This window comes from Yoonia sp. SS1-5 (assembly GCF_038443705.2).
Taxonomy (GTDB): Bacteria; Pseudomonadota; Alphaproteobacteria; order Rhodobacterales; family Rhodobacteraceae; genus Yoonia; species Yoonia rhodophyticola.
In genome coordinates, this window is sequence record NZ_CP151767.2 from 4,051,272 (window position 1) to 4,107,580 (window position 56,309).

Sequence of the window (56,309 nt, forward strand, 5' to 3'; positions counted from 1 at the left end):
AACCACCGATATCTTGCAGCAGCATGCAACCACATGTGGCTTGCGGCAGGTTCTTTTTGGCGAAGAGGGCCGCGACTGGACGCTCAGGGATGTCCGGCTCTCGGATGATATTACGATTATCAGCGCGACAGGGTCCGGCGAGGATTATCTGTTCAAGCTGAACGTCTCGGGCCGGCATTTTGCGATGAACGCGGTTGGGGTGCTTGCCATGGTCGATGCATTAGGGGCTGATCCGGTCACCGCATCGCTTGATATTGCCAATTGGCGGCCACCGCCGGGGCGTGGCACCCGCGAGATCATTGTGACCGACGGCGCCAAGCAGGGCGAGACGCTTGATCTGATGGATGACGCGTTCAACGCCAACCCCACCTCGCTAGCAGCAGCGTTGGAGGTTGTGGCGGCGGCGGTCCCGGTTGACGGGGTCGGGCGCATCGTCAAGGGACGGCGGGTTGCGATCCTGGGTGATATGCTCGAACTGGGGCCGGATGAGGTGCAGATGCATCGCGACATGGCCGCAAACACCCACCTTCATGCGCTGCAACTGATCCATTGCGCCGGACCGCTGATGCATCATCTGTGGCAGGCCTTGCCCGACGACAAACGCGGGGTCTGGGCCGAGAATGCAGGCGACCTGGCGGCAAAGGTATCGCAACTGGTTGATGCGGGCGATGTGGTGCTGGTCAAGGGATCCAAGGGCAGCAAGGTCAGTCTTGTCGTTGACGCCATCCGCAAATTGGGGCATCGCCGCCCCCGACAGGATTAAAGGTAGGCACATATGTTATACTGGTTGACCGCATTGTCGGATGGTGGCGATTTCTTCAATCTGTTTCGCTATATCACATTCCGCGCGGGAGGGGCCTTTCTGACCGCACTTGTCTTTGGGTTCATTTTCGGACCGCCTTTGATCAACGTGTTGCGGCGCAAGCAGGGCAAGGGCCAGCCAATCCGCAACGACGGCCCCGAGGGGCATTTCGTCAAGGCCGGCACGCCCACAATGGGCGGGCTGCTGATTGTGGGGGCGCTGACCTTTTCAACCCTGCTCTGGGCGCGGCTGGACAATCCGTTTGTGTGGATGGTTCTGTTTGTCACGCTGTCCTTTGCGGCTATCGGGTTTGCCGACGATTATGCCAAAGTGTCCAAGCAGAACACCGCAGGCGTGTCCGGTAAAATCCGGATCCTGCTGGGTATCCTGATTGCGGCGATTGCCGGCTATTGGGCAGCCTCTTTCCATCCGGAGGATCTGACCGGGCAGCTTGCGCTGCCGATCTTCAAGGATACGCTGATCAATTTGGGCATTCTGTTTGTCCCCTTTGCGGTGATTGTCATCGTGGGGGCCGCAAATGCGGTAAACCTGACCGACGGGCTGGACGGGCTGGCCATCATGCCCGTGATGATCGCCGCAGGCACATTCGGGATCATCGCCTATGCGGTGGGCCGGGTCGATTTCACCCAATATCTGGATGTGCACTATGTCCCTGATACGGGCGAGATCCTGATATTCGCGGCCGGGCTGATCGGCGGGGGTTTGGGCTTTTTGTGGTACAACGCCCCCCCTGCGGCGGTCTTCATGGGTGACACTGGATCATTGGCGCTGGGCGGCGCGTTGGGCGCCATCGCCGTGGCCACCAAGCACGAGATCGTTCTGGCCATTGTCGGCGGGCTGTTCGTGGTCGAGGCGCTGTCCGTGATCATCCAGGTCGCCTATTTCAAACGCACCGGCAAGCGGGTCTTCCTGATGGCCCCTATCCATCACCATTATGAGAAAAAGGGCTGGGCCGAGCCGCAGATCGTGATCCGGTTCTGGATCATTTCGCTGATCCTGGCGATGATCGGGTTGGCAACTTTGAAGGTCCGGTAGGTCCGTCAGTATGCCAATGTGATTGCCCCGATGTTGCACGCAACAACAGGGCACCGCCGGGGCCTCGGGGTCGGTGTGAAGCGCCCTCCCCATGGGGGAGGGTTTATCGCTCAAACGATCCGGGGGATCGTTTGAGCGATAAACGGGCGAAGCCCCGGCCCGGGCGCTGCCCGGTGATACCGGGCGGGACGCGGGCAAACTTACACATTTCAAAGCGACGACGCTTTTTTGTCCGCTTGCATCACACGACTAATCAAATCTCAATATTGCGTAGAGTGGTTGAAACCCACCACCCAAACCACAATCAACCTCCTGCCGGGTGCTGCCCTCAGGTTGTTGCCAAGCCGCATCAATCAACTATCGTCGGGCTGAGGTATCAAGAACAGGTTCGCGATGTGGGAAGTAATCAGTGTTTTCTTGGAAGGGATTTCCGCAGAGGCAGGCGCATTAGGTGGCATCGCAGCCGTTCTGACTGTGGCATGGGCCATCATCAAAAAGCCTTTCACAAGAAACAAACCAACCCAACTTGCGCCTGAGACAATCGAACAGATCAAACCAGTCGCAGCCAAGGATGGCACGGCCTTAACCATTTCAGAATTCATACGTCTACGCCGAGAACTCAAGGCTGATCTTGAACAAGAACTGGCTGAGGCTGCGGAAACTGAGAAAGAACAACTTCGTGCCCAGATTGCGGATCTCGAAGCTCAAATCGAAAATCCGGACGAAGCATTGGAGGCAGCGAACAAGCGCATCGCAGACCTAGAGGCGTTGCTTGACCGTTCCGGCAACATCGTAGGGGGTGACCGCATCTCCGAAGCCAAAACAGCTTTAGAGCATGGCGACACCAGTCTTGCGGATGAAATTTTTCAAGAAATCGAGGCATGTAATGAATTGGCTGTGCAGGAAACCGCGCGTGCTGCTTTTGGGCGAGGGGAAATCGCAGAAGGCGAAGTCCGTTGGGCCGATGCTGCGCGGCACTACGCCAAAGCCGCAAAACTTGATGAAAGCTTCGATGCTCTGCGCAAGGCAAGCGACTTTGCAGAGCGATCTGGAAACTACGAACAAGCAAGTCAGTTCAGCAATGATCTTGTGCGCGTTGCGAAAACAGCAGGTGATCAACCCCAGCTATCAGATGCTTTGAATGAACACGCGACCAATCTTAGCAGTTTAGGCCGCTACGCGGAGGCCGAGGATCTCTACCGGAACGCGCTTGAGATTGGCCGCGCCACGATTGGAGAAGGGCATCCGAGCTATGCCACCCATCTCAGCAACCTCGCTGGCGTGGTTGAGGAGCAGGGACGGTACGTCGAGGCCGAGGGTTTTTACCGGAACGCGCTTGAGATTGATCGCGCTACGATTGGGGAAGGGCATCCGGACTATGGCACCGGTCTCAACAACCTCGCTGGCGTGGTGAGTGCGCAGGGACGGTACGCCGAGGCCGAGGGTCTCTATCGCGACTCCCTTGAGATCGGCCGCGCCACGATTGGGGAAGGGCATCCGGACTATGCCACCCGTCTCAGCAACCTCGCTGGCGTGATCCGGGGGCAGGAACGGTACGAAGAGGCCGAGGGTCTCTTTCGCGACGCGCTTGAGATTGGCTTGGCTACGATTGGGGAAGGGCATCCGGACTATGCCACCAGTCTCAACAACCTCGCTGGTGTGGTCAGTGCGCAGGGAAGGTACGAGGAGGCCGAAGGTCTCTATCGCGACGTGCTGGATATTGACCGCGCCACGATTGGGGAGGGGCATCCGAGCTATGCAATTGGTGTCACCAACCTCGCCGGCGTGGTCAGGGCGCAAGGACGGCACGCGGAAGCAGAGGAACTATATCGCGCGGCACTTGAGATTGGGCGCGCCACAATTGGGGAGGGACATCCGGACTATGCCACCCGTCTCAACAACCTCGCTGGCGTGGTGAGGGCGCAGGGGCGGTACGCAGAGGCCGCGGGTTTCTATCGCGAGGCATTGAGGGTTTTTCGTTCCACACTTCCTGAAGGTCATCCAAACATCGCTCTGGTCAAGGAAAACCTCGCGAACCTCACCGAGCCTTGACACCTCATGTGTAAAACACACGACTTGATCTGACATTTCTGCTCTTCTGGAGCGCAATCAAGGAGTGTCGATCAATGACAAGTATTCAAGAGAAGATCATCAAGCCGAAGCTGGGGCTGTTGGAACTGGCCAAACAGCTCGGAAGCGTGTCGCAGGCCTGCAAAGTGATGGGTTATTCGCGGGACAGCTTTTACCGGTTCAGAGAACTTTACGATCAGGGTGGCGAAGAAGCCCTGATGGATCTCAGCCGCCGCAAGCCGGTGATGAAAAACCGCGTGCCAGAACATGTCGAGAAGGCGGTCATCGAACTGGCCATCGACAACCCGGCTCTGGGTCAGAAACGGGCGTCGTGGGAGCTGCAGCAGAAAGGCATCATGGTGTCATCGTCGGGCGTCCGGTCGATCTGGCTGCGTAATGATCTGGAAACCATGAAAAAGCGCCTCAAGGCCCTGGAGGCCCGTGCCGCCCAAGAGGGTATCTTGCTCACCGAGGATCAGTTGGCCGCGCTGGAAAAAGCCAAGGCCAAGAAAGAAGCCCATGGCGAGATCGAGAGCCACCACCCTGGCTATCTGGGCAGCCAGGACACCTATTATGTGGGCACAATGAAGGGCGTCGGACGCATTTATCAACAGACCTTTGTCGATACCTATGCCCGCGTGGCGATCTGCAAGCTCTACACTGAAAAGACGGCAATCACCGCGGCCGACTTGCTGAACGACCGCGTGATCCCGTTCTTTGCAGAGCATGAGATCAGCCTGCTGCGCGTCCTGACAGACCGGGGCACGGAATACTGTGGCAAGGTCGAGAACCACGCCTACCAGCTTTATCTGGCCGTCGAGGACGTGGACCACACCCGAACCAAGGCCAATTCTCCGCAAACAAACGGCATCTGCGAGCGGTTCCATCGCACCATCAAGGATGAGTTCTACGACATCGCATTCCGCAAGAAACTGTATCGGTCAGTCGAAGAGTTGCAGGCCGATCTGGATGCGTGGCTGGCAAAGTACAACGAACAGCGGCCACATTCGGGACGTCACTGCTATGGCAAAACACCTATGCAGACCTTCCGCGAAACGCTACACATCGCTGTCGAGAAGACGATCAAAACGCACGACCAATCGGACAGTGCGCAACCCGTTCTCAGCGTCGCAAGCTGAGATGTCCGTCAGATCAAGTCTGAAGTTTTACACCTCATGCGCATTTGCGCGTCCTGTCCGTTTCCTTGCCCGACCCAGACAAAATCGAATGCACGCCTTCTGTTTGTCAATTCGCCATCATATCGTTGTAGGCGAGCCTGTCATTGATCCGCCCGAGGTCGCGCTCTTTCGCCGCTAAGAATGTCTTTCCCGCTCTTGAACGTTGTTGGGGCAACCGGCACTCTGCCACCCAAGTCAGCGGGGGCAGGGACATGATTCCGGTACAAGGGTTTGAAGGTCAGACAGTGGCCGTTTTGGGCATGGGCCGCTCGGGTCTCGCTGCGGCCGCCGCCTTGCAGGAAGGCGGGGCGCAGGTTGTGGTTTGGGATGACGGCCCCGCTGGCCGTGATGCGGCAGCCGCCGCCGGATACGATCTGCGTGACATGACAACGACGCAATCCTTTGATGGTGTTACAGCCCTCATCGTCAGTCCCGGTATCCCGCATCTCTACCCCGCACCCAATCCCGCGATTGCCGCGGCCTGGGACGCTGGCGTGCCGGTCGACAATGATATTGGACTGTTCTTTCGGTCCTTCGCGACTGCGGATTGGGATCGTTTTGACGTGACCCCGCGGGTCGTCGCCGTGACCGGATCCAACGGTAAATCCACAACCGCTGCCTTGATCCATCACATACTGATCGAAAACGGCCGCCCGTCGCAACTTGCCGGCAATATCGGGCGCGGGGTGCTGGATATTGATCCCGCCCATGATGGCGAGGTGATCGTGCTGGAGCTGTCGTCCTATCAGACCGATCTGGCCCGTGCGCTGACACCAGATCTTGCCGTGTTGACCAATCTGTCACCCGATCATCTTGACCGGCATGCGGGGCTTGGAGGGTATTTTGCGGCCAAGCGCCGCCTCTTTGCGGAAGGCGGTCCGGATCGCGCCCTGATTGGCGTTGATGAGGCCGAGGGGCAGTATCTGGCCAATCAGTTGATCGAGGGTGCGGATGATGACCGGGTGATCCGGCTGTCATCGGGGCGCAAGCTGGATGGGCCCGGCTGGTCCGTGTTTGCCCGGAAGGGGTTTTTGTCCGAATACCGCAAGGGGCGGCAGGTGGGGTCAATTGATCTGCGTCCGATCTTGGGGCTGCCGGGTGCGCATAATCACCAGAATGCCTGTGCGGCCTATGGGGCATGTCGGGCGCTCGGGTTGGGACCGAAAGGTATCGAGGCGGCGATGAAAAGCTATCCCGGCCTGCCGCACCGGTCCCAATTGGTGGTCGAGCGGGACGGTGTCCGCTTTATCAACGACAGCAAGGCCACGAATGTAGATAGTACCGCGAAGGCCTTGCAGGCGTTTTCAAAGATCCGGTGGATTTGTGGGGGTCTGCAGAAAGACGGTGGGCTGGACGGCTTGCTGCCGCATCTGGATCATGTGGTGAAGGCATACGTGATCGGGCGGGAGGCTGAGGCCTTTGCGCGTCAGTTGGCGGGTGCGGATGCAGAGATTTGCACAACGATGGATGTGGCGGTGGCGCGGGCGCAAGCAGATGCAAAGCCGGGTGAGGTGGTTCTGCTGGCACCGGCAGCGGCGTCATTTGATCAATATGATAGTTTCGAGAAACGCGGCGATGATTTCATCAATTGCGTCATGAACGCAACGTCGTAGGATGGATATAAATCCATCTTACGCCCTTTGGATTGCCTGGCCGGCGGCCCATCCGGATGACCAGGCCCATTGAAAATTATAACCACCAAGCCAGCCTGTGACATCAACGCATTCCCCGATGAAATAAAGGCCCGCTTGCGTTTTAGCGGCCATGGTGCTGGAGGATAGCCCGGCTGTATCAACACCACCCAAAGTCACCTCTGCGGTGCGGTAGCCTTCCGACCCCGATGGCCGCAGCCTCCAGTTCGCCAACAGTGTGCATAGCTCATCAAGCGCCGCATCGCTCTGATCACCCAGATTGCCGGTGATCTGCATCTCCTCGGCCAGCAGTCCGACCAACCGGTTTGGCAGGTGTTGCGCCAAATGTGTTGTCACAGCCTTGCGCCCCGCGACCTGACGTTGGGTGCGCAACCACTCTTGTAGCGTCCCGTCAGGGCAGAGGTTGATGCAGATGCTGTCGCCCTCCTGCCAGTATGATGAGGCCTGCAATATGGCGGGTCCGGACAAACCCCGATGTGTAAACAGCAACGCTTCCTCGAAAGCAGGTCCCCCTGCTGCGACCGTGCCGTGGGTTGTTGTTCCCGCGATTGCCTTGAACCGGTCGTCCGAAAATGTCAGCGGCACAAGGCCCGGGCGAATATCAGTGACGTCAAGTCCGAATTGGGCAGCAACCCGGTAGCCGAGACCGGTCGCCCCCATTTTTGGGATGGATTTGCCACCCGACGCAACAACCAGATTGCGGGCGGTGACATTCGTCGTTTTGCCGTCTTTGGTGACGCGGACGCAAAAGCTGCTGCCATCATGGGTAATCTCGCCCACCTCTGCGCGCAACCATAGCTGTGCGCCGGCCTTTTCCATTTCGGCGCGCAGCATCGCGATGATGTCCTTGGCCGAGTTATCGCAAAACAGTTGCCCCAATGTCTTTTCATGCCACGCGATCCCATACGCATTCACAAGATCAAGGAAATCCCATTGCGTATAGCGTTTCAGGGCGGATTTGCAGAAATGAGGGTTCTGGCTGATGAAATTCTCGGGCCCCGCATACAGGTTGGTGAAATTGCAGCGCCCACCACCCGAGATCCGTATCTTTTCCCCAGGTGCCTTGGCATGATCGACCAAGAGCACACCCGACCCGGCATGGGCCGCGCACATCATGCCCGCAGCGCCGGCCCCTATGATCAGCGTTTTGACGTCCATTGCGCCCAACTGCCGGGAAATGCGGTCCGGTGCAAGACATTGACCTGCCCGCACTCACCGAATTGTGGTCCAGGTGTTCAACCCGGCATCCAATGAATCGTGGCAACGATGAATATGCGGGTCTCTGAAGGTGGCGTGTCCACCGGTTCCCCTTGCACCCCGTGTCACATTTTCGTGGAATCGCGCAGATAAGCACTGTATGCTTTCCTCAGACCCGGAAAACCGGGCGGTAGAGGCAGTATGGCGGTGATCCATGACGGAAATGGTCTATGGAGCGGTCCCGGTATCATCCGGTGACCCGGTTCTTCCCCGATGGTGGCGGACAATTGATAAATGGACGATGTCCTGCATTCTGATCCTGTTTGCGATCGGATTGCTTCTGGGGCTCGCCTCGTCGCCACCTTTGGCGGCAAAAAACGGGTTGGAGCCGTTTCACTATGTCACCCGGCAGGCGGTGTTCGGCGGGATGGCCATGGTGGTCATGTTTGTTGTCTCGATGATGTCACCGACGCTTGTGCGCCGTCTGGCCGTGCTTGGGTTTCTGGCGGCCTTTGTTGCCCTCGCCTTTCTGCCGGTGTTCGGCACTGATTTTGGCAAAGGGGCAACGCGCTGGTATTCGCTTGGATTTGCCGCCGTCCAGCCGTCGGAGTTTCTCAAACCCGGCTTTGTGGTGATGGCCGCCTGGCTCTTGGCGGCCAGCCAGCAGATTGGCGGACCACCGGGCAAGACCTATTCCTTTGTGCTGACGATGATGATCGTCCTGATGCTGGCGATGCAGCCGGATTTCGGGCAGGCCTGTCTGATCCTGTTTGCATGGGGTGTGATGTATTTTGTAGCCGGGGCGCCGATGCTGTTGCTGATCATTCTGGCGGGGTTGGTGGTTTTTGCAGGCACGATTGCCTATTCAAATTCGGAACACTTTGCGCGGCGGATTGATGGCTTTCTATCGCCCGATGTCGACCCGAACACACAGCTTGGCTATGCAACAAACGCGATCCGCGAGGGTGGCTTTTTCGGCGTTGGCGTGGGTGAGGGGCAGGTGAAATGGTCGCTGCCGGACGCGCATACCGATTTCATTATCGCTGTCGCTGCCGAGGAATACGGGCTGATCTGTGTGCTGGTCATCATCGCGCTTTACAGCGTCATCGTGGTCCGATCCCTGTTGCGCCTGATGAAGGAACGCGACCCGTTCATTCGGCTCGCCGGCACCGGGCTGGCCTGCGCCTTTGGTGTGCAGGCGATGATCAATATGGGGGTGGCGGTTCGCTTGCTGCCGGCCAAGGGCATGACCTTGCCCTTTGTCAGCTATGGCGGCTCTTCGTTGATTGCCGGCGGGATTGCGGTCGGCATGCTGCTCGCCTTTACCCGCAGCCGTCCGCAGGGCGAGATGGAAGATATCCTGTTGCGCAGGGCCAATAGATGAGCGCCCCATTATTGATTATCGCTGCGGGCGGAACGGGCGGGCATATGTTCCCGGCTCAGGCCTTGGCCGAGGCCATGTTGGACAAGGGCTGGCGGGTGCGTCTGTCGACCGACGCACGGGGTGCGCGCTACACCGGCGGTTTTCCTGATGCGGTCGAGGTCAGCGTTGTGGGCAGCGCGACCTTTGCGCGGGGCGGCATATTGCAAAAACTGGCGGTGCCCTTTCGGATCCTGGGGGGCATTGGTGCGGCCAAATGGCGGATGTTCCGGGACCGGCCCGCCGTGGTGGTGGGCTTTGGGGGATATCCGGCAATCCCTGCAATGACCGCCGCCTGGGTTCTGCGTATCCCGCGGATGATCCATGAACAAAACGGCGTGCTGGGCCGGGTTAATCAGCTTTTCGCCAGGCGCGTGAATGCGGTTGCCTGCGGAACCTGGCCCACTGCATTACCGTCTGGTGTCGCGGGGGTGCATACGGGCAACCCTGTGCGGGCCGCCATTCTGGAGCGGCACGAGGCGCCCTATATCCCCCCTGGTGACTACCCGATGTCCATTCTTGTGATGGGTGGGTCGCAGGGGGCGCGGATCCTGTCGGATGTTGTCCCGCCCGCCATTGCGAGCCTGCCAGAGCATCTGCGCCGCAATATCCGGGTCAGCCAGCAGGCGCGCCAGGAAGATCTGGAACGGGTGACGCATTACTATGAAAGCGAATTGATCACGGCGGATGTGCAAACCTTCTTTACGGATGTTCCCAACCGGATGGCCGACGCGCAATTGGTGATTGCCCGATCCGGCGCATCCACCGTTGCGGATGTCAGCATCGTGGGCCGGCCCGCGATCTGGGTGCCGCTGGCCAGCGCCATCCGGGATGAACAGACCGCCAATGCACGTCAACTGGTCGAGGCCGGGGCCGCGATCATGATGCCTGAAAGCATGTTCGAGGTTGATACGCTGCGCGAGCAGATCGAACTGGTGCTTGGCAATGAAGAGGGCGCAATGCGCATGACCCATGCGGCGCTCGGCTGTGCTGTGCCGGACGCAACAGAGCGGCTTGTGCAATTGGTGGAAAATCTGGCAGAGGGACGCGAGACATGATGGACGGGGATCTGAGAATGAATGCGGCAACAAAACTACCGCTTGATGTGGGTGCCATCCATTTTGTGGGCATTGGCGGCATCGGGATGTCCGGCATCGCCGAGGTCCTGTTGAACCATGGCTATCAGGTGCAGGGCTCTGATCTGAAATCATCCAAGATCACCGACCGGCTGAAATCGCTGGGTGCGGTCATCTTCGAAGGCCAGCGGGCCGAAAACCTTGAAGGGGCCGAGGTCATCGTGATCTCATCCGCGATCAAGCCCGGCAATCCGGAACTGGACGCCGCCCGGGCCCTCGGACTGCCGGTGGTGCGCCGGGCCGAGATGCTGGCCGAACTGATGCGGCTGAAATCCAACGTGGCCGTCGCCGGGACGCACGGCAAGACCACCACCACGACGATGGTCGCGGCCTTGCTGGACGAAGGCGGGATCGACCCCACAGTGATCAATGGCGGGATCATTCATGCCTACGGATCCAACGCCCGGATGGGGCAGGGTGAATGGATGGTGGTCGAGGCTGACGAAAGCGACGGCACATTCAACCGCCTGCCGGCAACGATTGCCATCGTCACCAATATTGACCCTGAACATATGGAACATTGGGGAACCGAGGAAGCACTGCATCAGGGCTTTTACGATTTTGTCTCGAACATCCCGTTTTACGGGCTTGCGGTCTGCTGCACCGATGACCCGGATGTCCAATCGCTGGTCGGCAAGATCACCGACCGGCGGGTAACGACATTTGGCTTTAACGCCCAGGCCGATGTGCGGGCCGTGAACCTGCGCTATAGTGGCGGCGTTGCCTTTTTCGACATCGCCCTGCAGGCCGAGGATGCGATGATCGAGGATTGCGAATTGCCGATGCCGGGGGATCACAACGTCTCTAACGCGCTCTCGGCCGTGGCCGTGGCCCGGCATCTTGGGATGAAAAAGGATGAAATCCGCGCGGCCCTCAAAGGGTTCGGCGGGGTCAATCGGCGCTTTACCCGCGTGGGCGAGGTGGATGGCGTGACGATCATCGACGATTACGGCCACCACCCGGTTGAGATTGCGGCCGTCCTGAAAGCGGCCCGGCAGGCCACCAATGGCCGCGTGATTGCAGTCCATCAGCCGCACCGGTTTACCCGGCTCCACCACCATTTTGATGAGTTCTGCGCCTGCTTTAACGACGCCGATGTCGTGGGCATTTCCGAGGTGTTTGCCGCTGGTGAAGAGCCCATCGAAGGCGCCAGTCACGCCGATCTGGTCGCAGGCCTGATCCGGCACGGGCACCGGCACGCGCGGATCGTGGAAAACCAGGATGACCTGACACGTATTGTGCGTGAGCAGGCGAAACCGGGGGACATGGTTGTCTGCCTTGGGGCCGGGACGATCAGTGCCTGGGCGAATGACCTGCCGGAGCGGCTGAAAGCCTAGCCGCGTGGAGGTTAGCGACATAAACGACCGCGACGGCGTGGCTCAATACCTGGCGAACTTGCCTCCAGATGTTGCTCAGCGAACCTCCTCGAAAGTCGCTTTTTTGTCGGCGGCACGAACCCTGCCAATAGCGTTGGGTTACTTCTTGGGCGATGAGTGCCATGATGAAGCTAAGTTGTCGTTAGTCGCAGTGCTTGGCTCTTTGGTTAACGCTGGGGTCAGTTGGAAGCTAAACTGCGAACACTCAGCCGCTGGGGATGATGCCTCAGATGAGGCGTATATGTTAGCGTCGAGCAGCATCCCTCACAGCGCTGCCGCTTACTCTGCATATTCTGCGGCCTTTGCCGCAGCAAATCTTGCGGATGCAGCTCTCGAAGCATCGGCTGATGCGTTAGCTAGCTATTCGATTGATGTTTGGGAGAGCGTCAGGAATGATTTGGTTGGCAATAGCAAACTTTGGCCAAAAGGAATTCCAACTGCATTAAAGGCACTTTGGGCGGAGTCTCAGTTTGCGATGAGCCATCAAACGGCAAATTGGTCCATCTGGGCTCATTGGTACAACCGGGTTCTTCTGGATCGTGATTGGCGCCCAGATGCGATGCTTGCGGTGCTTGACGGCATTACACGGCAGGACTGGGGCCAAGGGCCGTCTCATATTAACCCAATGTTTGATGAGGTCTTGACCTTGTATTTGGGTGAAGATGACCCATCCCTTACAGTAGTAACGCCGTTATCCGAAGCCTATCCTGTTGATTTCACCTTTGACACGTTACAGCGCGTCATGCGGATGATCGGTATTGATGACAACATGAAGCACCTGCGCGATCCGTCGATCGTGCAGGCGTTTCTGGATGATGCGGGGCAATTGCGCGATGACTTCCGGGATTTCTGCGACTACGCGCAAGAGCTTTCGCCCGGCGGAAACTATGCCGGTGTCCTGCGCCGTGCGGCTAGCAAGGTGACACAGGAATTCGACCGGGTTGAGGATTTGACCCATCTGCGGGCCGAACGGCTGGTCCAGCTGGGTGGCGAATTAGAACTGTTTGCCGTCAGTGAGCAGGGGCGTGCCGATCTTGGCGGCCCGCTGGCCGGCATTCTGGATCAGCGAATTGGCGCCTTGAAACAGCTCTGCCGCAAGCATTTCGGACCAAGCTACCAAACCCTCGCGCCATTGGCAGAACTACGCCTTGATCAGATTGATCAGGAAGGGGTCTTGCATGTGCTTGATGAGGCAATCGGTTTTATCGAGACGCTCCCAAATGATGACTTCCAGCCGCTTGATCATGAGGGTTTGCTTGTGCTGCAGGATATGCGGGCAGAGTTGCATGTCATCCGTGGCGCCATTGCCGACGCGTCGGGTGACGCGTTCCGATCATTGTTAGAGGACAGGTTTGCACAAAGTGCAGGCTCGCTTGGGCTCAGCCTGCTGCGCTTTGGCCAGAAATCCAAGGCGGCGCTTAACAAGGCAGGACGCGGTGCAGATGCCGCGATCAAGACCAACAAGCGACTGGAAGGGTTGGCCGATATTATCGACGGGATCGTCGATATGTTCCCGGGTGGTGGGCCCTAGGTTGCGTTTGTCCGCTTGTACGAAGGTGCCGTTGCCGCGCCCGCATTCGGTGGTATTCTCGCCATGATTAAAGGCCACATCTGCGAATATGAGCTATTCCATCATCATCGGCTGTCTTTGGGTTCTTGCAGCGACGGTTGTAGCACTTCTTCCAATGCGCCGACAATACGTGCCGGGTGTGTCACTTTTGGTGTTGGCCCCGCCTCTGATTGTCTGGGTCGGGTATGATCACGGCTGGATATATGCAGTGCTGGGCCTGCTTGCGTTCCTGTCGATGTTTCGCAAGCCGCTTGCATATTTCTACCGCAGGGCGCGGGGCGAAACGCCGGATATCCCAAGATGATGACATCCATACTTGCGATTTGCCTGTGGGTCTTGTTGGCCTTTGTGATGCAGTTGATCCCCTCAAACGACCATCATTGGCGGCGGGCCTATGTGTTGATCGGGCTGGGGATTCCCTTGCTGATCTGGGTGACCTGGCAGAGCGGGCCGTGGATCGGGGCGTTGGGGCTGCTGATCGGCGGGATGGTGCTGCGCTGGCCACTGATCTTTCTATACCGATGGGTCCGCCGAAAGTTGGGAGGCTGATTTGGGTATCCTGATCCTGATGTTGTTTTGCGCCTTTGCGGGGTTTGCATTGTTGGTCTGGTTGACGCGGCGGGGGTCAGCGGGGCTGGCGCTGACGGTAGTCTCAATCCTGGGCGGGGTGCTGGCGATTTTGATCTATGCGGCGGGGCGGCCTTTCGGCATTGATCCGGTCGGGGCGATGACAGCGGCCATGTTATGTGTGCTGCCGGCGCTGATGGGCGGCATCGCCGGTGGGCTGCTGGGGCGAATATTGCGCAAGCGGGATGATCAGCGCCGGGACGCATAGCCGAAAATACTTGAACAGTGTTCAAATATACTCTAAATAATGAACATCGTTCAATTTTGGAGACGAATCATGAATACCGAAGTTCTGACAATCATCTTTATTCTCAGTCTTGTGACCTTTGCGTTTGGCTTTCTTGGCCACTACCTCGCGCGGATCCGCAGCGGTCGCGGTTTCGCGGCAATTGGCGCCGTGTGGGTAGCGTTCAGTGTGGCGATGCTGGTGGGGATGGACAAGGCGCCGGGCTGGGATGGCTTGGCATATCTGTTTGCGCTATTAGGCGTCAGTGCGCCAAGTGCCGTTGGTCTGATCGGTGGCGGCGCAATTGGATATTTCCGAGGAGACAAGACCGCAAATGCTTGATTTACCACAGGTGCGCGGCACCCTGACCGCGCACCGCCCCCTGGCCGAGCTGACATGGATGCGTGTGGGTGGCCCGGCCGAGATCCTTTTTCAACCCGCCGATCAGGAGGATCTGTGCAGCTTTCTGGCGGCACTGGATCCGGCCATTCCGGTTTTTCCCATGGGTGTGGGCAGCAACCTGATTGTCCGTGATGGTGGGATCAGCGGTGTTGTGATCCGGCTGGGGCGTGGGTTCAATGGTATCGACATTGAGGCAGGTACTGTGGTGGCGGGCGCTGCCGCATTGGATGCGCATGTGGCCCGCAAGGCCGCGGATGCGGGGCTGGATTTGACATTTCTGCGCACCATTCCGGGCACGATTGGCGGGGCGGTGCGGATGAATGCCGGGTGCTACGGCACTTATATTGCAGATGTTCTGGTCTCGGCCACGCTTGTCCTGCGCGATGGGACCATCACCGAGCTTGCTGCTGACGCCCTTCATCTGGCCTATCGTCAGAGCGTGCTGCCCGATGGGGCGGTGATCACGCAGGCAAAGTTCCGTGCGCCCGAGGCGGACCCGACCGCATTGGCCAACCGGATGCAGGACCAATTGGCAAAGCGGGATGAGACCCAGCCCACAAAGGACCGCACGGCTGGATCGACCTTTCGCAATCCGGCGGGTTTTTCCTCGACCGGGCAGGCAGATGACACCCATGATTTGAAGGCGTGGAAGGTGATTGACGCGGCCGGTATGCGCGGTGCGACCCTTGGCGGGGCGGTCATGAATACCAAACACTCGAACTTTCTGACCAATGCGGGCGATGCAACCGCCGCCGATCTTGAGGATTTGGGCGAAGAGGTGCGGAAAAAGGTTTACGATTCCCAAGGGATTACGCTAGACTGGGAAATTATGCGGGTCGGTGCCCGAACGGGCGAAGACACGACAAAATAATTGGCTGAAAACAGCCGGACCCAAGGCAAGGGTCAACATAATGACGGGCCACAAAGGCTCGCGAATAAGGCGGTAGGGTATGTCGAGCAGGGCAAACCCGAAAGTTGTGGTTCTGATGGGCGGCCCATCGGCAGAGCGTGACGTGTCTCTGTCAACGGGGCGTGAATGTGCAGCAGCTTTGCGGGACAGTGGATGCAACGTGATCGAGGTCGATGCAGGCCCCGATATTGTTGCGCGTCTGCAGGATATCGCCCCTGATGTGGTGTTTAATGCGCTTCACGGTCGCTGGGGCGAGGATGGCGCGATCCAGGGTGTGCTGGAATGGCTGCGCATCCCCTATACCCATTCAGGCATTCTGGCGTCGGCGCTGACGCTGGACAAGCAACGTACCAAAGATGTGTATCGCAGCGTCGGATTGCCGGTTGTCGACAGCATTCTTGCGTCGTCAGATGATGTGCGGGCCGCGCATGTGATGCCGCCACCCTATGTGGTCAAACCATATAACGAAGGGTCATCTGTCGGGATCTACATTGTTGATGCCGACGCAAACGGACCGCCGCAACTGGCAGATGATATGCCCGACCAAGTCATGGTCGAGGCTTTTGCGCCGGGGCGTGAACTGACAACCACCGTGATGGGTGACCGCGCGCTGACCGTGACGGACATCATCACGGATGGCTGGTATGACTATCATGCGAAATATGCGCCGGGCGGATCGCGGCATGTCTTGCCCGCTGATATTCCTGCCGAAATTTCCGAGGCCTGTCTGGATTACGCTCTAAGGGCGCATCGCGCCTTGGGCTGCCGGGGGTTGAGCCGGACAGATTTTCGCTGGGATGAAACCCGGGGCCTCGCAGGGCTGATCCTGCTTGAGACGAATACCCAACCCGGGATGACGCCAACCTCGCTGACGCCGGAACAGGCGGCCCATGTGGGGATGAGTTTCCCTGACTTCTGTCGCGCATTGGTGGAGGACGCCTCATGCGATCGCTGATCCGTCGCCGCGTCGCGGCCGAGGCGCCGCGCGATCCCGCCCCGTCGCGGTTAAGCTATCGGTTGGAACGGCTGATGCTGACGCCGGGCTTTCGCGGCTTTGTCCGTATCGGGGTCCCTCTGATCCTCATCGCAGTGATTGCCACATCCTATTTCTCCAAAGCGGAAAATCGTAACGCATTGGCCGCTCGCATTGATGCGGCCAAGCAGGAATTTCAGGCTCGCCCGCAGTTCATGGTGCGGGCTATGTCCGTGTCGGGGGCTGACCCCGTGCTGACGTCCGACGTGATCAGGCTGTTGCCGCTGGCATTTCCGGTGTCGTCCTTTGATCTGGATCTTGAAGGGATGCGCCAAACGGTCGAGGCACTTGCACCGGTGAAATCGGCCAGTGTGCGGGTCGGGCAGGATGGCGCGCTTGAGATCAGGGTCACACCGCGACAGCCATCAGCCCTTTGGCGGGACGGGCAGACGCTGCGCCTGATTGACGCGGACGGCGTTGAAGCGGGTGTCGTCGGCGCACGCGCTGATCGGCTGGACCTGCCATTGATCGCAGGCGACGGTGCCGAACAGAATATTGCCGAGGCACTGTCGCTCTATGCAGGCGCCGGTCCGATGCGTGACCGGATCCGTGGTCTGGTCCGCATGGGCGAACGCCGCTGGGATATCGTGCTGGACAGGGATCAACGTATCTTGCTGCCCGCCGAAGACCCAGTTGCCGCGTTTAACCGGATTGTCGCACTGAACGAAGCGCAAGACATGCTTAAGCGCGATGTCGTTGTGGTGGATATGCGCAATGCGCAGCGGCCAACACTCCGCATGAGCGAAGAGGCCGCATTGGCCCTGCGCCGCGGTGCAGAAATAGAAATCAATAACGGGGCGGGCGATTAAATGGGTGATCTCTACGATAGTCAGCGGGCGATGCGGCAGATGCGCAAGGCCGCGATGCAGCGCGGGGTTGTCGCAATCCTTGATGTGGGGACCTCGAAAATCGCCTGTCTGGTATTGCGCTTTGATGGCCCTGAACGGTTTCGCAGTGTGGATGGCGTCGGCTCGATGGCCGGACAATCCCAGTTTCGGGTGATCGGGGCTGCAACCACACGGTCGCGCGGTGTTCGGTTTGGTGAAGTCGAGGCAATGCAGGAAACCGAACGTGCGATCCGCACGGCGGTGCAGGCGGCACAGAAAATGGCCAATGTCCGCGTTGATCACGTGATTGCCTGCATGTCCGGGGCGCGGCCTCGCTCTTACGGACTTGATGGGTCGCTTGATGTCTCGGGCGCAATGGTGTCCGAACAGGATATCAGCCAGGTGATGGCGAATTGTGATGTGCCGGATTACGGCGCCGACCGCGAGGTGCTGCATGCCCAGCCGGTGAATTTCGCGCTTGATCACCGCACAGGGCTGGCCGACCCACGCGGGCAGATCGGCAATCAGCTGACCACCGACATGCATATGCTGACGGTTGATGCGACCGCGATCCAGAACCTGTTTTACTGCATCAAGCGCTGTGATCTGGAATTGGCCGGGCTGGCCTCGTCCGCCTATGTGGCCGGGATGTCGTCGCTGGTGGAAGACGAACAGGAATTGGGCGCCGCCTGTATTGATCTGGGTGGCGGATCAACCGGCGTGTCGATTTTCATGAAAAAGCACATGATCTATGCCGATGCGGTGCGCATGGGGGGTGAGCATGTCACATCCGATATCTCGATGGGGCTGCAAATTCCCGGTGCCACCGCCGAGCGGATCAAGACCTTCTATGGCGGTGTCGTTGCCACTGGCATGGACGACCGCGAGATGATCGAAATTGGCGGTGATACGGGCGATTGGGAACATGACCGGCGCACCGTTAGCCGGGCGGAACTGATCGGCATCATGCGTCCACGGGTCGAAGAAATCCTCGAAGAGGTGCGCGTCCGGCTTGATGCGGCAGGTTTCGAGCATCTGCCAAGCCAGCAGATCGTCCTGACCGGCGGCGGAAGCCAGATACCCGGCCTTGACGGATTGGCGAGCAAGATCCTGGGCCAGCAGGTGCGACTTGGCCGCCCTTTGCGCGTTCAGGGCCTGCCCCAAGCCGCGATTGGGCCTGCATTTTCCAGCGCTGTTGGCCTGTCGCTCTTTGCGGCGAATCCACAGGATGAGTGGTGGGATTTCGAGATTCCAGCCGATACTTACCCCGCGCGTTCGCTGAAACGGGCGGTGAAATGGTTCAAGGATAACTGGTGATACGCAACATCTTGCCGATCGGCCGAGATCAAGCGGAAAAGTAAAGATTTTTGTCCATATTTGGTGGCTTTTTTGTGTTTTTGTCGTGACCTTTCGGCACCACTCCGCTAATGTGAGTCCCAATAAACAGCAGGCGCTCGTGGGCACGGGCCACAAAAACAGGCGGATCGAGTATGACACTGAATCTATCCCTACCGGGGCATGAAGAACTGAAGCCACGTATCACCGTATTTGGTGTGGGCGGCGCTGGCGGTAACGCGGTCAACAACATGATCGAGAAAGAACTCGACGGGACCGAATTTGTTGTGGCCAATACTGACGCGCAGGCGCTGCAGCAGGCGCGCGCGGAAAACAAGATTCAGATGGGTCTGAAAGTGACCGAAGGGCTGGGTGCCGGGGCGCGCGCAACCGTTGGGGCCGCTGCCGCGGAAGAAAGTATCGAACAGATTGTCGATCATCTGGCGGGTGCGCATATGTGCTTTATCACGGCCGGTATGGGCGGTGGCACCGGGACGGGCGCCGCGCCGATTATCGCGCAAGCGGCCCGCGAAATGGGTGTTCTGACCGTTGGTGTGGTGACAAAACCATTCCAGTTCGAAGGCGCAAAGCGGATGAAACAGGCCGAAGAGGGCGTTGAAGCCCTGCAAAAGGTCGTCGACACGCTGATCATCATTCCAAACCAGAACCTGTTCCGGCTGGCCAACGAGAATACCACCTTTACCGAGGCCTTCGCGCTTGCTGATGATGTGCTTTATCAAGGCGTCAAAGGCGTGACTGATCTGATGGTCCGTCCGGGCCTGATCAACCTCGACTTTGCCGATGTCCGCGCCGTGATGGACGAGATGGGCAAGGCCATGATGGGCACCGGCGAGGCGGATGGCGAAAACCGCGCCATTCAGGCGGCCGAGAAAGCCATCGCCAACCCACTTCTGGACGAAATTTCGCTGGAAGGCGCAAAGGGCGTTTTGATCAATATTACAGGCGGTTACGACCTGACCTTGTTCGAACTGGACGAGGCGGCGAACAAGATCCGCGAAAAGGTCGATTCCGAGGCGAACATCATTGTTGGCTCGACCTTGGATACGGGTATGGAAGGCCGGATGCGCGTATCGGTTGTTGCCACAGGCATCGACGCTGTTGTCAGCAATGCCGACACGCCACTGCCGCGCCGGTCAATGGCCGCGCCGCTGGCAGCGCCTGTCGCAGCCGCACCCGAAGCGCCTGCACCAGTCGCCGAACCAGAGCCGGCCCCCGCGCCAGCCGCAGCCGTGGCAGAGGCCCCGGTTGTTCAGGAACAGCCAAGCTTTGCAGAGCTTGACGTGCCACAAGCTGCGCCAGCGCCGACACCACAGCCTGCAGCATTTCAGCCGCAACCAGAACCGCAGCCACAGGTGGCCGAAGTCCCCCAGCAAGCCGCCGCAGATGATCTGCCCCCGCCGGCCTACACACCACGACCAGAGCCGACATTGACAGAAGCTGACACCTTCGTGGCCCCGCAGCAGCCCCGCGCACCGGGGACACCAACCCCCGAAGCAATGGCGCGCCTGCAGGCCGCTGTCGCCCGCGCACCAGGCCGTGCGGCTGCTGCCCAGCCGCAACAGGCGGCCCCTGCATCGGATGCAGACAAGCCCCGGTTCGGGATCAATTCCCTGATCAACCGCATGACAGGGGCACAAGCCGAAGCTGCCCCGCAGCAACAGGCCCGTCAGCAGCCCCAGGTGACCGCGATTCATCAAGAACCCGAAGCTGCGGAAGATCAGGAGCGGATCGAAATTCCGGCTTTCCTGCGCCGTCAGGCCAACTAGGATGTGAAATATTACGCAAGTGTTTCACGTTTGTGAGGCAAGATAGGCCACCCACAGGGTGGCCTTTTTCGTTTGGAATCAATGGCTTTCTGCAGGTGCCATATTGCAGACGCAAAATAGCCTCGGCATGTTTCAGACCGTTGTAAAGAGTGAGTTGAGAACGTGCCTGACAGCCTTTAGGTCTCGGCCACCACTCATGAATACCGGGGCAAGGATCGCATTCCGTGCAAACAACACTGAAAAAGACAACCACGTTTGTTGGCGTTGGCCTCCACTCAGGCGCGCCTGTGCGTATGGTGCTGCGTCCTGCGGCGGCGGGTACGGGTATTGTGTTCCGGCGGGTGGATCTGACGGGTTTGCCCGTGCTGAAAGCGTCGTGGGATCAGGTGATTGTCTCGCCCCTGAATACCCGTCTGACAAATGATGACGGCGTGACCGTTTCGACCATTGAACATATCATGGCGGCCCTTGCGGGATGTGGCGTGCATAACGTGTCGATTGATATCGACGGCCCCGAAGTGCCGATCCTTGATGGCAGCGCAGCCGTTTTTGTGCGGGGTCTGATCAAGGCCGGGCTGACGCGCCTGTCCGCACCGCTGCGGGCGATAGAGATCGTCAAAGAGATTGCTGTTGTTGACGGGGCAAGCTTTGCGCGCCTGTCGCCAGCGACCAGCCTGCAAATCGACTTTGAGATCGACTTTGCGGATGCCGCAATCGGCCATCAGCACAAGACGCTGAACATGGCCAATGGCAGCTTTGTGCGCGAGCTTTGTGACAGCCGGACATTCTGCCGGGCGGCTGATGTGGCGGCGATGCATGCCAATGGATTGGCCTTGGGCGGATCCATCGACAATGCGGTTGTGGTGGATGGTGACAAGGTGCTGACACCGGGCGGGCTGCGGCATGCCGATGAGGCCGTGCGCCACAAGATGCTGGATGCGCTTGGTGATCTCTACACCGCGGGCGCGCCGATTCTGGGGCGTTATACCGGTGTCCGCGCAGGCCACGCGATGACGAACAAGCTGTTGCGCGCCTTGTTTGCCGATCCGACGGCATGGCGCTGGGTCACGTGTGACGCGAAAATCGCGGCCCGTTTGCCGGGTGTTGGCGTATCGCCTGCCGATCTTGACGCCGTTGCCTAACGGGTTGACCGCGCAGAGTTGATCGCGCAAGCGCGCAAAAGGCGTTTTGCCCCCGATTTTTCTATGCTAGATGTGTGCGTAACCAAGGGCCAATGCGCCCACAATTCGAGCGACCACAGGTTAGGAATACGAGAAATGTCGGGCAGCAGGGACAGCATCGGGCGTCGCATGGGCGCAGTTGTGGCACTTGCGTTCCTTTTGGGCTGTGGCAGTGCGAATGAAACCCCGCTCGAGGATTTGACCGCCCAGCAGATTTTTGAACGCGGCGAGCGGCAGCTGGAACAGGGCAGTGCCGATGACGCGGCCTTTACCTTCGGCGAGATTGAGCGCTTGTACCCGTATTCAGAGTTCGCCCAGCGGGCGCTGATCATGCAGGCCTTTTCCTATCACCGCGACGAAGACTATCCAAACAGCCGGGCATCGGCCCAACGCTTTCTGGATTTCTATCCCGCCGAGGCAGACGCCCCTTATGCCGCATATCTTCTGGCATTGTCCTACTACGATCAGATCGACGAGATCGGTCGCGATCAGGGTCTGACCTTTCAGGCGCTGCAAGCGCTGCGGACGGTCATCGAAGTCTATCCCGAAAGCGAATATGCCCGGACGTCGGTGCTGAAATTTGACCTGGCCTTTGATCATCTTGCGGCCAAGGAAATGGAAATCGGGCGCTACTACCTTAAGCGCGGGCATTACGCGGCTGCGGCAAACCGCTTCCGTACCGTGGTTGAGGATTTTCAGACCACGACCCAGACGCCCGAAGCCCTGCATCGGCTAGTCGAGACATATCTCGCCCTTGGCCTGCTGGAAGAAGCGCAAAGCGCGGGGGCCATCCTTGGGTTCAATTATCGGTCCAGCCAATGGTACGAATCCAGTTTTGCGTTGTTGAACGGGCGCGGCCTTCCGGCGGCGGCGCGCGGTGATAACTGGCTGGCATCGATTTATCGACAGGTGGTGCGCGGTGAGTGGCTCTAAGCACGGGCCCCTCGCAACTGGCCTGCAGGCCTGCTGATGCTGCGCGGTCTTGATATTCGCGACATGCTGATCATCGACCGGCTGGAATTGACGTTCCAGCCCGGCCTGAATGTGCTGACCGGCGAAACAGGTGCCGGAAAATCCATTCTGCTGGATGCGTTGGGCTTTGTGCTGGGATGGCGCGGACGTGCCGAACTGGTGCGCCAGGGTGCGCAGCAAGGCGAGGTGACCGCGTGGTTTGACCTGCCGGCCGGGCACTCGGCCCGGGCCATTCTGGAAGACGCGGGTATCGAGGCCGAAGAGGAGTTGATCCTGCGGCGCGTCAATACCAGCGACGGCCGCAAGACCGCTTGGGTGAATGACAGGCGGGTCAGCGGCGAGGTGTTGCGTCGTCTGTCAGATACACTGATCGAACTGCATGGGCAGCATGATGACCGCGGCTTGCTGAACCCGCGCGGGCATCGCCAGATGCTGGACGCTTACGCAGGCCATGATGATGTCTTGCAAAAGGTGGGCGGCGCCTGGCGTGCATTATCGGCCGCACAGCAAGCCTTGCAGGAGGCGGAGGCAAAGGTTGCCGAGGTGCGGACCGAAGAAGCGTTTTTGCGCCATGCGGTCGACGAGTTGGATGCGTTGGCGCCGGAACCGGGCGAAGAAGCCACGCTGGATACCCAGCGCCGTTTGATGCAGGGCGCGGAGAAAATCCGCGCCGATATCGACCGGGCCGCCGAAGCGCTGGGACTGCAGGGTGCCGAAGGGCTGATCACGGATGCGTTTCGCTGGCTGCAGGGCGTCGCAGATCGCGCGGAAAGCCAGCTTGATGCGCCGCTTGACGCGTTAGAGCGGGTGATGCTTGCGATGGACGAAGCGCAAGACGGTGTTGCCCGTTGTCGCGACGCATTGACGTTCAACCCATCCGAGCTGGAAACGGTCGAAGAGCGTCTGTTCGCGATCCGCGGTCTGGCGCGCAAGCATGACGTCTTGCCCGACGATCTGAGTGCGTTTGCGGATGAGCTGCGCGATAGGCTTGCGGTGCTTGATAACAGCACCGGTGCCTTGGATGGGTTGCGCGATGCGGTCCAGCAAAGGCAGGGCGAATATGACAGCGCGGCGCAGGTGCTGAGCCAACGCCGTCAGGCGGCGGCCAAGGCATTGGATAAGGCGATGGCATCCGAATTGGCGCCGCTCAAAATGGAACGCGCTGTGTTCGCGACGATCTGCACATCGGCGCCCCCTGGTCCCGGCGGCATGGATGAGGTGGCGTTTACCGTGGCCACAAACCCCGGCGCGCCGGCTGGCCCCCTGAACAAGATCGCGTCAGGCGGCGAGCTAAGCCGCTTTCTTTTGGCGCTGAAAGTTTGCCTGACCCAGGCGGGCGGTGGGATTACCATGATCTTTGACGAGATCGACCGCGGTGTGGGCGGCGCAACGGCTGCGGCAGTGGGGCGCCGGTTGGCGGATATCGCCGAGAACGGGCAGGTCCTTGTGGTAACCCATTCACCGCAGGTCGCGGCCCGCGGCGGGCATCATTGGCGGGTCGAAAAGCGTCAAAGCAAGACAGCGACCACCTCGACCGTCATAGCCTTGGACGAGGGCGACCGGATTGACGAGATCGCGCGCATGTTGTCGGGGGATACGATCACGGATGCCGCCCGGGCGGCCGCGTCAGCATTGATGAAGGCCTGATCAAAAAATAAGAGGCGATGCCGTTGTGACGCGACTATTGCCGCTTCAAACTGCACCGCCTCTGAACTTACGGGTTACCCAACCCACTCGTACCATTGTACGCTTTGGCCACTCACCTCCGCCACGCACGTCTTCAATATTTTCAGAAGGGGACGCAAACGTTCCTTTCTGTCTAACGCTGGGCAAGTTTCCGCCGAAATGTGGAACCGAACCCAAGTACTCGTTACCAACACAGGACCAAAGCGGCCCGGTACGTATGGAATATCAGTATCTACGTAGGAGTATCAACCTGTCCCAAAGTATGTCAGTTACGCTGACATAACTATTTCAGGTTGAACGGCGCCGATCTGTGATTTTGGGTACGATTCCAGAATTTCGAAATAATTTACATGCGGAAAATATAGTAAAACAAGATTTTTTGAAGCAATAACAGCCTATTCCAAGGCGATTTGTAACGTAGGGTCAATTTAACCTTTGGTCGGCTTCGCGCCATCGCGCTCGCTGCCGGATTCGCCCTATGAGTGTTTCCTGACAGATTCAGTGGGCGAAAATTTCCAAAACTATCAAAAAGTCAATCGCGCAATGTTGCAAATATGCATCGGCAATTTACCGCTTATGTCTGTTTTGGAGGCACTCTGACAAAAGTTTGCGGATCAAATCGCGCCAAGCGCGCCTCGTGGACTAGGCAAAAGAATCGCGTTTCTGGCCTTCCTTCCCGGAAATCACAACAGAATGCTGGTCTTTGCTGTCGGTGAACAACATATAGTGGTCATGGCGAAATAACACTGTATTGAGTGTGGTGTTGCGGGCAGGGTCGAAGACGAGTGTTATGGCGGCAATGTTTGACTCTATCTCAAAGTTGATTGGCAGCGTGTTTTCGGACTGGCGGATGACCTGTGTCGACGCTTTACGGGTTATTAAGACACGTGGCCCCAGCCAGATACAGTTTTGGTTCATCGCCCTTGCCATCGGCATCACCGGAGGCGTGGCAGCCGTGTTGTTCCGGCTTGGGATCGAGACCGCGCAATCATATCTTTACGGCACGGATGGTCGCGACAGTTTTGCCAGCATGGTGGCCGAACTGGCGTGGTATCAGATTCTGATTATCCCAATCATGGGTGGTTTGTGTGTCGGGGTGATCCTGACCCGGTTTACGCCGGATGGCCGCGTACGGTCTGTCGCGGATGTCATCGAAGGGGCAGCCCTGAACGAAGGTCGGGTGGAACGCAGGGCCGGTCTGGCGTCAGCGGCGGCATCGCTAATCACCTTGTCCAGCGGCGGATCAAGCGGGCGCGAGGGGCCCGTCGTCCACTTGGCAGCTGTGATTTCGACCACGGTCAGCCGGTGGATACGGGCCAACGGGATCACAGGCCGAGATCTGTTGGGATGTGGGGTGGCCGCAGCCGTATCAGCCAGCTTTAACGCCCCAATTGCCGGGGCGCTTTTCGCGCTTGAGGTTATCTTGCGCCATTTTGCCATGCATGCCTTTGCCCCGATTGTGATCGCATCCGCCGCAGGAACGGTCGTCAACCGGCTGGCCTTTGGTGACGTGACCGAATTCATGCTGGAAGGAAAGAATGCGCTGGCCTTCTACGTGGAATTGCCGGCGTTCCTGCTGCTTGGCCTGATTTGCGGGTTGGTCGCGGTCATCTTGATGAAGACCATCTTCTGGGCCGAGAATTTTGCCAGTTACATGCAAGAGAGGACGGGCCTGCCGGCCTTCCTGCGCCCAGCGGTTGCGGGTGGCTTGCTGGGCCTTTTGGCGATCTGGTTTCCACATATCATCGGCGTGGGGTACGAGACGACCTCGGCAGCCTTGACGGGCAGCCTTTTGCTGCATGAGGCGATTGTGTTTGTTGTGTTAAAGGTGATTGCCGTGGCGATCACCATGGGCGGTCGGATGGGGGGCGGCGTCTTTTCGCCCTCGCTGATGGTGGGGGCGCTGACCGGTCTCGCCTTTGGTATTATCGCCACGGCTGTGTTTCCGACGGTTTCCGGCGAGGGGACGCTTTATGCGCTGGCCGGCATGGGTGCGGTTGCGGCGGCCGTGCTGGGGGCGCCCATATCAACAACATTGATTGTGTTCGAACTGACAGGCGACTGGCAAACCGGTCTTGCGGTCATGGTGTCTGTTTCGCTGTCCACAGCGCTGTCATCGCGTCTGGTGGACCGGTCATTTTTCCTGACACAGTTGGAACGGCGCAACGTGCATCTGGCGGCCGGACCGCAATCCTACCTGCTTGCGACCTTCCGGGTCTCGACAGTGATGCGCGACAAGGACGCACCAAATGCCGCCGCTGCTGATGCCTGTTGGGACCTGATCGCCGAGGGCACCTATATTGATGGCAATGCTACGTTGGAACAGGCCATGCCGCTGTTTGAGCAGTCAGGGTACAGCTTTGTTCCGGTTGTGACCCTGGCGGGCGAAAACGCACCGCCCGAATTGTGGGGGGCGCTGTTTCAGGTCGATGCGTTGAAGGCAATGAACAAGGCGCTGGCCGATACGGCGGCCGAGGAACATTCCTGACAGGGTGGGGCTAGATTTTCTCGACCGCGACCTTTGAGGGATAGAAGGCCAGATAATCCTTGATCTCAGCGACAGCCGCGATCGGGTCTTCGTAGGACCATACCGCATCCGCAATCGGGCCGCTTTTGGCGACGATGGAATAGTAGCTGGCCTTGCCTTTGAACGGGCAGGTGGATGTTGTCTCGCTCGGTTCCAGAAAGGCCATCGCGATGTCAGCACGTGGGAAATAGATCACGGGCGGATAATCCCCTTCGGTCAGTTCCAGCGCATTGGTGCTTTCCCCAAGGACAGCGCCGCCGGCGCGGACTGACCATGTCCCGGTTGCGGGGCGAATTTTGATCTCATTGGCCATTGTGATGTCCTTTCAATATTCCATCCGGGCGCAACCCTAGTCGCAGAAGATGGCAGTTTTTCGTCAAAGTGGGGCGCAGGCCTGCCGCAACCAACTTTCCGTTGGCTGATCCAGCCGCCCGGCCAGAAGCGCGACCGTATCGGCATGATAGCGATCAATCCAGTCCCGTTCTGCATTGCCGAGAAGATTGACGTCGATCAGCCGCCTGTCGAACGGCACATATGTCAGTGTTTCGAACGACAGCATCTTGCGCCCGTCATCGCCCGGGATCGGCGTGGCCTTGCGCGCGACGATGAGGTTTTCGATGCGGATCCCAAAGGCGCCCTCGCGGTAATATCCCGGCTCGTTGGACAGGATCATGCCTTCCTCAATCGCCACCTGTGACCGGCGCGACAGGTTTTGCGGCCCTTCATGCACGCTAAGATAACTGCCAACCCCATGCCCGGTGCCGTGATCATAGTCCATGCCGACCATCCACAGCGGAGCACGCGCCAAGGCATCCAAATGCTGCCCGCCAACCCCGGTAGGAAATTGGATGCGGCTAATCGCGATCATGCCTTGCAGGACGTGGGTGTAACACTGCCTGTGCTCATCGCCCGGCGTTCCGATGGCGATGGTGCGTGTAATGTCTGTGGTCCCGTCCACATATTGCCCGCCGCTATCGACAAGCAGCAGATTATCCTGATCCAGCTTGCGATTGGTGTCGTCGGTGACCCGGTAATGCACGATGGCCCCATTTGGCCCTGCGCCACTGATTGTTTCAAAGCTGATATCGCGCAGCATGTTGGTGTCGCGCCGGAACCCTTCAAGGGCTTTGACAACGTCGATCTCGGTCAGTTTGCCGCTTGGGGCTTCGGCATCCAGCCATGCCAGAAACCGGACCATGGCGACCGCGTCGCGTTCATGGGCGGCCTTGGCGCCGGCGATCTCTGCTGTGTTTTTCCTCGCTTTCGGAAGGACGCAAGGGTCACGCTTTTCGATGATGTCGAGGCCGGCCGCATGCAATGTCCGCAGGATCAGGTGCGGGCAGCTTTGCGGATCAATCCGAACCGGTCCCGGCAGTGCTGCAACCCCGTCGATGAATGTATCCACGTCATGAACGGTCACATCAGGTCCCAGATGTGCTGCGATGTCGCGGGTCTTGGATGGTGCGGCGAATAGATCGACATGGCCGTTTTCAAACAGGATGGCGAAGGCCTGTGGCACAGGGTTTCGTTCAATATCGGTGCCGCGGATATTCAGCAGCCACGCGATGCTGTCTGGCAATGTCAGAATAGCTGCAGCAGCGCCCAGATCTGCGGCAAGGCGGGCGCGCTTGTCGGCATGACTTTCGCCTGCATGTTCCAGCGGGTGGGCCGCAAAGGGTTCGGCTGGGGGGGCAGGTTGATCATCCCAGATCTGATCCACCAGATTGCTCAGCGGTTTGAGGGTCGCCTGATCCAGCGCTTTTTGCAGGCGCCGGATTTCCTGCGCCGTATGAAGCCACGGATCATAGCCGATGATCCCGCCATCAGGCAGGTGCGCGTTCAGCCAGCCCGCAAGCTGCGTTTCCGGCCAATGAACAGGTGTGAAATCCTCTGCGACCTGTGCGCGAACCTGCACCCGGTAGCGCCCATCAATGAAGATACCGGCCCTGTCATGCAGCACAGCGCAAAACCCGGCCGAGCCGGAAAAGCCGGTCAACCATTCCAGCCGGGCATCGCGAGGCGCAACATATTCGCCCTGATGCGCATCTGCCCGGGGAACCAGAAAGCCATCCACATCACGCCTTTTCATCAGATCGCGCAGGGCTTTCAGCCGGGGTGGCCCTTGATCGGGTGAGGATGAGGCTTCAAATGTCTGAAACATATGTCTAATTCCGAAAATCAGGCGCGACGTTAGCTGGCCTTGCGCAGGCCCAGAACGCGCGCACGCTTGCGCGGATCCGTGTCAAAGAGGCTGGCCAATTGCTCCGTCATCGCCCCGGCTAGCTGTTCCACATCCGTAATGGTGACCGCACGTTCGTAATACCGTGTCACGTCATGGCCGATGCCGATGGCCACCAGTTCAACGGCCTTGCGCTTTTCAACCATACCAATGACGTCGCGCAGGTGTTTTTCCAGATAATTCGCGGGGTTAACGGACAATGTTGAATCATCGACCGGTGCGCCGTCCGAGATGACCATCAACACCTTACGCTGCTCACCGCGTGCCAACATACGCCGATGCGCCCATTCAAGCGCCTCGCCGTCGATGTTTTCCTTCAACAGGCCCTCTTTCATCATCAGACCCAGATTAGGGCGGGTCCGGCGCCATGGCGCGTCGGCTGATTTGTACACAATGTGGCGCAGATCGTTGAGTCGGCCTGGCGTTGCGGCACGCCCGTCCTGCAGCCATTTTTCCCGGCTTTGGCCGCCTTTCCACGCCTTGGTGGTAAAGCCAAGGATTTCCACCTTCACATCACATCGTTCGAGGGTGCGGGCCATGACATCGGCACAGATTGCCGCGATAGAGATCGGGCGGCCCCGCATTGATCCCGAATTGTCCAGAAGCAGGGTCACAACCGTGTCCCGGAACTCGGTATCCTTTTCGACCTTGAAGGAAAGCGGAGTCGTGGGTGAGGCGACGATGCGGGCCAGACGACCAGCATCCAGAATGCCCTCTTCGCGGTCAAACTCCCACGACCTGTTCTGCTGGGCCTGCAGGCGGCGCTGCAATTTGTTGGCAAGGCGCGATACCGCCCCTTTCAGCGGTTCGAGTTGCTGATCCAGATAGGCGCGCAGGCGTTCCAGTTCGACCGGTTCGGCCAAATCCTCGGCCCCGATTTCCTCGTCAAATTCGGTGGTGGCGACCTTGTAGTCGGGATCGGCGTCCGAAATGGGTTGCGGGGCAGGCGGCTCCAACGGGGCCTCGCCCTCGGGCATTTCGGTTTCTTCGCCCATTTCGGCGTCAGCCTGATCATCCATGCTGACCTCGGCCTGGGACGCATCCTGCTGTTCTTCCTGGCTTTGCTCGGGTGAGGCTTCGGCGTCTTCGCCCTCGCTATCATCATCACCGGTGCTGTCGGGCTCGTCCTCTTGATCGTCGGTGCCGTCTTCGGCCTCGTCTTCCTGATCATCATCGAGGCTGTCAGGGTCGTCACCCAATTGGTCGCCATAGCCCATGTCGCTGATCAGTTGGCGCGCAAATTTCGCAAAGGCCTGTTGGTCATTCAAAGTGTCCGACAGGCTTTCAAGCGTGCCGCCGCAATGGTCCTCGATAAAGCCGCGCCACAGCTCCATCACGTTATCGGCCCCTTTGGGCATGTCGCGGCCCGTTGCCAGATGGCGGATCAGATAGCCTGCGGCCACGGATAGCGGCGCGTCGGCTGCCTGCGTGATCTGGTCATAGCCCTTGCGCATCGCCTCGTTACCGATCTTGGCGTCAATGTTGCCGGCGGTGCCGGGCATATATTGCGCGCCGACGGCCTCAATCCGGGCGGCTTCCATCGCCTCGTAAAGGTCTTGCGCCATTTGCCCCTGCGGCATGTAGCGGGCAGCGACTTTTGGGTCGTGAAACTTGTGGCGCAGGGCAAATGCGTCGGCGGTCCCGCGGGCCAGCAACACCTCGTCCTTGGTCATCCGGCGACTGACCTGCGGCAGACGGATGGTGTCGGCGGTCTGACCCGCCGGATCAACCGAATAGGTGACGGCCAGTTCCGGGTCGTCAGCCATGACCTTGGTGGCTTCGGCCAAGGCTTTCTTGAACGGATCAGCAGGGTTATCGGTAGGTTTGCTCATGGTGGCGCGTCCGGGCGTGGTTTCGCGGCCAAACTAAAGGGCAGGTGAGGCAATGACCAGACCGATCAGGGCATCTGCGTCAATCAAGCGGCCAGTCCGCGCGGATCGTATCGCAGATTTCAGGCAAGCTATCTGCATAGCTTAGATTTTCGAGCGGATAGGCCCCGGGTGCCAGACGTCCGGATTGCTCAAACACCCTGTCATCATCCCGTTCCGCACCTGTCGCCGGATCAATCTGCGGCGGCGTACCTGTCACAACATAGCGCCCGTTCAGAAGATTGACATCGCAAGAGAATGTACTGTTGTCGATCCGGTCATATGTCGAAAACGTTTCGCCCGCGACCAGCAGCGTTTTATCACGTGCAGCGATTGTTATCGCATGCTCCCAAGGTTCGCGGCCGGATCCGGTTTGCATCGCGGTGATCCGCAGGGACCCGTTTTCCAAAGCTTCAAGGATTGGCAGGTCGCCAAATAGGCCACCGGTCCATACGGCCCCCGGGACAACCATCAATGCGGATTTCTGGTCGTTTAGGACATGCGGAAAGATATACAGATCGACGGTGCCGATATCGCGCTGGCTGGCAATCAACATGACCCGTTCGCACCCCAGATCGGGCGTCAGATCAATGCAAAGCATATCAATGACATGCCCCAGGATAGACGTCGGGTGGGGCGTCTGCGCAAGCGTGGCGGACGGGACGAAGACCGTCACCAAATAAGCAAGATATGCCGCGCCTGCGCCTTGTATTCTCATGATCATTTCATCCCGCGCTGTCTGGTATCGGTAGCCAACACAGTAGGCGCGTGGACGCCGTGATCAACTCAAAAGGAAAGCGGTGCAGTCGCGGGTCAGCCGGTCTGCGGTTTGGGTGGCCCACGCCGCATCCGCGGGGTCGTCATTGAACGTCGCACGGGTCAGCAGCGCCGATTGCGCCAGCTTCGCCGAGATGCGCCAATGCAAAACCTCGCGCCCCATGTCTTCGGGCATGACCGCTTCGATCAACTGCAGAACGGTTGCCCGCTGTGCCTTGGTGCGTTCTGATGCAACCCCGTCAAACATCCATTGATATTCCATCACCGCCGATAACCGCCCCGCACAGGCCGCAAAAGTCTGCAATTGCTGGTGTTCCGTCGCGCGGGCAGGGCCTGCCAACACCGCGGTGGTGAGCGTCAAAATCAAACCAAGAGTTCGCATACCGCACATCATACGAACATGCTGGTAAAGAAATGGCTCAAAAATAAGGCGTTCTGAAAACTTTCTTTATAACCTGTTGCGGCTATGCGTTGTTTGACCGCCGCACTGGTCGCCGATGATCATGCAAATCAAGCGGAACGGTCGCACATTCTTGGGCAACTCACAGGATAGCGGTATCGCGACAGATCCCGCTGACGGGAGGGTCGAAAGATCGTGACATGATCGCGTGTCAGCTAGCCTAGGCTGAGGCTCGCCGCACTTTCCGGCAATTCCTCGTCAAAGCAGCGCTGGTAGAACTCCGCAACTGTCTGACGCTCCAGCTCGTCACATTTGTTCAGGAAGGACAAGCGGAACGCATAACCGACATCATTGAAGATCCGCGCGTTTTCGGCCCAGGACAGCACCGTCCGGGGTGACATTACCGTGCTAAGGTCGCCATTCATGAATGCCGTCCGGGTCAGATCGGCCACTGTGACCATCTGGCTGATGATCTTGCGACCGGTTTCGGTGTTGAAATGCGGTGACTTGGACAGGATGATCGCGGCCTCGGCATCGTGGCTGAGATAGTTCAGCGTTGCCACAAGCGACCACCGGTCCATCTGGGCCTGGTTGATCTGCTGGGTGCCGTGGTAGAGACCCGTCGTGTCGCCCAGACCCACAGTGTTGGCTGTGGCAAACAAGCGGAAGTATGGGTTGGGCGTGATAATCTCGTTCTGATCCATCAGGGTTAGTTTGCCGTCTGTTTCCAGCACCCGCTGGATCACGAACATCACGTCGGCCCGGCCCGCATCGTATTCGTCAAAGACGATGGCAACCGGGTTGCGCAATGCCCATGGCAGAATGCCTTCGTGAAATTCGGTCACCTGCACCCCGTCGCGCAGCTTGATCGCGTCCTTGCCGATCAGGTCAATCCGGCTGATGTGGCTATCAAGGTTGACCCGTACAGCAGGCCAGTTCAGGCGGGCGGCGACCTGTTCGATATGGGTCGATTTCCCCGTCCCGTGATACCCTTGGATCATCACGCGCCGATTGTATCCAAAACCTGCCAGGATGGCCAAGGTCGTGTCCGGATCAAACTTGTAGGTGCTGTCGATTTCCGGCACGCGGTCCGACCGCTCTGCAAAGCCTTTGATTTTCATCTCGCTGTCGATGCCGAAAACCTCGCGGACAGAGATTTCTTCGGTGGGCTTTGCTTGCATATCGGTTGTGCCGTCGGCCATCTTTCAAACGCCTCTATTGATCACCTATCTATGCGGCACGGCATGCCCGATTATGGCAGGTGCCGCAAGTGGTCCGACAGGCGTTTTTGTCGCACAGGTCGTCAGGGGGATGGGGGCGGCCGCTCGGGGATCTTACCAACGCTATATGGCATTCACGTCAAAGTGCATGGTCTGAAACAGGGTGATCGCGTATCGTCGCAGGAGTTTTCGGAGACCAGTTATGCATCGTCGTCAGTTTATCATTGCCAGCCTGTGCGCATCAGCGACACCATTGGCCCTGCAGGCCGGGACGGATTTCGAAGTGACCCGGACGGATGCAGGATGGCGCGCAATGCTGACCGATCTGGAATACCGTGTCATGCGGCAGGAAGGGACAGAGCGGTCCGGCACCAGCCCACTGGACAAGAATTATGCCGCGGGCATCTATCATTGCCGCGGATGCGACCTGCCGCTTTATCCATCCTCGACAAAATATGACAGCCGCACGGGCTGGCCCAGCTTTTATGCCAGTTTCAAGGACGCCATCGGCACCAAGCTTGATCGCAAACTTCTGGCCGTGCGCACCGAAGTCCATTGTCGGCGCTGTGGCAGTCACCTGGGGCATATCTTTGCGGATGGGCCCCCACCGACAGGTCAGCGGCATTGCCTGAATGGTGTCAGCCTGGTGTTTCGGGCAGCCTGATCACGCCGTCCGCACAGTGCGGCCTTATTTTGGACAGATTCGCGATTTTGGCCCCGTTGTCGCTCAACCCTTAAGTGTGATCGTCTGCGATCTGATAACAGTTCTGACCGGGTCGTGTAACTGTCGCGATGCCGCTGATAAACATAGCCTGACCCGCGTTCACTTTGGGTTCAAAAATATCAAGCATTTCTAGGGGGTTGGGTCCAGTAGGCGGTTTTTTGCCAAAAAACCATTGTTCGAACCGGCGGAATATGGCAAAAAATGGACTTACAAATGAAAGCTGCTGTGCCAATCGGCACATATCTTCGCACCAAATTCTGCAAGATTGCAGTTGTCATTATGTTAGGAGGTAAGCGCAATGTTAGCGCGTCTTTTCAAAGGTCTGCATTTAAGCCGGGGTCATAAATACCTGGCACTTGCTTTTGCGGCTGTCATCGCTGTTGCATCAGGAATTACCCTGGTTCTGATGACCGCTATCGAAGGCGAAAATGCCATTCCGGCAGTGTCCACAGGAAATGATCTTTGGATCATTGTGGCTGGCGGTGTGGCGTCCGGTGTCGCGTTGTTTCTGACGCGGAACTGGATGGGTGGGGCTGGTGCGCTTGGCATCGCTCGGGCTGGACTTGCTGGTGTTCTGATCGCGCTGGTCGCGGCATTGATCGCTGGCACGCTTGTGTCGCCTGTCTACGGCACATTGGTGGGGCCATTTGTGCTCGTCGCCGAGTTTGTTGCAAAGCCCTGGCTTGGTGTCGGATGGTTTGCCATTATCTATATCGCGCATTCGTTGATGATGATGTGGCGGGCCGAACAACAATCCGGACCAGTAACTTACGACCCGCGTGCGGTGTCGCAGTTAAGTCAGCTGTCCCAGGCAAACCTGTATCGCAGGTAGCCATGCGGTAGGGCGTATCAAAGAAACTGAAAAGGGCCCGCAAAGCCGGGCCCTTTTTTGCTTTTGCGGAGCTGTTTGGGCCCTGATCCTAGTCCTTTTCGCGGAAATTCCGGCTGACCTTGATCTGATCCCAGGCCCAGACGACTTCGGATAATTGTTCTTCCTGGCTACGATCCCCGCCATTCATATCCGGGTGAAGCACTTTGATCAGCGCCTTGTAGGCTTTGCGGATCTCCGGCTTGGACCAGTTGTCCTTTGCCTCGAGTATCTCGATCGCGCGGCGTTCTGTTGGTGGCAAACGACGCCCGGATGCGGCACCGCGCCCAGGGTTGCGGGTGGCGTTGGCGCCAAGCACCTGATGCGGGTCATCCACGCCCAGCCGGGCCCAGGCCCGCTCTTCCACGGTGCGCTTGAACGGCTTTGTCGGACGCTCCCACACGCGGTCCTGTTCCATCTGCGCGGCAAGCTCGGCCTCGGATGTGGTATCGAAGAAATTCCACTTTAGATTGTATTCGCGGACATGCTCCTGGCAGAACCAAAAGAAGTCATCGAGGATATCAGGGGATTTTGGCGCCCGGTATTTCCCGGATTCCTGACAACCCTCGTGGTCACAGACCCGCGTCGATGTCTCGGATGCACCTGACATACCCCTGCGCCCGCGCGGGTTCTTTTTCTTTGAACTCGACACTGACATGTCAAAACCAAAGGGGTCATCTTTTTTCATTCTGCGTCATCCCTTTCCGACTCGAGCAACACACTTTAAACCGCTCGCCGAGAGATTGAAGAGGGCAGAGCAAAATAAATGGCGCTAGAGACCGAAATTCGCGCAGCATTGGAGACGCTTTCTCCTACTGCACTGAAAATAATCAATGAAAGTTCACAGCACCAGGGTCACGCCGGCGATGATGGCTCGGGCGAGAGCCATTGGCGGGTTGTCATCACTGCGGCGCAATTTGCCGATATGTCACGCATTGCCCGGCACAGAGCCATACATGCAGCACTTGGCCCCGACCTTATCGGGCGCATTCACGCATTGGCGATAGATATCGAGACTTAGCCCAGTGCGCGCCGCTATTCGGCGGCGACGTCGGACGTGGGGCGTTTGTCAGGCGATTTCTCTGTGGGGACCCGCAATTCCAAGGTTGGCGTATTGCCGACCACGGGTTCTTCGCTGATGGCTGTCAGCCGCGGTTCGCGCCGCTCGAAAATTGTCTCGTCGGGCATCAGTTCGGCAACGGGCGTTTCGACGGCTGCGGCCGCGGTCTTGGCGCGCCGAAACACAAGCATGTTCTGAAATACCGTGGTTTTGCTCATGAAGCCTTCGCGCTGCTCGGCGGGCAGGGTGTCGGTGCGCTGGTATTCCCAACCATCGGCTGCCAGTTCGTTCATGACGGTCGCAAGCGCATGGGCAAACCGGTCTTCGGGCGTCTTGACGCCCTTCGCTTTCAGCCCACGCGTTGGCGCGGGAACAACCTTATACTCATATGACATCACCAGACCCCTGAATTCCACTTGGGTGGATATATCAAGAAGCGCCCGCAATTCCAACGATTCGGGTTATCAAAGGGTTAACAGCCGCAATGAACGTGTCTTTGCGGCCCGGCTGTCGCGATTTCAAATGCTGGCTGCTAAAGCCCCAACTTGGCCGCGACCAACTGATTGACCGCCGCCGGGTTCGCCTTGCCACCGGTGGCTTTCATGACCTGCCCGACAAACCAGCCTGCCAGTTTTGGGTTTTGCTTGGCCTTTTCAACCTGCGCCGGGTTGGCGGCGATGATCTCGTCCACGGCGGCTTCGATTGCGCCGGTATCGGTGACCTGCTTCATCCCCTCCGTCTCGACGATTTCGGTCGGATCACGGTCGGATGTATAGGCGATATCAAAGACTTCCTTGGCGATCTTGCCGGAAATGTCGCCCGATTTGATCAGGTCGATGATCTGTCCCAACCGGTCGGCGGATATGGGGCTGTCATTGATATCCGTGTCGTCCTTTTTCAGCCGCCCAAACAGCTCGTTGATGACCCAGTTGGCCGCCAGTTTGCCGTCACGCCCATCGGCAACCTTTTCAAAGAAGGCCGCGTTCTCGGCCTCGGCGGTCAGCACAGAGGCGTCATAGTCCGATAGGCCAAAATCACCGATAAAGCGGGCCTTCTTGGCGTCCGGCAATTCGGGCAGCTGGGCTGCCAGATCATCGACCCAGCCCTGCTCGATTTCGAGCGGCAGAAGATCCGGATCCGGGAAATACCGGTAGTCATGCGCCTCTTCCTTGGACCGCATCGACCGGGTTTCGTTCTTGTCGGGATCATAAAGCCGGGTTTCCTGAACGACTTCCTGCCCATCCTCGACCAATGCGATCTGGCGGCGGGCCTCGACCTCGATCGCCATCTGGATGAACCGCATGGAGTTCATGTTCTTGATCTCGCAGCGCGTGCCGAGATGGCTGAAATCCTGCGTTTCCTGGTATTTTTCATAAGCGCCGGGCGTGCAGATCGAAACGTTCACATCCGCCCGCATATTGCCGTTTTGCATGTTGCCATCGCAGGTGCCCAGATAGCGCAGGATCTGCCGCAGTTTACTGACATAGGCGGCGGCCTCTTCCGGCCCGCGGATATCGGGGCGGCTGACGATTTCCATCAATGCGACACCGGTCCGGTTAAGATCGACAAAGGACATGCTGGGGTCCATGTCGTGAATGGATTTGCCCGCATCCTGTTCGAGGTGAATGCGCTCGATACGTACCGTGCGCGCAAGCCCGTTGCCCATTTCCACCAGAACTTCGCCTTCGCCCACAATCGGGTGATAGAGCTGGCTGATCTGATAGCCCTGCGGCAGGTCTGGGTAAAAGTAGTTCTTGCGGTCAAAGGCGGATGTCAGGTTGATTTCGGCGTTCAGGCCCAACCCCGTCCGGACCGCCTGCGCCACGCATTCTTCGTTGATCACAGGCAGCATGCCGGGCATGCCCGCATCCACAAAGGCCACATTGCTGTTGGGTTCCGCCCCGAACAGGGTCGATGCCCCTGAAAACAGCTTTGCATTTGTTGCGACCTGCGCGTGGACTTCCAGCCCGATCACCAATTCCCAATCCTGCTTGGCCCCGGCAATCACCTTGGGGGCAGGGGCGTCATAGGTCAGGTCAAGCATGGGCGCATCCTTTGGCTGGCGTTCGGGGGTTGTCTAAGTCCTCTGCCCGTCGGCATCAAGACATGAACCCACCCAGAACAGGCTTGCATGATCTGCCAGTTGCGGTGCAGATTGCCGGCCATGACATTGATCAGAACCATCATGGGGGTGATGGCCGGTCTGATGCTGGCGCTGCCTGCCACGGCACAGACATCCGATATCCGCCCACTATCGCGCGCCGATGCCATTTCGGCGAAACTGGCAAGCGTCCGCCCTGCGGCGCGCCCTTTGCATATGATCCGCTATCCGGTCGAGATTGAAACCCGCGCGCCTGATGTGCGCCCCGTGGCGCGCGCGCCGTTTCTGCCCCGGGCCCGGTGGGATTTCAAACGCGGCGGCCGGGTCTGGACCCGTGCGGCCATGTCGGCAGTTGCGGCCCATGCAGAGGTTCTGACATCGGTGGTGCCCCGCGATATTGATCGCTGGTGCCCCGCCTATGCCGCCCACGGGCCAGAGCAACGGCGCGCCTTCTGGGTGGGGATGATGTCAGCCCTGGCCAAACATGAAAGCACCTATCGTCCGACCGCTGTCGGTGGTGGCGATCTGTGGTACGGGTTGTTGCAGATCTATCCTGACACGGCCCGCCGGTATGGGTGCCGCGCCCGGACCGGTGATGCCCTCAAGAACCCCGCGGAGAACTTAAGCTGTGCGGCCCGCATCATGGCCGTGACCGTGCCGCGCGACAATGCGGTGGCAATCTATGACCGTCGCTGGCGCGGGGTGGCCGCCGATTGGGGGCCGATGACCAAACGTGCAAAGATTGCGGAAATGTCGGCCTGGACCAGTGCGCAAAGCTATTGCCAGCCGCTGGAGACGATCCGCCCCATTGCCCGCCCGGCTACGCCTGTGGTGGTTTCGACAATGACCGCGACGCCGCCACAAGATTGACATATGGCGCATCCGCACCACCCAGGGCGAGGGTGGCCTTGCGCAACATCCGGGTCGCCTCATCAGCATTCCGGGGCAAGGCCGCAGCCGAAATCGGCTCGCCCATCGTGATCTTGAACGGTTGCCGATCCTTGTTCAGCGTTTCATGAAACAAGGTGATATCGCGTAACGTGGGGTGGATAAGATCAAACAGGTAAAACAGGGCCGAATTGCGCGCCTGAATATTGACCGGGATCGCCGGTATGTCGAATTTGCGCGCCAGCATGGCCGCCGACTGCATCCAGGGTCGCTCGCATAATTGCAGACCACGTCGCTTGGCAAGCCGCCCTGATGGAAAGATCACGCCCAGCCTGCCAGCCGCAGTCGCCCGCCGCAGATAGGCCATCGTTTCGCGCGTCTTGGCATGGCTGCGTTTGTCCTCGCGCGACTCGACTGGCGCGATCATCGTCTCCATCTGCGGAAACACCCGCAGAATATCCCGATTTGCAAAGAAATACGTGTCCGGACGTCGGGCCGCGATCAGACTGTGCAGGATGATGCCATCCGCAATACCGGTCGGATGATTGGCCACGATCAATGCAGGGCCGTGGGCGGGTATATGGCCCATCCCGCTGGAGTGCACCATCCGCGCAAGTCGATTACCCATGCGCGCCATAATCGCGTCCGTCGGGGCGTCTTCCAGCGACTTTGCGATTTCCAGCGTCTTGTCATAGCCCAAAAGCCGGTGCAGGCAGCGGCGCGCAAACCGACTGCCGGGGAGGGTGCCGTAGAGCCACGGTGCGCGCTCGGCGATCAACGGGTCAATGCGATGTTCCATGGTTCTTGGATGCGCATTGCTGCGTAACGATTCCACGACAGATGCGTGACAATCGGACAAGCGGCGGCAGCTTGCGATCGCTCCCCCGATCCATGCGCAGATTTTAGCCCAGAATACGCGTGACCATTTCGGTTGTGTCGCGCGACAGGCCGGGCGTATCGGCGATCCGCTGCAGGGCTGTGCGCATCTTTGTCTGACGATTGGCGTCATACCGCTTCCATGCATCAAAGGCGGCGCTGATCCGGGCTGCTGTCTGCGGGTTCAGCGCATCCAGCTTGATCAGCCAGTCGGCAAGCAACGCATAAGACGCGCCGGTCGGGTCGTGAAACCCAGCCGCATTGGCCTTGAGCGATCCAAAGACCGCCCGGAACCGGTTGGGGTTTTTCAGATCAAAGGCCGGATGGGCGGTCAGTTTGCGCGCAGTTCCCGCCGCCTGTTCAGGGGCAGCGCAGCCAACCTGCAAACCGAACCACTTATCCATGACAAGCCGGTCCGCGTGCCATGCGGTTTCAAACGCCGCCAGCTCATCCGCCCCTTTGCCGATTTTCAAAAGGGCGGTCAGTGCGGCCTGCGATTGCGTCATGTTATCGGCTTGCGCAAATTGCAGTTGGGCCTGCTTGCCGCCATCGAGTTTGGACATCAGCGATAGCATCCGGTTGCCAAGACTGCGCCGCCCGGCGTCAGCCGCATCCGGTCGATAGGGCCCCGTCACCGTCATGTCGGCATAGATGCGCGGGCTGATATCCTGCACATGTTGGGCCAGATACAGCGTCAACGCCTCATGTGCCTGATGAATGGCGGTGGGGTCCGGGGTCACACCCGCGTCAAACAAGGCTGTCGCCGTGTCATCCTCGGACGGGAATGAAAGCACAACCGCCCGGAAAGCCGGATCCAGACTGTCATCGCGCAGAACCGCAGCCAGACCGTCCAGAAAGCTCTGATCAGGTGTGGCCTGATCGCGGGTCATGCGCACCAGCACATCCTGCGCAAGGCTGCGGCCCGCATCCCAGCGGTTAAACGGATCGGTGTCATGCGACAAAAGGAATGCGCGGGTGGCGTCGCTTTGCGTATGCTTCAGGATGACGGGCGCGGAAAAGTCGCGCAGGATCGACAGCACCGGCCTGTCCTGCAGGTCGTCAAAGGTAAAGCTTTGGCTGGCCTCTGTCATTTCCAGCAGGGTGGTTGGCACGATTTCGGTGCCGCGCTGGTCCAGCAGCCCAACCGCAATCGGCAGGACCAGCGGTTCTTTTTCCGGCTGCCCCGGCGTTGGCGGCGTTTGCTGGCTGAGATGCAATATATACGTGCCATCCTCAAAGCTTTCCGACACGCTCAGATGCGGGGTGCCTGCCTGCGCGTACCATTTGCCGAATTGGGTAAGATCACGGCCGGTCGCATCCTCGAAGACCTGCAGCCAATCCTCGATCGTGGCGGCGTCGCCATCATGTCGCGAAAAGTAGAGATCAAGCGCCTTGTCATAATTCTCCGGGCCGACAAGCCGCCGAAGCATGCCGATAATCTCGGCTCCCTTTTCGTAGACCGTGACGGTGTAGAAGTTGTTGATCTCGACAAAGCTTGCTGGCCGGACCGGGTGGGCGAGGGGGCCTGCATCTTCGCGGAACTGATGCGCGCGCAGCACGATGGCGTCGTCAATCCGTTTGACAGCCGCCCCGCGCATATCGCCGGTGAACTGCTGGTCGCGGAACACCGTCAGTCCCTCTTTCAGGCACAGCTGAAACCAGTCGCGACAGGTGATCCGGTTGCCCGTCCAGTTGTGGAAATATTCATGTGCAATGATTGCTTCGATCCGTTCGAAATTGGCATCTGTCGCTGTTTCGGGTGAAGCCAGCACCGCGGCAGAGTTGAAGATGTTCAGCCCCTTGTTTTCCATCGCTCCCATGTTGAAATCATCCACCGCAACGATATTGAAAACCGCAAGGTCGTATGCGCGCCCATAGACATCCTCGTCCCATTTCATCGACTGCTTGAGCGCCTGCATCCCGAACGCACATTTGCCTTCGTCCCCGGGGCGCACCCAGATATTCAAGGCGACCTCTTTGCCTGCCATGGTGGTGAAATGATCGGGGTGATTGACCAATTCGCCCGCGACCAGGGCAAAAAGGTAAGCGGGCTTGGGCCATGGATCATGCCATTCTGCCCACCCATCGCCTGCCTCCACAGGGTTCCCGTTTGACAGAAGAACCGGCAGGTCGCTTTCAATCCGCACGGTGAAAGTGGCCATCACGTCAGGCCGGTCCGGGTAATAGGTGATCTTGCGAAATCCCTGCGCCTCGCATTGGGTGCAATACATGCCCCCCGACATATAAAGCCCTTCAAGTGCTGTATTGGCGGACGGGTTGATCTCGACCTCGGCCTCGAAGATGAAAGGCGCGTTTGGGACCGTATGGTGCAGGCCGGTCGCGTCGATTTGCGGGTCGATGGCCGTACCATCAATCTTGGCCGCGATCAGCGTGATGTCTTCCCCATGCAGAAAAAACGCCTCGGACGCGGCATCCGGATTGGGCCGCATATGCAGTTTTGAAAAAACGCGGGTCTTTGTTTCATTCAGAACAAAGCGCAGATCAACGTGATCAACCAGATAGGCCGGCGGCGTATAGTCCTTGAGGTAGATTGTCTGCGGCGCCGCGTCTTTCATGGTGACATCCTTTGGCTGGTTGATGAAAGCGTAGTCCTGCGCGGGACCGCCCGCAATGGGCCAGGCCGGCCGATTGGCCCGGCAGCGTCCGTCATGATCATCCGTGGTCAGGGTGGATCGCGGCGCCGGCCGCGCTATCCTTGCGCCATGGGCAAGATGCGCAAGAAATCCGACCTTCCACAGAAAATCTGTGCCACATGTGGCAAGCCATTTTCGTGGCGCAAGAAATGGAAAAAGGATTGGGATCAGGTCAAATATTGTTCCGTCCGTTGCCGGTCGCAGGCCCGTCCCGATGACGGTGCAAAATTGGTCACATGATTTGACCACGGTTGTTGCCTATCGGAAACTTTTGTTCTACTCGAAGGTCGCGCAGTCGACCCTGCGCCCGCTGGAAAAAGAGGACCATCATGACCGACCGTATCGACAAACATGGGCTGAAAGTCGCCACAGAGCTTGCTGAATTTGTCGATCAACGCGCATTACCGGGGACGGGCATTGATCCCGATGCATTTTGGTCGGGTTTTGCCAATCTGATTGCCGAAATGACCCCGCGCAACAGGGCTCTGCTGGAAACCCGCGACGACATTCAGGGCCAGATTGATGCCTGGCATGTGGCCCAAAAGGGCAAGCAACGTGACCGGGTCGCCTATGAGGCGTTTTTGAAAGAGATCGGCTATCTGCTGGATGAAGTTCCGGATTTTGAGATTGAGACAGCCAATGTCGACCCGGAGATTGCGACAGTGCCTGGCCCGCAACTGGTGGTGCCCATCACCAATGCCCGATTTGCGCTGAATGCCGCCAATGCGCGCTGGGGCAGTCTATATGACGCATTTTATGGCACGGATGCGATGGGTGTGCAGCCGCCTAAGGGCGCCTATGACCGCGGACATGGTGCCCGTGTTGTTGCCCGATCACGTGTCTTCCTTGACGAGGCCTTCCCTATCGAAGGCAAAAGTCATGCAGATGTGGCCCGCTACTATGTGCATGATGGTGTGCTGCTGGTTGATGACTGCCCGCTGCGCGCGCCTGAAAAATTTGTGGGCTACCGTGGTAGCCCAAAGGCCCCTGACGCGGTTTTGCTGCGCAACAATGGCCTGCATGTCGAACTGGTATTTGATCGTGCGCATCCCATCGGCAGCCGCGATCAGGCCGGTCTGGCGGATGTCAGGCTGGAAAGTGCCGTGTCTGCCATTATGGATTGTGAAGACAGCGTCGCCTGCGTGGATGCCGAAGACAAGGTGTTGGCCTATGGCAATTGGCTGGGCCTGATGCAGGGCGATCTGACCGCCGAACTTGAGAAGGGCGGCAAGACCATCACCCGCCGGCTGGCTGACGATCTGACCTATACCGCGCCTGATGGCAATCCGCTGACCTGCAAGGGGCGCGCATTGCTGTGGATCCGCAATGTGGGTCATCTGATGACCAACCCGGCCGTTCTCGACCCCGCGGGCGAAGAGGTGTTTGAAGGCCTGATGGACGCGATGCTGACCGTCTTGATTGCGATGCATGATCTGCAGCGCGACGGCGGCAATAGCGCCCATGGCTCTGTCTACGTGGTCAAGCCAAAGATGCATGGCCCGGACGAAGTGGCCTTTACCAACGATATCTTCTGCCGTGTCGAAGATGCGCTGGGCTTGCCCCGTGACACCGTCAAGATCGGCATCATGGATGAGGAACGGCGCACCACTGTCAACCTCAAGGCCTGTATCCGCGCCGCCAAATCCCGTGTCGCCTTTATCAACACCGGCTTTCTGGATCGCACAGGCGACGAAATCCACACGTCGATGGAGGCAGGCCCGTTCAGCCGCAAGGACTATATCAAGCGCAAGCAGTGGATCAGTTCCTACGAGGATCAGAACGTTGATATCGGGCTGGAATGTGGATTTTCCGGCAGGGCCCAGATCGGCAAGGGCATGTGGGCGATGCCTGATATGATGGCCGCCATGATCGAACAGAAAATCGGCCATCCCCAATCTGGTGCGAATTGTGCCTGGGTGCCAAGCCCGACCGCCGCGACCTTGCATGCCTTGCACTACCACAAGGTTGACGTGATGGCCGTGCAGGCAGAGTTGCGCAAGGGCGGGCGCCGGGCCTATGTCTCATCCATTCTGGATATTCCGCTGGCGCAATATGAGCGTTGGACCGATGCCCAGAAAATCCGCGAGGTTGAAAACAATGCCCAGGGCATTCTGGGCTATGTCGTGCGCTGGATTGATATGGGCGTGGGCTGTTCCAAGGTGCCTGATATCAACAATGTCGGCCTGATGGAGGACCGCGCCACCTGCCGCATTTCCAGTCAGGCCCTCGCCAATTGGCTGCATCATGAGGTCGTCAGTCAGGCGGATGTGATGGAGGCCATGCAACGCATGGCGGCGGTCGTGGACCAGCAGAATGCAAGCGATCCCGCATATCGCCCGATGGCCCCTGACTACGATGGCATCGCCTTTCAGGCCGCTTGCGATCTGGTGTTCAAAGGCCGTATTCAGCCGTCAGGTTATACAGAACCTGTTCTGCACCAGCGTCGGCTGGAACTTAAGGCGCAGCGCAACTATTAGGGGGATGGATTAAAATCCATCCTACGGCCACAGTACGGGCCGCCATCCAACCCAAAAGGAGAATAACATGGCAGAGATTTCAGCCGGCAAGGCCCGCAGCATCATCCGCAAGGCCTTTGCCAAGGGCGATGAAATGGGGTTCAAGCCCCTGTCTGTCGTGGTGCTGGATGCCGGCGGTCACGTGAAGGCGTTTGAGCGTGCCGATGGTGCAGCACCCGGCCGGTTTGCGATTGCCAATGGCAAGGCGTATGGCGCGATCATGCTGGGCATGGCCGGAACCGCCCAGATGGCCCGCGCCGAACAGCAGGCCTATTTCATGGCCGCCGCAAATGGCGTTTTTGGCGGAAACGTTGTGCCTGTTCCCGGCGGCGTATTGGTGCGTGACAAGCGCGACAACGTCATCGGTGCCGTGGGCGTCACCGGGGACACGTCTGACAATGATCTGATCGCAGCGATGGCGGGGATCGAGGCCGTTGGCCTGACGGGCGAGGGATAGGCCCCGCGCACCCGGCCGTTCCTCGTCGCCTGAAATTCAGATGCCCTTAATCCGCCCGTGATAGTTTTGCCGCTGCCGGGCGCTGTGCGGGACTGACAACGCGTCTGTGCGCCTGTGGCGCTTTCCTGACGCCGCGGTTCCGGGTAGAACAGGTCGAACGTCGAAGAGGTATGGCATGGCACGGCCAGTTGTTGGCATTATTGGAAACAGCTATTTGCTGAACGATCAGTATCCCGCGCAGGCAGCTGGGACGATGAATGTGCATGCCGTTGCCGCCGTGTCGGATGCGATACCGTTCATTGTTCCAGCGGATCCGTCTCCTGCCACTATCGACGAGTTGATGGCGACCTGCGATGGGTTCCTGTTTACCGGTGGTCGCCCCAATGTGCATCCCAGTGAGTATGGCGAAGATCCAACCGACGCCCATGGCGAGTTTGACACGGATCGTGACGCATTGGTGCTGCCCTTGATCCGGGCCTGTGTCGGCCGTGGCCAACCCATTCTTGGGCTATGTCGCGGCTTTCAGGAAGTGAATGTTGCGATGGGTGGCTCGCTCTATCCTGAAATTCGCGATCTGCCGGGCCGTGACAATCATCGCATGCCCCCCGACGGCACGCTGGAAGAAAAATTCGCGTTGCGCCACGAGGTGACATTTACCGCAGGCGGCCCCTTTCACCGGCTAATGGGGGCAGAGCGTGTGATGACCAATTCCCTGCACGGGCAGGGCATCAAGACAGCTGGTCCGCGGGTTGTCGTCGATGGATTGGCCCCTGATGGCACGGCAGAGGCAATCTATATCGCAGATGCGCCCGGCTTTACCCTGTCGGTTCAGTGGCACCCGGAATGGAACGCACATATTGATCCTGTCTCCCGGCCGCTATTCGAAGCGTTTGGCGCCGCCTGTCGTGACTGGGCGGCCGGCGCGCTGCGCAAGGTCAGCTAGGGTCCTGACCCTCGCACCTCAACTTAGGATGTTTTGGCGGAACAACCGCGCATGTCGCTGCGGGGACGGTTCTGCAGTCGTATTATGATCTGGCAATCGAGCCGTTCGCGGCGGTTTCTGGTGAACCGGCCTGCCGCGCGGATGTATGGTAGCCGTCAGACAATGAAAGTAGCGCAGGTTTCGGCGGTGCCGCACTGAAACGGCGTGTGAGTTGGCAAGGGCCGCTGCCCTGCGGCGGCGATCCTCAGGACCCGCGCTTTGCCAAATCAATAAACGCCCGCAGACGACGCGGCATGTGACGTTTGCTGAGGTAGTTGATCGTGTGGCGCGGTTGGTCGGGGATCTGCCCGTCGAGAACCGATACCAACTCACCACTGGCAAGAAAGGGCTCTGCGGCTTGTGTGTAGACATAGGCGGCACCCACGCCGGCCCGCGCAAACTGCATCATCGCGTTGACGTCGTTCACCACCATGCGCCGTATTGGGTTCACGGAATACGGCCCCTCTTTCCCCCAGAACTTCCAGGGAATGATCTGATCCGCGGTGCCAAAGGCAAAATATATCCCGTCATGCGCAACAAGCGCGTCCGGAGTTTTGGGAATACCTTTCCGCGCCCAATATGCAGCCGAGCCAACAACACGCAGCTGCTGCGGGGGGCCAACGGCGATTGCGTGGGTATCAGCCTCTAGCAGATGTTCAAACCGAATTGCGGCATCAACGCCGGATGATACCAAATCCACCTTTCGGTCATCATAGATCACCTCGACATGCACATCGGGGTAGCGCGCCGCGTATTCGCAGAGCAGCTGATCAAGGAAAAACGGCCCGCTGCTGCGCGGCGCGCTTAGCTTGAGCGTCCCGCTGACGGTCTCTTGTCTTTCGTTAAGCTCGCGCAGGGCGAATTCGAGATCCTGAATTGCGGGCAGGCTTCTGTCATAAAGTTTCTGACCAGCCGTTGTCAGGGCGATCTTTCGTGTTGTGCGATCAAAAAGGCGCACGCCAAGCCGATCCTCGAAACGCTGTATGGCCTCGCTGACAGAACCCGCACCCAGTTTGAGGTTGTTGGCAGCGGCCCGAAAGCCATTGGCCCGCGCGACCTCGACAAAAATGGTCATATCACTGAGTTGATTGCGCTGCATTGTATGATTTTCCGATCAATGTGTTCGCGATTTTGCGGGTAATCGTAACGAAGTAAGGTCGCTATAGAAAGCGGCGGTCGCGCTGTCGTGAGGAAAAGTTCCCGGCTGCGGCACCGAAAAGTGACGAATTGACCAGCTGCCCCTCGCAACCAGAAAGATGCCAATATGAGCGAACAAGACAAAAAAGATGTTCAGGCCGTTATTGATACCTGGCTGCGCAGTCTGGATGCGGGTGACCTGCAAGGGATGCTGGATACATGTGATCCGACCTGCATCACCGCCAACGAAAAAACCCCGACAACCGTGGGTGTTGCGCCTATCCGCACGAAATATGAAGCCCGCATTGCGGCGGCGGATTTCAAATCCGGTTTCACGACCGAGCATATCGCAATTTATGGCGATTTCGCCGTCGTGGTCGGGTTTTTCACAGTCGAGATGACGTTCAAGGCCGATGGCAAGAAGGGTGGCGGGTCTGGCCGTTTGCTTCTGGGTTATCGCCGCCATGAGGATGGCGCGTGGAAGATGGTCGTCGATATGGACAACAATGCCTGACCCCGGAGGATCAATAGAAATGACAATGAAAATTGCAGCGAAACCGCGCGATATTGCGACTTGCGTCGCTGGCTACCTGAAAGATGGCGATCTGGAGGGGGTCGTGTCGATGTTTCATCCCGCATGTCAGATATTCTTTCCTGCCGATGCGCCGCCTTCGATAGGGCATGATGGCGCGCGCGCGGTTTTCAAGGATTTCGTCCCCATGCGCCCCACGTTGGACTCGACCGTGACCAGTGAGATCATCAATGGTGATACTGCGCTGCTGCAAGCGGATTGGCGCTTCAAGGAAGCGGATGGAAATGTGATCGCGGAAGGACAATCAACCGAGGTCGCGAAGAAACTGGCAAATGGCGGTTGGGGTTATTTTATTGACTGTCCCGACGGCCCGCCGTCGAAATAATATCTGATCATCGTTTCGGCGTCATAAGGATGGGTTGATGTGGTCCATAGCGTCGCGCCACCGCGTCAGCCCGTAAATTGCTGACTGCGCCGCAGCAGGAAATGCGCACTCTACCGATGTCGCCAAGATAAGTTTGCCGTCAGAACGGTTTGCAGTCTGAGGCCAGGTATGCAACCTCAACACTGCAAGTGACGGAGGCAGCGATGAAACGATCCCGCATCAACGAGATTATGGCCGAAGCGGACGAGATGATCCGATCCTACGGGTTCGTTCTGCCGCCATGGGCGTTTTGGACGCCTGCGGAGTTTCAGGAAAAGGCATCCGTTGCCAGCGCCGTGATTGATGCCCGCTGCGGCTGGGATATCACCGATTATGGTGCCGGTCGCTATGACGAGATGGGATTGTTTTTGTTTACCCTGCGCAATGGTCGGCTGGCCGATCTGCAGCGCGGCGGGGGCATGTGCTATGCTGAAAAGCTGCTGATCTCAAAGCAGGACCAACTGTCACCGATGCATACCCATGTCATCAAGGCCGAGGATATCATCAATCGCGGTGGCGCCACGATGGTGATCGAGCTCTACGGTTCGGACCCGGACGGAAATTTTGATGAGACCGCCGGTGGCGTGGTGATGTGCGATGGGCTCCGCCGTAGCTTCGGCCCCGGCGAAAAGCTGAAATTTGCCCCGGGTGAAAGTGTCACGCTGATGCCAGGCGATTGGCATGCGTTCTGGGGCGAGGGTGGCGATGTCCTGATCGGTGAAGTTTCCACCGTGAATGATGACGAGACGGACAATATCTTTCGCGAGCCGATTGGACGCTTCGCCAATGTTGAAGAGGATGTTGCGCCGACCCATCTGCTGGTCAGCGACTATAATGCGTGGCTGCGCCCGACGGGCTGAGTTCGCCTATTCTTAATGAGAAACCCGGACTTCAGAGCTTTAAGATTTGCTGTTTAATTCATTTAAATCAGTAATCTGTAAGGCTTTCTTGATGTTTTTTCGTCAGGTCAGCTGAACAAATCCGGATCAACGTACCACCGCGATGCCGCCCATGCGGCCCAACAGCTTTGGAATATGTTCCTTGAACCGAAAGAACCCGTGGGTGGCGTATGGCCATGCGGCGACATCGTAGGGGCGGATAATCCGCCTGATATTCTGGTCCGCCAGTGCGTCGGCCGTTGGTCCAACCGGTGGGTAAGATGTCAGGACTTGGCGCAGTCCGTGATCTTGCGCCCAGTCTGCCAGGTTTGCTGGTGCGATTTGATCCACGTGCCCCAGTGTGGCCGAAAAGCGTGTCGTACAAGCGTCCAACGCCTTGGCCACGAAGTCGGTAACGTTGGGCGCGACCTGCAAGGGGCTGCGGTGATTTGTCGTTCTGACGACCGCCGTCGCCTGCGGGGTGACCTGGTCGAGCAGCCAGCCGGGTGACAAATCTTCCTCGGTCAGGATCAATCCTGTCCGCTGGGTCGGATCAATCGGGTCGCTGACGGGAACTGCCCCTTTTTCGGGATGGGGTGGGCCGTCCAGCGGCGGGGCGAGTGTGGCAAGGCCCGTGGGCCGAAACCGCCCATTGGTGTATTTGTTTATGTTGTCGGGGCGCGCCAGATAGGTTTTGCCGCGCGTCTGCAGCCCGCCAACCCAGCGCCAGGACAGCGTGTTGGACGCCGGATCACCATCCAGCAGATGCCGCATGAAAAAATCGGCCCCAAGGGTCCAGGGCAGGCGCAAGGTGAAGATCCACATAGACGCAAACCACATGCGGGCGTGGTTGTGCAGGTATCCGGTCTCGACCAGCTCGTTGGCCCAATGGTCAAAGCAATCAATGCCGGTGGCGCCGTTGCAGGCGGCCTCCCATTCCTGACGTAGGCCGTTTTCTGTTTGAATGCGGTTCAGCGCCGCGTTCAAGTCGGATTTATATGCTGTCCAGACACCCGGCCGCATCTCTAGCCAGCCTTTCCAATAGGTGCGCCAGAAGACTTCCTGTATGAATTTTTCGGCCGCTTGTGGGCTGTGCCGGGCGGTGACGGCTGCAAGGACCTCTTCTTCGGTCAGGATGCGATGTCGGATATAGGGCGACAGACAGGACACATGCGCCCGCCCATCGTAATTTCGCCCCGTCGCGTAGGCGCGCCCGGCTTGTGGCACAAAATCCTGCAACGTTTTCAGCGCGGCGGTGTAAGTTGGATCAAACATAGCGGGGAGCTATCGCGCAACGCCCCGCTTTCAACCCCCGTGGCGTGTGATCAGGCGCTGACCGGTGTCAGATGCCCTGCAGCCTTGCAGTAGCAGCCCAGGATCAGCCCCCAATCGCGCAGATAGCTTGTGCTGACCGCGTCTGCCAACGGGCCCAGACTGTCCAGATCGCCATGGGTCAGGTCCACTTGGGTCCCGTCGCCATCGGCGTTGAAGCTGACTTGGACAATCGTTGCATCCGCCTCTGCCCCGCCCGGAAACCAGCTGAATGCCAGATAGCGGCCCGGATCGTAAGCGATCAGCCGGCCCCAGACATGGATCGTGCCGTCGTCGCCTTCTTCGATGATCGGCGCGCCCTTTTCTTTGGGAAAGCGCAGGTTGGGCGGCGTCCCGTCCTTGCCGGTGACCGTATGCTTTTCCTTGGGCCACCATGTGTCGATATCGCGCGTGAACAGCGCAAAGGCCTCTGTCGGTGTCAGCGGAACCCTGACGGATTTCCAGATCGGATCGTTCATGTGTTCTTTCCTTTGGCTTTTTCTTCGGCCGCCCGGGCGAACGCAGCCAGCGCGTCATCCCACAACGTATCGAGATATTTGCGTAGCTCCTCCACGCCACTCGGTGCAATCGCGTAGAGACGACGATTGCCTGCCGGTGTTACGGTTAGCAAGCCGGCGTCGGACAGGACGCGCAGATGCTGGCTGACCGCGGGACGGCTGACCTGCATATCGGCGGCGATGGCGCTGACAGGCAACGGGCCATGGCGTAATTTGTCGATGATGTCGCGTCGTGTTGGGTCGGCAAGGGCGGTGATTGCATGTGCGTAAGTCATGACTTACTGTAAGTTGGCGCTTACGATTCGTCAATCGTTGGTCCAACCCTTGAAGCCCCTGACGGCGGCCACTAAGACTCTGTCAGGATTTATGAAGTAGGACGACATCGTCCAACAGTGAGGCACCCTATATGCAAGACCCCGTCGAGACCTATATGAACCTTGTCCCCATGGTCGTTGAACAGACCGCGCGGGGGGAGCGTGCTTACGACATTTTTTCGCGACTGCTGAAAGAGCGGATCATCTTTCTTAACGGCCCCGTACATGATGGCATGAGCCAACTGGTTGTGGCCCAGTTGCTGCATCTTGAGGCCGAGAACCCCAAGAAGGAAATCAGCATGTATATCAACAGCCCCGGCGGTGTTGTGACATCTGGTTTGTCGATCTACGACACGATGCAATATATCAAACCCAAGGTCAGCACGCTGGTTATTGGTCAGGCCGCGTCGATGGGCTCGTTGCTGTTGACGGCCGGACAGGCGGGCATGCGTTTCTCGCTTCCCAACAGCCGTGTGATGGTTCACCAGCCGTCAGGCGGGTATCAGGGGCAGGCGACTGACATCATGATCCACGCCGCCGAGACCCAGAAACTCAAGAACCGCTTGAACGAGATTTACGTCAAGCATACCGGCCAGACCCTCAAGAAAGTCGAGGCCGCATTGGAGCGTGACAACTTCATGTCCCCCGAAGAGGCCAAAGACTGGGGTTTGATCGACGAGATCGTTGAAAATCGCGAGAAATCGGATGAGTGAACGCTCTGTTAACGTCACCGTGCGCATAGTCATTTAGACATTGTGGACCTTGTCGGGCTGTCCTAGTGTTGGGACCGGGGCAGCCCTGTTGATTTGAGAGGCCGAGCGGCCGAGAGGTTTGAGATGGCGAATACATCCGGTAGCGATAGCAAAAACACCTTGTATTGCAGCTTTTGTGGCAAGAGTCAGCACGAAGTGCGTAAGCTGATTGCCGGCCCGACGGTCTTTATCTGCGATGAGTGTGTTGAACTCTGCATGGATATCATCCGTGAAGAGACAAAGACTGCCGGCCTGAAAGCCGGGGACGGCGTGCCAACCCCAACCGAAATCTGTCAGGTGCTGGATGACTATGTCATTGGTCAGCTCCATGCCAAACGCGTCCTTTCGGTCGCGGTTCACAACCATTACAAGCGCCTGAACCATGCCGACAAATCTGACATCGAGTTGGCGAAATCAAACATCATGCTGATCGGCCCGACCGGTTGCGGCAAGACGCTGTTGGCGCAGACGCTGGCCCGGATTCTCGACGTGCCGTTCACCATGGCTGATGCCACTACATTGACCGAGGCGGGTTATGTTGGCGAGGACGTGGAAAACATCATCCTCAAATTGCTGCAGGCGTCGGAATACAATGTCGAACGCGCGCAGCGCGGGATCGTCTATATTGACGAGGTCGACAAGATCACGCGCAAGTCGGACAACCCATCCATCACCCGCGATGTCTCGGGCGAAGGGGTTCAGCAGGCCTTGCTGAAGATCATGGAAGGCACGGTTGCGTCCGTGCCGCCGCAGGGCGGTCGCAAACATCCGCAGCAGGAATTCCTGCAGGTCGACACGACCAATATCCTGTTTATCTGTGGCGGTGCGTTTGCCGGTCTGGACAAGATTATTGCACAGCGCGGCAAAGGGTCCGGCATGGGCTTTGGCGCGGACGTCAAGGACAATGACGAACGTGGCATTGGCGAGGTGTTCCAGGATCTCGAGCCTGAGGATCTTTTGAAATTCGGTCTGATCCCCGAATTCGTGGGCCGGCTGCCGGTCATCGCGACCCTGACGGATCTGGACGAAGACGCGCTGATCACCATTCTGACCCAGCCCAAGAATGCCTTGGTCAAGCAGTACCAGCGCCTGTTCGAGCTGGAAGACACCAAGCTGACCTTTACCGAAGATGCGCTGAGCGCCATCGCCAAACGCGCCATTGAACGCAAGACGGGCGCACGTGGTTTGCGGTCGATCATGGAAGATATCCTGCTGGATACGATGTTCGATCTGCCAGGCATGGATACAGTGACCGAGGTCGTGGTGAATGAAGAGGCCGTATCGTCTGACGTTGCCCCCTTGATGATCCACGACAAGGGCAACAAGAAAGAGCCTGCAACAGCCAGCTAAGGCCAGTGTCTGTTCGTCACATCAGCACCGGATCCCCGTTCGAGGCACAGATCGGCTATAGCCGCGCTGTTGTTGCGGATGGCTGGGTATTTGTAGCGGGGACGACAGGCTATAATTATCAAAGCATGACAATGCCTGATGCGATTGAGGATCAGTGCAAAAATGCACTGTCCACGATTGCGCAGGCTTTGCAGGAGGCGGGCAGCGATCTGGACCACGTGGTTCGGGTCAACTATTTTGTGCCGGATGCAGCGGAATGGCCAAAATGTTGGCCGATCACCTCTGCCGCCTTTGCGCAGGCCAAACCGGCGGCGACAATGGTGTCCGCGGGGCTGCAAAACCCCGAGATGAAGATCGAGATCGAGGTCACCGCCCGTCTTCCATGATGATCATGCTGGACGTAGCGGGCGCTTTGGTGCATCACCACCTCAAGACAACGGAGATATGATATGGGCCTCGCGCACAACATCAAACGCATTTTCACATGGTGGGACGGCCAGTCATTTGGCACGCAGCTATGGACCAGCCGGCACGGTGAGAAGGTGGGCGAGGACGCGCAGGGCAATACCTACTATCGCAACAAGGACGACAGTCGACGCTGGGTGATTTACAACGGTGAAAACGAGGCCTCGCGCGTCAGTCCCGATTGGCATGGCTGGCTGCATCGCACCTGGGACGAACCCCCGACCGAGGCCGCATTGGTCCATAAGGACTGGGAAAAGCCACATCAGGAAAACCTAACCGGCACGATGGCGGCCTATGCACCTGCCGGGTCAATCCGCAAGGCGGCACCGGTTGCGCGCGCTGATTACGAAGCGTGGTCGCCTGAATAGGGGCTGGCCATGCGTCTTATTCTCTCAACTATTCTGGCGGTCTTTTGCAGCGCGTCCCATGTCGCAGCACAGGATGTCAGCGCCGGGACCAGGGGCGAATTGCGCGTGCTGGACAAGCTGACCGGCACTGTCACAGATCTATCACTGCAAGTCGGCCAGACCAGCAATCTGGGCTATCTGGAGGTGACGCTGGTGCAATGCCGCTACCCAACTGATAACCCATCTGGCGATGCCTTCGCCGAAGTTGTCGTCTTCTACCGCGACGATGATGCCCCGTCATTTGCGGGCTGGATGCTGGCATCCGCGCCGGCGCTGAACGCGATGGATCATCCGCGTTACGATGTCTGGCCGCTGCGCTGTATGACGTCCTGAGCGGGCGGTATCGGCCCGGGCGCCGTGAATGATGCCTCACCGGCCACCGCATCGGCCAAGGCCGCGCGATAGGCGTTCCGTTCGATTTCGATAGCACCAAGACTGGCCAGATGCGGGGTGATGAACTGCGTGTCAAACAGGCTGAACCCGCCCAGACGGAGCCGATCAACAAGATAGGCCAATGCCACCTTGGACGCATCCGACACGCGGCTGAACATGCTTTCGCCAAAAAACGCAGCCCCAATCGTGACGCCATAGACCCCGCCAACCAATTGATCGTCTTGCCAAACCTCGATGGAATGCGCGGCATCGCGGTCAAACAGGGTGCAGTAGAGATCAAAGATCGTGGCATTGATCCATGTCTCGTCCCGGTCGGCGCATCCGGCGACAACCTGCATGAATGCCTGATCGGTGGTGACGCGCAGATGCCCGCGACGCATCGTCCGCGCCAGACTGCGCGAGATATGGAACCCGTTCAACGGAAATATCCCGCGCATGGTGGGGTCGACCCAGAACACATCCGGGTCGTCGCGCCCCTCTGACATGGGAAAAACGCCAATCTGATAGGCCTGCAGCAGCAGTTCCGGTGTCAGGACATTGTCGTCATCCGGCACGCGCCCTAACCGAGATTTTGGTCGAGCCAGTGTTCGAGCCAGTGAATATTGTAGTTACCAGTTTGCACGGCCTCTTCGGCCAACAATGCATGGAACAGGGGCACGGTCGTTTCTACGCCATCCACGATCAATTCCCCAAGCGCACGGGCCAAACGCGCCAGCGCCTCGGGCCGGTCGCGACCATGCACGATCAGTTTGCCGATCAGGCTGTCGTAGTAGGGCGGGATGCGGTAGCCATCATAGAGGGCTGAATCCATGCGTACGCCCAATCCACCCGGTGCGTGATATTGTGTGATCGTCCCCGGGCAGGGCGCGAAATTCGGCAGTTTTTCGGCGTTGATCCGGACCTCAATCGCATGTCCGTTGATTTTCAGATCGTCCTGCGTGAAGGACATCGGCAGCCCGGACGCGACCCGCAATTGTTCGCGCACCAGATCCACGCCAAAGATGCCCTCGGTCACCGGGTGTTCGACCTGTAGCCGTGTGTTCATTTCGATGAAATAGAACTCATCATTCTCGAACAGGAATTCGATGGTTCCCGCACCGATATAGTTGATCTTGGCAACCGCGTCGGCGCAGACCTTGCCGATCTTGGCCCGCAATTCGGGGGTGATGCTGGGGCCGGGTGCTTCTTCAAAGACTTTCTGATGGCGCCGTTGCAACGAACAATCCCG

The 56,309-nt window shown here is 58.7% G+C and carries 56 protein-coding genes (2 of these 56 cut by a window edge); 38 read left to right on the forward strand and 18 right to left on the reverse strand.

Going from position 1 to position 56,309, the window contains the following annotated elements; translation table 11 throughout:
- From murF to murD, 5 genes are all read left to right on the forward strand, one after another.
- On the forward strand, window positions 1-763 hold the 3' portion of the coding sequence (gene murF, locus AABB31_RS21570; RefSeq protein ID WP_342076207.1) for a UDP-N-acetylmuramoyl-tripeptide--D-alanyl-D-alanine ligase. It extends 665 nt beyond the left edge of the window; only the last 763 of its 1,428 coding nucleotides appear in the window; the start codon falls outside the window, past its left edge; its stop codon occupies window positions 761-763.
- 12 nt (window positions 764-775) lie between these two features.
- The gene (gene mraY / locus AABB31_RS21575) at window positions 776-1,858 is read left to right on the forward strand and encodes a phospho-N-acetylmuramoyl-pentapeptide-transferase (protein ID WP_373635313.1); all 1,083 of its coding nucleotides are present in this window, start codon (window positions 776-778) and stop codon (window positions 1,856-1,858) included.
- A gap of 474 nt (window positions 1,859-2,332) precedes the next feature.
- The gene (locus AABB31_RS21580) at window positions 2,333-3,910 is read left to right on the forward strand and encodes a tetratricopeptide repeat protein (protein WP_373635314.1); all 1,578 of its coding nucleotides are present in this window, start codon (window positions 2,333-2,335) and stop codon (window positions 3,908-3,910) included.
- 74 nt (window positions 3,911-3,984) lie between these two features.
- Entirely contained in the window at window positions 3,985-5,067 is a 1,083-nt protein-coding gene (locus AABB31_RS21585; protein WP_342074941.1) for an IS481 family transposase, read from the forward strand.
- 251 nt (window positions 5,068-5,318) lie between these two features.
- A complete protein-coding gene (gene murD, locus AABB31_RS21590) occupies window positions 5,319-6,719 on the forward strand; it encodes a UDP-N-acetylmuramoyl-L-alanine--D-glutamate ligase (protein ID WP_373635315.1) in 1,401 nt (466 codons plus the stop codon).
- An 18-nt stretch (window positions 6,720-6,737) separates the two neighbouring features.
- Here the strand turns inward: murD and AABB31_RS21595 are convergent, their stop codons facing one another.
- Complete coding sequence (locus tag AABB31_RS21595; RefSeq protein WP_373635317.1) at window positions 6,738-7,916, reverse strand: NAD(P)/FAD-dependent oxidoreductase; 1,179 nt, start codon at window positions 7,914-7,916, stop codon at window positions 6,738-6,740.
- 253 nt (window positions 7,917-8,169) lie between these two features.
- Between AABB31_RS21595 and ftsW the strand changes: the two genes are divergently transcribed.
- The 17 genes from ftsW to AABB31_RS21680 all read left to right on the forward strand — a co-directional run bounded on the left by ftsW (window position 8,170) and on the right by AABB31_RS21680 (window position 26,931).
- Complete coding sequence (gene ftsW / locus AABB31_RS21600; RefSeq protein WP_342076204.1) at window positions 8,170-9,339, forward strand: putative lipid II flippase FtsW; 1,170 nt, start codon at window positions 8,170-8,172, stop codon at window positions 9,337-9,339.
- Window positions 9,336-10,433, forward strand: a complete 1,098-nt coding sequence (locus tag AABB31_RS21605) for a glycosyltransferase (protein ID WP_373635319.1) — start codon at window positions 9,336-9,338, stop codon at window positions 10,431-10,433. The genes ftsW and AABB31_RS21605 overlap by 4 nt, the downstream gene beginning before the upstream one ends.
- 17 nt (window positions 10,434-10,450) lie before the next feature.
- Window positions 10,451-11,848, forward strand: coding sequence for a UDP-N-acetylmuramate--L-alanine ligase (gene murC, locus AABB31_RS21610; RefSeq protein WP_342076202.1), 1,398 nt, complete (start codon window positions 10,451-10,453; stop codon window positions 11,846-11,848).
- A 514-nt stretch (window positions 11,849-12,362) separates the two neighbouring features.
- Window positions 12,363-13,418 carry a hypothetical protein gene (locus AABB31_RS21615; RefSeq protein WP_342076201.1) on the forward strand — a complete coding sequence of 352 codons (1,056 nt, stop codon included), beginning with the start codon at window positions 12,363-12,365 and terminating at the stop codon, window positions 13,416-13,418.
- 88 nt (window positions 13,419-13,506) lie between these two features.
- A complete protein-coding gene (locus AABB31_RS21620; RefSeq protein WP_342076200.1) occupies window positions 13,507-13,761 on the forward strand; it encodes a DUF2484 family protein in 255 nt (84 codons plus the stop codon).
- Window positions 13,758-14,006, forward strand: coding sequence for a DUF2484 family protein (locus AABB31_RS21625; protein ID WP_342076199.1), 249 nt, complete (start codon window positions 13,758-13,760; stop codon window positions 14,004-14,006). Before AABB31_RS21620 ends, AABB31_RS21625 begins: the two co-directional genes overlap by 4 nt.
- A 1-nt stretch (window position 14,007) precedes the next feature.
- Complete coding sequence (locus tag AABB31_RS21630) at window positions 14,008-14,292, forward strand: UDP-N-acetylmuramate--alanine ligase (protein ID WP_342076198.1); 285 nt, start codon at window positions 14,008-14,010, stop codon at window positions 14,290-14,292.
- A gap of 69 nt (window positions 14,293-14,361) precedes the next feature.
- Entirely contained in the window at window positions 14,362-14,652 is a 291-nt protein-coding gene (locus AABB31_RS21635) for a hypothetical protein (protein WP_342076197.1), read from the forward strand.
- Complete coding sequence (gene murB / locus AABB31_RS21640; protein ID WP_342076196.1) at window positions 14,645-15,583, forward strand: UDP-N-acetylmuramate dehydrogenase; 939 nt, start codon at window positions 14,645-14,647, stop codon at window positions 15,581-15,583. Before AABB31_RS21635 ends, murB begins: the two co-directional genes overlap by 8 nt.
- Window positions 15,584-15,698: 115 nt before the next feature.
- The gene (locus tag AABB31_RS21645) at window positions 15,699-16,577 is read left to right on the forward strand and encodes a D-alanine--D-alanine ligase (RefSeq protein WP_342078918.1); all 879 of its coding nucleotides are present in this window, start codon (window positions 15,699-15,701) and stop codon (window positions 16,575-16,577) included.
- A complete protein-coding gene (locus AABB31_RS21650; RefSeq protein WP_342076195.1) occupies window positions 16,565-17,464 on the forward strand; it encodes a cell division protein FtsQ/DivIB in 900 nt (299 codons plus the stop codon). The genes AABB31_RS21645 and AABB31_RS21650 overlap by 13 nt, the downstream gene beginning before the upstream one ends.
- Complete coding sequence (gene ftsA / locus AABB31_RS21655) at window positions 17,465-18,799, forward strand: cell division protein FtsA (protein ID WP_373635320.1); 1,335 nt, start codon at window positions 17,465-17,467, stop codon at window positions 18,797-18,799.
- A 173-nt stretch (window positions 18,800-18,972) separates the two neighbouring features.
- Window positions 18,973-20,604 carry a cell division protein FtsZ gene (ftsZ, locus tag AABB31_RS21660; protein WP_342076194.1) on the forward strand — a complete coding sequence of 544 codons (1,632 nt, stop codon included), beginning with the start codon at window positions 18,973-18,975 and terminating at the stop codon, window positions 20,602-20,604.
- Between the two features lie 224 nt (window positions 20,605-20,828).
- Entirely contained in the window at window positions 20,829-21,746 is a 918-nt protein-coding gene (gene lpxC, locus AABB31_RS21665; RefSeq protein WP_342076193.1) for a UDP-3-O-acyl-N-acetylglucosamine deacetylase, read from the forward strand.
- Between the two features lie 135 nt (window positions 21,747-21,881).
- On the forward strand, window positions 21,882-22,718 hold the full coding sequence (locus AABB31_RS21670) for an outer membrane protein assembly factor BamD (protein WP_373635321.1): 837 nt from the start codon (window positions 21,882-21,884) through the stop codon (window positions 22,716-22,718).
- Window positions 22,719-22,754: 36 nt separating this feature from the next.
- Complete coding sequence (recN, locus tag AABB31_RS21675; protein ID WP_342076192.1) at window positions 22,755-24,404, forward strand: DNA repair protein RecN; 1,650 nt, start codon at window positions 22,755-22,757, stop codon at window positions 24,402-24,404.
- A gap of 838 nt (window positions 24,405-25,242) precedes the next feature.
- Window positions 25,243-26,931 carry a chloride channel protein gene (locus AABB31_RS21680; RefSeq protein WP_373635323.1) on the forward strand — a complete coding sequence of 563 codons (1,689 nt, stop codon included), beginning with the start codon at window positions 25,243-25,245 and terminating at the stop codon, window positions 26,929-26,931.
- Window positions 26,932-26,941: 10 nt separating this feature from the next.
- Here the strand turns inward: AABB31_RS21680 and AABB31_RS21685 are convergent, their stop codons facing one another.
- The 6 genes from AABB31_RS21685 to cobS form a co-directional block, all read right to left on the reverse strand.
- Window positions 26,942-27,283, reverse strand: coding sequence for a DUF427 domain-containing protein (locus AABB31_RS21685; RefSeq protein ID WP_342076191.1), 342 nt, complete (start codon window positions 27,281-27,283; stop codon window positions 26,942-26,944).
- A gap of 63 nt (window positions 27,284-27,346) precedes the next feature.
- Window positions 27,347-29,131, reverse strand: a complete 1,785-nt coding sequence (locus tag AABB31_RS21690; protein ID WP_373635324.1) for an aminopeptidase P family protein — start codon at window positions 29,129-29,131, stop codon at window positions 27,347-27,349.
- Between the two features lie 29 nt (window positions 29,132-29,160).
- The gene (gene cobT, locus AABB31_RS21695) at window positions 29,161-31,041 is read right to left on the reverse strand and encodes a cobaltochelatase subunit CobT (protein ID WP_342076190.1); all 1,881 of its coding nucleotides are present in this window, start codon (window positions 31,039-31,041) and stop codon (window positions 29,161-29,163) included.
- Between the two features lie 79 nt (window positions 31,042-31,120).
- Window positions 31,121-31,795 (reverse strand): hypothetical protein, encoded by a 675-nt coding sequence (locus AABB31_RS21700; RefSeq protein WP_342076189.1) that lies wholly within the window; start codon window positions 31,793-31,795, stop codon window positions 31,121-31,123.
- Between the two features lie 63 nt (window positions 31,796-31,858).
- Window positions 31,859-32,215 carry a hypothetical protein gene (locus AABB31_RS21705; protein ID WP_342076188.1) on the reverse strand — a complete coding sequence of 119 codons (357 nt, stop codon included), beginning with the start codon at window positions 32,213-32,215 and terminating at the stop codon, window positions 31,859-31,861.
- 254 nt (window positions 32,216-32,469) lie between these two features.
- Entirely contained in the window at window positions 32,470-33,456 is a 987-nt protein-coding gene (gene cobS, locus AABB31_RS21710) for a cobaltochelatase subunit CobS (protein WP_342076187.1), read from the reverse strand.
- A gap of 220 nt (window positions 33,457-33,676) precedes the next feature.
- Here cobS and msrB point away from each other — a divergent pair, with 220 nt between their 5' ends.
- Together msrB and AABB31_RS21720 are read left to right on the forward strand one after the other, a co-directional pair.
- A complete protein-coding gene (gene msrB, locus AABB31_RS21715) occupies window positions 33,677-34,138 on the forward strand; it encodes a peptide-methionine (R)-S-oxide reductase MsrB (protein ID WP_342076186.1) in 462 nt (153 codons plus the stop codon).
- A 358-nt stretch (window positions 34,139-34,496) separates the two neighbouring features.
- The gene (locus AABB31_RS21720) at window positions 34,497-35,030 is read left to right on the forward strand and encodes a hypothetical protein (protein ID WP_342076185.1); all 534 of its coding nucleotides are present in this window, start codon (window positions 34,497-34,499) and stop codon (window positions 35,028-35,030) included.
- Window positions 35,031-35,118: 88 nt separating this feature from the next.
- On the opposite strand, the gene AABB31_RS21725 is transcribed toward AABB31_RS21720, so the two are convergent.
- On the reverse strand, window positions 35,119-35,754 hold the full coding sequence (locus tag AABB31_RS21725) for a J domain-containing protein (protein ID WP_342076184.1): 636 nt from the start codon (window positions 35,752-35,754) through the stop codon (window positions 35,119-35,121).
- Window positions 35,755-35,832: 78 nt separating this feature from the next.
- On the opposite strand from AABB31_RS21725, the gene AABB31_RS21730 reads away from it, so the two are divergent.
- Window positions 35,833-36,087 carry a BolA family protein gene (locus AABB31_RS21730; protein WP_342076183.1) on the forward strand — a complete coding sequence of 85 codons (255 nt, stop codon included), beginning with the start codon at window positions 35,833-35,835 and terminating at the stop codon, window positions 36,085-36,087.
- Window positions 36,088-36,101: 14 nt separating this feature from the next.
- Here AABB31_RS21730 and AABB31_RS21735 read toward each other — a convergent pair whose 3' ends face one another.
- Entirely contained in the window at window positions 36,102-36,521 is a 420-nt protein-coding gene (locus AABB31_RS21735; protein ID WP_373635325.1) for a DUF4177 domain-containing protein, read from the reverse strand.
- Between the two features lie 137 nt (window positions 36,522-36,658).
- Window positions 36,659-38,170 carry an Asp-tRNA(Asn)/Glu-tRNA(Gln) amidotransferase subunit GatB gene (gene gatB / locus AABB31_RS21740; RefSeq protein ID WP_342076182.1) on the reverse strand — a complete coding sequence of 504 codons (1,512 nt, stop codon included), beginning with the start codon at window positions 38,168-38,170 and terminating at the stop codon, window positions 36,659-36,661.
- Window positions 38,171-38,290: 120 nt separating this feature from the next.
- Here gatB and AABB31_RS21745 point away from each other — a divergent pair, with 120 nt between their 5' ends.
- Window positions 38,291-39,097, forward strand: coding sequence for a transglycosylase SLT domain-containing protein (locus AABB31_RS21745; protein ID WP_373635326.1), 807 nt, complete (start codon window positions 38,291-38,293; stop codon window positions 39,095-39,097).
- On the opposite strand, the gene AABB31_RS21750 is transcribed toward AABB31_RS21745, so the two are convergent.
- A complete protein-coding gene (locus AABB31_RS21750; protein ID WP_342076179.1) occupies window positions 39,048-39,914 on the reverse strand; it encodes a 1-acyl-sn-glycerol-3-phosphate acyltransferase in 867 nt (288 codons plus the stop codon). The two genes, AABB31_RS21745 and AABB31_RS21750, sit on opposite strands and share 50 nt — an antisense overlap.
- Before the next feature lie 103 nt (window positions 39,915-40,017).
- Window positions 40,018-42,567 carry an aminopeptidase N gene (gene pepN / locus AABB31_RS21755; RefSeq protein WP_373635327.1) on the reverse strand — a complete coding sequence of 850 codons (2,550 nt, stop codon included), beginning with the start codon at window positions 42,565-42,567 and terminating at the stop codon, window positions 40,018-40,020.
- 147 nt (window positions 42,568-42,714) lie between these two features.
- On the opposite strand from pepN, the gene AABB31_RS21760 reads away from it, so the two are divergent.
- The 4 genes from AABB31_RS21760 (at window position 42,715) to AABB31_RS21775 (ending at window position 46,561) form a co-directional block, all read left to right on the forward strand.
- Complete coding sequence (locus tag AABB31_RS21760; protein ID WP_342078915.1) at window positions 42,715-42,885, forward strand: DUF2256 domain-containing protein; 171 nt, start codon at window positions 42,715-42,717, stop codon at window positions 42,883-42,885.
- 89 nt (window positions 42,886-42,974) lie between these two features.
- On the forward strand, window positions 42,975-45,122 hold the full coding sequence (locus AABB31_RS21765) for a malate synthase G (protein WP_373635328.1): 2,148 nt from the start codon (window positions 42,975-42,977) through the stop codon (window positions 45,120-45,122).
- 67 nt (window positions 45,123-45,189) lie between these two features.
- Window positions 45,190-45,618, forward strand: coding sequence for a heme-binding protein (locus tag AABB31_RS21770; protein WP_342076177.1), 429 nt, complete (start codon window positions 45,190-45,192; stop codon window positions 45,616-45,618).
- 175 nt (window positions 45,619-45,793) lie between these two features.
- Window positions 45,794-46,561 carry a gamma-glutamyl-gamma-aminobutyrate hydrolase family protein gene (locus AABB31_RS21775; RefSeq protein WP_342076176.1) on the forward strand — a complete coding sequence of 256 codons (768 nt, stop codon included), beginning with the start codon at window positions 45,794-45,796 and terminating at the stop codon, window positions 46,559-46,561.
- Between the two features lie 244 nt (window positions 46,562-46,805).
- Here the strand turns inward: AABB31_RS21775 and AABB31_RS21780 are convergent, their stop codons facing one another.
- Window positions 46,806-47,699, reverse strand: a complete 894-nt coding sequence (locus AABB31_RS21780) for a LysR family transcriptional regulator (RefSeq protein WP_342076175.1) — start codon at window positions 47,697-47,699, stop codon at window positions 46,806-46,808.
- Between the two features lie 165 nt (window positions 47,700-47,864).
- On the opposite strand from AABB31_RS21780, the gene AABB31_RS21785 reads away from it, so the two are divergent.
- The 3 genes from AABB31_RS21785 to AABB31_RS21795 all read left to right on the forward strand — a co-directional run bounded on the left by AABB31_RS21785 (window position 47,865) and on the right by AABB31_RS21795 (window position 49,553).
- Window positions 47,865-48,251, forward strand: coding sequence for a DUF4440 domain-containing protein (locus AABB31_RS21785; RefSeq protein ID WP_342076174.1), 387 nt, complete (start codon window positions 47,865-47,867; stop codon window positions 48,249-48,251).
- Window positions 48,252-48,270: 19 nt separating this feature from the next.
- Entirely contained in the window at window positions 48,271-48,654 is a 384-nt protein-coding gene (locus AABB31_RS21790) for a nuclear transport factor 2 family protein (RefSeq protein WP_342076173.1), read from the forward strand.
- Window positions 48,655-48,857: 203 nt separating this feature from the next.
- Entirely contained in the window at window positions 48,858-49,553 is a 696-nt protein-coding gene (locus AABB31_RS21795; RefSeq protein WP_342076172.1) for a D-lyxose/D-mannose family sugar isomerase, read from the forward strand.
- Window positions 49,554-49,679: 126 nt separating this feature from the next.
- On the opposite strand, the gene AABB31_RS21800 is transcribed toward AABB31_RS21795, so the two are convergent.
- From AABB31_RS21800 to AABB31_RS21810, 3 genes are read right to left on the reverse strand one after another with little or no spacing between them, the layout of a single operon-like run.
- Window positions 49,680-50,846 carry an FAD-binding domain-containing protein gene (locus AABB31_RS21800; RefSeq protein ID WP_342076171.1) on the reverse strand — a complete coding sequence of 389 codons (1,167 nt, stop codon included), beginning with the start codon at window positions 50,844-50,846 and terminating at the stop codon, window positions 49,680-49,682.
- A 50-nt stretch (window positions 50,847-50,896) separates the two neighbouring features.
- On the reverse strand, window positions 50,897-51,361 hold the full coding sequence (locus AABB31_RS21805; RefSeq protein ID WP_342076170.1) for an SRPBCC domain-containing protein: 465 nt from the start codon (window positions 51,359-51,361) through the stop codon (window positions 50,897-50,899).
- The gene (locus AABB31_RS21810) at window positions 51,358-51,675 is read right to left on the reverse strand and encodes a metalloregulator ArsR/SmtB family transcription factor (protein ID WP_342076169.1); all 318 of its coding nucleotides are present in this window, start codon (window positions 51,673-51,675) and stop codon (window positions 51,358-51,360) included. The genes AABB31_RS21805 and AABB31_RS21810 overlap by 4 nt, the downstream gene beginning before the upstream one ends.
- Before the next feature lie 131 nt (window positions 51,676-51,806).
- Between AABB31_RS21810 and AABB31_RS21815 the strand changes: the two genes are divergently transcribed.
- From AABB31_RS21815 to AABB31_RS21835, 5 genes are all read left to right on the forward strand, one after another.
- Window positions 51,807-52,427 (forward strand): ATP-dependent Clp protease proteolytic subunit, encoded by a 621-nt coding sequence (locus tag AABB31_RS21815; RefSeq protein WP_342076168.1) that lies wholly within the window; start codon window positions 51,807-51,809, stop codon window positions 52,425-52,427.
- 123 nt (window positions 52,428-52,550) lie between these two features.
- Window positions 52,551-53,816 carry an ATP-dependent Clp protease ATP-binding subunit ClpX gene (clpX, locus tag AABB31_RS21820; RefSeq protein ID WP_373635329.1) on the forward strand — a complete coding sequence of 422 codons (1,266 nt, stop codon included), beginning with the start codon at window positions 52,551-52,553 and terminating at the stop codon, window positions 53,814-53,816.
- A gap of 5 nt (window positions 53,817-53,821) precedes the next feature.
- Window positions 53,822-54,202 carry a RidA family protein gene (locus AABB31_RS21825; protein WP_342076167.1) on the forward strand — a complete coding sequence of 127 codons (381 nt, stop codon included), beginning with the start codon at window positions 53,822-53,824 and terminating at the stop codon, window positions 54,200-54,202.
- 63 nt (window positions 54,203-54,265) lie between these two features.
- Window positions 54,266-54,649, forward strand: coding sequence for an NADH:ubiquinone oxidoreductase subunit NDUFA12 (locus AABB31_RS21830; RefSeq protein ID WP_342076166.1), 384 nt, complete (start codon window positions 54,266-54,268; stop codon window positions 54,647-54,649).
- A 9-nt stretch (window positions 54,650-54,658) separates the two neighbouring features.
- Window positions 54,659-55,021, forward strand: a complete 363-nt coding sequence (locus tag AABB31_RS21835) for a DUF2155 domain-containing protein (RefSeq protein WP_342076165.1) — start codon at window positions 54,659-54,661, stop codon at window positions 55,019-55,021.
- On the opposite strand, the gene aat is transcribed toward AABB31_RS21835, so the two are convergent.
- Together aat and accC are read right to left on the reverse strand one after the other, a co-directional pair.
- Complete coding sequence (aat, locus tag AABB31_RS21840; RefSeq protein ID WP_342076164.1) at window positions 54,985-55,635, reverse strand: leucyl/phenylalanyl-tRNA--protein transferase; 651 nt, start codon at window positions 55,633-55,635, stop codon at window positions 54,985-54,987. The two genes, AABB31_RS21835 and aat, sit on opposite strands and share 37 nt — an antisense overlap.
- Before the next feature lie 5 nt (window positions 55,636-55,640).
- A protein-coding gene (gene accC / locus AABB31_RS21845; RefSeq protein WP_373635330.1) for an acetyl-CoA carboxylase biotin carboxylase subunit crosses the window boundary here: on the reverse strand, window positions 55,641-56,309 show its 3' portion. 678 nt of this gene lie beyond the right edge of the window; the window shows 669 of its 1,347 coding nt (coding positions 679-1,347); its start codon lies beyond the right edge, outside the window; its stop codon occupies window positions 55,641-55,643.

Excerpts from the sequence above, each read along its gene's own strand:
- mraY (WP_373635313.1), top strand. The coding sequence starts at position 776 with ATGTTATACTGGTTGACCGCATTGTCGGATGGTGGCGATTTCTTCAAT.
- AABB31_RS21585 (WP_342074941.1), top strand. The coding sequence starts at position 3,985 with ATGACAAGTATTCAAGAGAAGATCATCAAGCCGAAGCTGGGGCTGTTG.
- murD (WP_373635315.1), top strand. The coding sequence starts at position 5,319 with ATGATTCCGGTACAAGGGTTTGAAGGTCAGACAGTGGCCGTTTTGGGC.
- AABB31_RS21595 (WP_373635317.1), bottom strand. The coding sequence starts at position 7,916 with ATGGACGTCAAAACGCTGATCATAGGGGCCGGCGCTGCGGGCATGATG.
- ftsW (WP_342076204.1), top strand. The coding sequence starts at position 8,170 with ATGACGGAAATGGTCTATGGAGCGGTCCCGGTATCATCCGGTGACCCG.
- AABB31_RS21605 (WP_373635319.1), top strand. The coding sequence starts at position 9,336 with ATGAGCGCCCCATTATTGATTATCGCTGCGGGCGGAACGGGCGGGCAT.
- murC (WP_342076202.1), top strand. The coding sequence starts at position 10,451 with ATGAATGCGGCAACAAAACTACCGCTTGATGTGGGTGCCATCCATTTT.
- AABB31_RS21615 (WP_342076201.1), top strand. The coding sequence starts at position 12,363 with ATGAGCCATCAAACGGCAAATTGGTCCATCTGGGCTCATTGGTACAAC.
- AABB31_RS21620 (WP_342076200.1), top strand. The coding sequence starts at position 13,507 with ATGAGCTATTCCATCATCATCGGCTGTCTTTGGGTTCTTGCAGCGACG.
- AABB31_RS21625 (WP_342076199.1), top strand. The coding sequence starts at position 13,758 with ATGATGACATCCATACTTGCGATTTGCCTGTGGGTCTTGTTGGCCTTT.
- AABB31_RS21635 (WP_342076197.1), top strand. The coding sequence starts at position 14,362 with ATGAATACCGAAGTTCTGACAATCATCTTTATTCTCAGTCTTGTGACC.
- murB (WP_342076196.1), top strand. The coding sequence starts at position 14,645 with ATGCTTGATTTACCACAGGTGCGCGGCACCCTGACCGCGCACCGCCCC.
- AABB31_RS21645 (WP_342078918.1), top strand. The coding sequence starts at position 15,699 with ATGGGCGGCCCATCGGCAGAGCGTGACGTGTCTCTGTCAACGGGGCGT.
- AABB31_RS21650 (WP_342076195.1), top strand. The coding sequence starts at position 16,565 with ATGCGATCGCTGATCCGTCGCCGCGTCGCGGCCGAGGCGCCGCGCGAT.
- ftsA (WP_373635320.1), top strand. The coding sequence starts at position 17,465 with ATGGGTGATCTCTACGATAGTCAGCGGGCGATGCGGCAGATGCGCAAG.
- ftsZ (WP_342076194.1), top strand. The coding sequence starts at position 18,973 with ATGACACTGAATCTATCCCTACCGGGGCATGAAGAACTGAAGCCACGT.
- AABB31_RS21670 (WP_373635321.1), top strand. The coding sequence starts at position 21,882 with ATGTCGGGCAGCAGGGACAGCATCGGGCGTCGCATGGGCGCAGTTGTG.
- recN (WP_342076192.1), top strand. The coding sequence starts at position 22,755 with ATGCTGCGCGGTCTTGATATTCGCGACATGCTGATCATCGACCGGCTG.
- AABB31_RS21680 (WP_373635323.1), top strand. The coding sequence starts at position 25,243 with ATGTTTGACTCTATCTCAAAGTTGATTGGCAGCGTGTTTTCGGACTGG.
- AABB31_RS21685 (WP_342076191.1), bottom strand. The coding sequence starts at position 27,283 with ATGGCCAATGAGATCAAAATTCGCCCCGCAACCGGGACATGGTCAGTC.
- AABB31_RS21690 (WP_373635324.1), bottom strand. The coding sequence starts at position 29,131 with ATGTTTCAGACATTTGAAGCCTCATCCTCACCCGATCAAGGGCCACCC.
- cobT (WP_342076190.1), bottom strand. The coding sequence starts at position 31,041 with ATGAGCAAACCTACCGATAACCCTGCTGATCCGTTCAAGAAAGCCTTG.
- AABB31_RS21700 (WP_342076189.1), bottom strand. The coding sequence starts at position 31,795 with ATGAGAATACAAGGCGCAGGCGCGGCATATCTTGCTTATTTGGTGACG.
- cobS (WP_342076187.1), bottom strand. The coding sequence starts at position 33,456 with ATGGCCGACGGCACAACCGATATGCAAGCAAAGCCCACCGAAGAAATC.
- msrB (WP_342076186.1), top strand. The coding sequence starts at position 33,677 with ATGCATCGTCGTCAGTTTATCATTGCCAGCCTGTGCGCATCAGCGACA.
- AABB31_RS21720 (WP_342076185.1), top strand. The coding sequence starts at position 34,497 with ATGTTAGCGCGTCTTTTCAAAGGTCTGCATTTAAGCCGGGGTCATAAA.
- AABB31_RS21725 (WP_342076184.1), bottom strand. The coding sequence starts at position 35,754 with ATGAAAAAAGATGACCCCTTTGGTTTTGACATGTCAGTGTCGAGTTCA.
- AABB31_RS21730 (WP_342076183.1), top strand. The coding sequence starts at position 35,833 with ATGGCGCTAGAGACCGAAATTCGCGCAGCATTGGAGACGCTTTCTCCT.
- AABB31_RS21735 (WP_373635325.1), bottom strand. The coding sequence starts at position 36,521 with ATGTCATATGAGTATAAGGTTGTTCCCGCGCCAACGCGTGGGCTGAAA.
- gatB (WP_342076182.1), bottom strand. The coding sequence starts at position 38,170 with ATGCTTGACCTGACCTATGACGCCCCTGCCCCCAAGGTGATTGCCGGG.
- AABB31_RS21745 (WP_373635326.1), top strand. The coding sequence starts at position 38,291 with ATGACATTGATCAGAACCATCATGGGGGTGATGGCCGGTCTGATGCTG.
- AABB31_RS21750 (WP_342076179.1), bottom strand. The coding sequence starts at position 39,914 with ATGGAACATCGCATTGACCCGTTGATCGCCGAGCGCGCACCGTGGCTC.
- pepN (WP_373635327.1), bottom strand. The coding sequence starts at position 42,567 with ATGAAAGACGCGGCGCCGCAGACAATCTACCTCAAGGACTATACGCCG.
- AABB31_RS21760 (WP_342078915.1), top strand. The coding sequence starts at position 42,715 with ATGGGCAAGATGCGCAAGAAATCCGACCTTCCACAGAAAATCTGTGCC.
- AABB31_RS21765 (WP_373635328.1), top strand. The coding sequence starts at position 42,975 with ATGACCGACCGTATCGACAAACATGGGCTGAAAGTCGCCACAGAGCTT.
- AABB31_RS21770 (WP_342076177.1), top strand. The coding sequence starts at position 45,190 with ATGGCAGAGATTTCAGCCGGCAAGGCCCGCAGCATCATCCGCAAGGCC.
- AABB31_RS21775 (WP_342076176.1), top strand. The coding sequence starts at position 45,794 with ATGGCACGGCCAGTTGTTGGCATTATTGGAAACAGCTATTTGCTGAAC.
- AABB31_RS21780 (WP_342076175.1), bottom strand. The coding sequence starts at position 47,699 with ATGCAGCGCAATCAACTCAGTGATATGACCATTTTTGTCGAGGTCGCG.
- AABB31_RS21785 (WP_342076174.1), top strand. The coding sequence starts at position 47,865 with ATGAGCGAACAAGACAAAAAAGATGTTCAGGCCGTTATTGATACCTGG.
- AABB31_RS21790 (WP_342076173.1), top strand. The coding sequence starts at position 48,271 with ATGACAATGAAAATTGCAGCGAAACCGCGCGATATTGCGACTTGCGTC.
- AABB31_RS21795 (WP_342076172.1), top strand. The coding sequence starts at position 48,858 with ATGAAACGATCCCGCATCAACGAGATTATGGCCGAAGCGGACGAGATG.
- AABB31_RS21800 (WP_342076171.1), bottom strand. The coding sequence starts at position 50,846 with ATGTTTGATCCAACTTACACCGCCGCGCTGAAAACGTTGCAGGATTTT.
- AABB31_RS21805 (WP_342076170.1), bottom strand. The coding sequence starts at position 51,361 with ATGAACGATCCGATCTGGAAATCCGTCAGGGTTCCGCTGACACCGACA.
- AABB31_RS21810 (WP_342076169.1), bottom strand. The coding sequence starts at position 51,675 with ATGACTTACGCACATGCAATCACCGCCCTTGCCGACCCAACACGACGC.
- AABB31_RS21815 (WP_342076168.1), top strand. The coding sequence starts at position 51,807 with ATGCAAGACCCCGTCGAGACCTATATGAACCTTGTCCCCATGGTCGTT.
- clpX (WP_373635329.1), top strand. The coding sequence starts at position 52,551 with ATGGCGAATACATCCGGTAGCGATAGCAAAAACACCTTGTATTGCAGC.
- AABB31_RS21830 (WP_342076166.1), top strand. The coding sequence starts at position 54,266 with ATGGGCCTCGCGCACAACATCAAACGCATTTTCACATGGTGGGACGGC.
- AABB31_RS21835 (WP_342076165.1), top strand. The coding sequence starts at position 54,659 with ATGCGTCTTATTCTCTCAACTATTCTGGCGGTCTTTTGCAGCGCGTCC.